Genomic DNA, 56579 nt, shown 5'->3' with positions numbered 1-56579 from the left:
ACGTCCATCACATGGAGTTACTCACTCCAGGCCGTGGACGCCGTCCTCATGATAGGCGGGGTGGAGCCGACCGGTCCGGTGGAATGGCCAGAACCGTCGGCTTCGCTACTTCAGCAGAATCCCGAGCGCCATGATGCAGGCGAACCAGAGCAGACCCACCACGACGGTGATGCGGTCCAGGTTGCGCTCCGCGACCGAGGAGCCGCCGACGGACGACTGCATGCCGCCGCCGAACATGTCGGAAAGGCCGCCGCCCTTGCCCTTGTGCATCAGCACGAGCAGCATCAGCAGGGCGCTGAAGACGATCAGGGCGATCGAGAACCCCATAATCACGGCTGATTCCTACTTTCTGGCTTTCTGGCTTTCCGGCTCTGCTTTGACGTGCGCGGGGGCCAGTGGCTGGTGGTTCAGCCTCCTGGCCCCCGCAAGGGTACGACGGATCCGTCCTACCGCATACTCACTGCGACGATCACGCAGGTCACTGGTCGCGGAAGCGGACGATCTTCACGAATTCCTCCGCGTCCAGCGCCGCGCCGCCGATCAGGGCGCCGTCGACGTCGGGCTGGGCCATGATCGCCGCGATGTTGCCGGACTTCACGGAGCCGCCGTACTGGATGCGGACCTTGTCGGCCAGCTCCTGGGAGTACAGCTCGGCGAGGCGGGTGCGGATCGCCCCGCAGACCTCCTGCGCGTCCTCGGGGGTGGCGACCTCGCCGGTCCCGATCGCCCAGACGGGCTCGTACGCGATCACGATGGACTCGACCTGCTCGGCCGGGATGTCCTTGAGGCCGCCGTCGACCTGCGCCAGCGTGTACGGGACCTGCTGGCCCGCCTTGCGGACGTCCAGGCCCTCGCCGACGCACAGGATCGGGGTGATCCCGTGCTGGTAGGCGGCCTTGACCTTGGCGTTGCAGAGCTCGTCGCCCTCGCCGTGGTACTGGCGGCGCTCGCTGTGGCCGACGGCCACGTACGTGCACTTCAGCTTCGCGAGCATCGAGCCGGAGATCTCGCCGGTGTAGGCACCGGAGTCGTGCGCCGAGATGTCCTGGGCGCCGTACTTGATCTTCAGCTTGTCGCCGTCGACCAGGGTCTGGACCGAGCGCAGGTCGACGAAGGGCGGCAGGACCGCGACCTCGACGGCGTCGTAGTCCTTGTCGGCGAGCGCGAAGGCGAGCTTCTGGACGTGGGCGATGGCCTCGAGGTGGTTGAGGTTCATCTTCCAGTTGCCCGCCATCAGCGGGGTACGCGTGGTCATACGGGTTCAGACCTCCAGTGCGGCGAGGCCGGGGAGCGTCTTGCCCTCGAGGTATTCGAGGGAGGCGCCGCCACCGGTCGAGATGTGACCGAAAGCGTTCTCGTCGAAGCCGAGCGTGCGCACGGCCGCGGCGGAGTCGCCACCGCCGACCACGGTGAACGCGCTGCTGTCGACGAGGGCCTGCGCGATGGCGCGGGTGCCTCCGGCGTAGTCGGGGTGCTCGAAGACGCCCACGGGACCGTTCCAGAAGACGGTCTCCGCGTCGGCGATCTTCGACGCGTACAGCTCACGGGTCTTGGGACCGATGTCCAGACCCTCCTTGTCGGCGGGGATCTTGTCCGCGTCGACGGTGATGAAGTCGGCCGGGGTCTTGCCCTTGAGGTCGGGGAAGTCCGCCGAGGCCAGGATGTCGACGGGGAGGACCAGCTCGACGCCCAGCTTCTCGGCGCGTGCCATGTACTCCTTGACGACGTCCACCTGGTCCTTCTGGAGCAGGGAGATGCCGACCTCGTGGCCCTTGGCGTAGAGGAAGGTGTACGCCATGCCGCCGCCGATGAGGATGCGGTCGGCCTTGCCGAGCAGCTGGTCGATGACGACCAGCTTGTCGGAGACCTTGGCGCCGCCGAGGACGACCACGTACGGGCGCTTGACCTCGGCGGTCAGCTTCTTCAGGACGCCGACCTCGGTGGCGATCAGGTAGCCGGCCGCGTGCGGGAGGCGCGCCGGCAGGTCGAAGACCGAGGCGTGCTTGCGGTGGACGGCGCCGAAGCCGTCGCCGACGTAGACGTCGGCGAGCTCGGCGAGCTGGTCCGCGAAGGCGCCGCGCTCGGCGTCGTCCTTCGAGGTCTCACCGGCGTTGAAGCGCAGGTTCTCGATGACCGCGACCTGGCCGTCGGCGAGGGCCGCGACGGTCTCCTTGGCGGAATCACCGACGGTGTCGGTGGCGAACGCGACGTCCGCACCGAGCAGTTCACCGAGTCGCTTGGCGGCCGGAGCGAGCGAGAAGGCCGGCTCCGGGGCGCCCTTGGGGCGGCCCAGGTGCGAGGCGACGATCACGCGGGCGCCGGCTTCGGCGAGCTTCGCGATGGTCGGCTGCACGGCGCGGATGCGGCCGTCGTCGGTGATCTTGTCGCCCTCGAGCGGCACGTTGAGGTCGGCGCGGACGAAGACCCGCTTGCCGGACACGCCGTCGGCGAGCAGTTCGTCGATCGTCTTCATGTGTTTCTACTCCTTATCCCCATACACGGGTTCTGCCGGTGCGGGGCCGATCGGTGGAGGCAGACGACAGGGCCCGTGCAGCGCTCCATCGCGCTGACCGGACCCTGTCCTCACATCTTGTTCCCTGGCCCTGCTACCTGAGACTTAGAGCTGACCGCCGACGAAGACGGTCAGGTCGACGAGGCGGTTGGAGTAGCCCCACTCGTTGTCGTACCAGCCGACGACCTTGACCTGCGTACCGTCCTGAACCATGGTCAGGGAGGAGTCGAAGGTGCAGGAAGCCGGCCAGTTCACGATGTCGGAGGAGACGATCGCGTCCTCGGTGTAGTCGAGGATGCCCTTGAGCTGGCCCTCGGCGGCCTTCTGGAAGGCGGCGTTGATCTCTTCCTTGGTGGTCTCGCGGGAGAGCTCCAGGACGAGGTCGGTGACCGAGCCGGTCGGGACCGGGACGCGCATGGCGATGCCGTCCAGCTTGCCCTTGAGCTGCGGGAGGACCAGAGCGGTGGCCTTGGCGGCACCCGTCGAGGTCGGGATGATGTTCTCGGCGGCGGCGCGGGCGCGGCGCAGGTCCGAGTGCGGGAAGTCCAGGATGCGCTGGTCGTTCGTGTACGCGTGGACCGTGGTCATCATGCCCTTGACGATGCCGAAGTTCTCGTCGAGAACCTTGGCCATCGGCGCCACGCAGTTGGTGGTGCAGGAGGCGTTGGAGATGACGTGGTGGTTGGCCGCGTCGTACTTGTCCTGGTTGACGCCCATCACGATGGTGATGTCCTCGTCCTTGGCCGGAGCCGAGATGAGGACCTTCTTCGCGCCCGCGGCGATGTGCTTGGCGGCATCGGCCTTCTTCGTGAAGATGCCGGTCGACTCGATGACGATGTCGGCACCGAGCTCGCCCCAGGGCAGGTTCGCGGGGTCGCGCTCGGCAAACGTCTTGAAGGTGTTGCCGCCGACGGTGATGGTGTCGTCGGTGTGGGAGACCTCGGCCTTGAGGCGGCCCAGAATGGTGTCGTACTTGAGAAGGTGCACCAGGGTCGCGTTGTCAGTCAGGTCGTTGACACCGACGATCTCGATGTCCGCTCCCTGCTCAAGGAGCGCCCGGAAGTAGTTGCGGCCAATGCGGCCAAAACCGTTGATGCCTACGCGGATCGTCACGAACCGATCTCCTCGTTGGTGCGCCGGCCTGTCCCGCCGGCGAGCTGTATGGGATGTCCCCGACCGCTTACGACCCTACCTCTCCGTGAGCTTTTGAGTGACATCGGCCGGGACCTGACACTCCCCATGCCACATGGGAGAGAGCCGCCGGGGCCCGTACCGTGCGCTCGGCACGGGACCCCGGGGACCTTGGCCCCCGTCACTCAGGGTGAGCGACGGGGGCTCGAATGATCAGCGGTGCAGCGACCTGAGCGCCTTACCGACGAGTACGGCTCGGTCCGCCGCCGCCGGCAGGTGTTCGAGACCGAAGCCGAGGAGCACCGTGTTACGCGTAGTGACCGAGGCGTACGACTTGAACAGCTCGCCGGACCGGGCCCAATCGCCCGCGACGACGGGACTTCCGGCAGGTGCGCCCTGGGCGGTCCAGGCACCCAGAGAGGTCTCGAACCCCTCCACGGCCTGGTCGGCTCCGCCGACGGAGACGCGCGCGTCGTCCGCGAAGAGGCCGCGGCCGCCGGCGCCGCCGTCCGAGACGTACGAGAGGGAGACCTCGACGGTCTTGCCCGCGTACGCGCTCAGGTCGAAGGCGACTTGCTTCCACCCGTCGGAGGATCCGGTGAAGCTGTTCCACGAGCCGCTGGTGCCGGCGGCGGTGCAGCCGGCGCTGTCCAGGGTGAGGTAGTGCTTCAGGAACGGGTGGCCGTTGACGTAGAACCCGGCCTCGCACTCCGCCGGGACGGCCGTGCCGGTCAGGCCGCCCGCCTCGGGCAGCGTGGTCCAGTCCTCGGCGCCGGTGGTGTGGGCCTCCAGGATCGCGTGGTCGTAGCCCTTCTCGGTGTTCCAGTTGAGCGCCATCTTGAGCTGCGGCTTGTCGGCGGCGGTGACCTTGGTCAGGTCGACCGTGCGGGTCAGCCGCTTCCACTCGTCGTCCTCGTGGGTGGCCGCGGCCATCCCCGCCCCGGAGTAGGGGGCGTACGGGTTCACGACCCCGGCGTACTGGCCCGCCTGCGCGCTCTTGAACTGCGGGAACTGCGCCGCGGGCAGGGAGTCGGAGGTGACCGCGTAGGAGCCGGGGGCGTTGAACGGGTTGCCCGCCGCGTCGCCCAGGCCGCCCTTGGCGCCGGAGAGGGCACCCGTACCGGTGAAGCCCTTCGCGCCGCCGGCACTCGTACGGCTGTAGGCGCCGAGGTAGTACTGGCTGAAGTCGTCCGTCACGGCGCGGCCGACCTGGGCGTTGCCGCCCGCGAGCTCGCCGGCCTCGATCAGCTTGCCGCCCTCGTTGAGGAAGTCCCGCACGGCGAGCTGGGTGTCGCCGCCGGGGGTCTTGGCGCCGGTGTAGTGGACGGCCGTACGGAAGTGGGAGAGCACGCCGAGGTGGTGCGGGGCGCCCTGCGCGGCCACGTCCCAGACCGCGGCGGACTTCCCGTTGGCGCGCAGGGCGTCGACGTACTCCTGCGCGTGCTGGGCCTTGGCCCCCTCCTCGGCGATCACCAGCACGTCGGCGCGCGGCCGCTCGGCCACCGTGTACGTGAAGTGCTCGCTGGAGACCTGCCGGCCGGAGCCGTCGCGGCCGGTGAACCAGACCTCGACCTTGTCACCCGGCTTGGCGCCGTCGACCTTGGCCCGGTACTCGTCGAACCAGTTGTTGTCGTCGCCGCCGTAGACGTCGCCGCCCTTCCAGGCCCGCAGTCCGTCGTCGTGCGTACGGCCGCCGTTGATGCGGAACTTGAGCTGCTTGTCCTTCAGCGCCTTGCGGGCGGTGACGGCGACCGTCTGGTCCTCGCCCTTGGCCACGTAGGAGGTGGTGAAGGGGTCGAGGGTGAAGTCCGCGGCGCTCAGGCCGACGGAGGACTTCGGCTGGTCCGGGTGGGCGGCGCTCTCGCCGACGGCGAGGGCGAAGGGGACGTTCTTCGCGAACTCCGCCTGGATGAGCTTCTCGTCGTCCGGGAAGTTGAAGCCGGACCGGCAGTCCTCGGGCTTCCACCGGTCGTTCGGGTCGCTCGCGGAGGCCGTCTGGCAGGTGGTCATCTCCGGCGTGAACATCATGACGCCGTTGACGTTGGCGGCGTGGCCGTCGGCCTCGCCGTTGGTGGTGTAGAGCTCGGAGGAGACCTGCGGGTAGTAGCCCGGGATCGCGGAGTTCTCCGGAGTGCCGGCGAGCGCCTTGTAGGCGACGTCGTCCGGGGTCGGGGTGGCCACCTGCCAGCCCACGCCGTAGAGCAGCAGCTCGGCGGCGGAGTGGTAGTTGATGGCGTACTTGAAGCCGATGCGCTTCTCGAACTTGTCGAGGGCGACGGTCTCCGGCTCGGAGGAGGGCTTGGTGCCGCGGTAGGTCTCGCTCGACTGGTTCGGCGAGGAACCCTCGTTGTCGTAGCCCCACTTGTAGGCGAAGTTCCGGTTGAGGTCGACGCCGTCGCCGGTGGTGATCTTGCCGTCGCCGTTGTTGTCGCGCAGGTTCTTGCGCCACAGCCGGTCGCCGTCCGGGGAGTGCGTGTAGTCGTACCCGTCCGGGTTGGCGGACAGCAGGAACCACAGCTCGGTGGAGTCCACCAGCCTGGTGATCCGCTGGTCCTTGCCGTAGTTGTCGAGGGTGTGGTGCATCAGCCGCCGGGTCATCTCGGGGGTGATCCACTCACGGGCGTGCTGGTTGGACATGTAGAGCACGGACGGCTTGCCGCCGTCCTTGGTGGTGCGGGCGTTCTTGGTGACCTTCAGGGCCAGGATGTCCTTGCCCTGGACGGTCTTTCCGATGGAGACCACCTTGGCGAGGCCGGGGTTGGCCTGGGCCGTCTTGAGGATCTCCTCCTGGAGCCCGCCCTTGCCGCCGTACGGGCGGAAGACCCCGTCGCCGACGGCCTCGGAACGGGCCGCGTTCGCCGGGACCTGGTGCTCGGCGAGCTTGATGCCGAGGCCGGCGAGCTCCTTGGCCTGGCCGCCGGTGAGGAACAGCTCGACCCTGGCGGTCCCGCTCTCCGGGGCGCGTTCGGTGAGCTCGTGGGCGTCCTGGCCCGCGGCGAGGAGCAGCGGCACCTGCTCCTTGGTGACGTCCGCGTCGTAGACCCGGACCTCGTCGGCGCCGGGTGAGGCGTCTGCCGCGGGCCGGGCGTGGGCCGCCGGAAGGGCGGCCAGTGTGGTTCCCAAGACGAGTGCGCTTGCGGCGAGGATCGATCTCGCGCGGTGCCTCATGTGCCCCCCTGGGCGTCGTCTGCCACGAAAGCGTTCGGACGACAGGCTCACGATCAAGCGATGCCCATGTCAATGGGGCGTGTCTCAAAGGGGCCCGCACGTGTGACGTGCGGGCCCCTTTGAGACGTACGGCGCGAGGCGTACGGAGTACGAGGCGACGGCCGGGCGTACCGGCAGGCGTCTCGGCGCGGCGCGGCTAGCCCGCCATGTTGTCGGCCAGGTCCTCGCTCAGGTTCGACTCGGTGCCCGGGATGCCCAGGTCCTGCGCCCGCTTGTCGGCCATCGCCAGCAGGCGGCGGATCCGGCCCGCGACCGCGTCCTTCGTCAGCGGCGGGTCGGCGAGCGCGCCCAGTTCCTCCAGGGAGGCCTGCTTGTGCTCCATGCGCAGCCGGCCGGCCGCCGCGAGGTGCTCGGGGACCTCCTCGCCGAGGATCTCCAGCGCACGCTGGACCCGGGCCCCGGCGGCCACCGCGGCCCGCGCCGAGCGGCGCAGGTTGGCGTCGTCGAAGTTGGCGAGGCGGTTGGCGGTGGCGCGCACCTCGCGCCGCATCCGCCGCTCCTCCCAGGCCAGCACCGACTCGTGCGCGCCGAGCCGGGTCAGCAGGGCGCCGATCGCGTCGCCGTCGCGGACGACGACCCGGTCGACCCCGCGCACCTCGCGCGCCTTGGCGGCGATGGAGAGCCGGCGGGCGGCGCCCACCAGGGCCAGGGCCGCCTCCGGACCGGGGCAGGTCACCTCCAGGGAGGAGGACCGGCCCGGCTCGGTGAGGGAGCCGTGGGCCAGGAAGGCACCGCGCCAGGCCGCCTCCGCGTCACAGGTGGCCCCGGAGACCACCTGCGGCGGAAGGCCCCGGATGGGGCGGCCGCGGCCGTCCACGAGACCCGTCTGGCGCGCCAGCTGGTCACCGCCGGCCACGACCCGGACGACGTACCGGCTGCCGCGGCGCAGTCCGCCGGGGGCCATCACGACCAGGTCCGAGGAATGGCCGAAGATCTCCAGGATGTCCTTGCGCAGGCGCCGGGCAGCGATCCCGGTGTCCAGCTCCGCCTCGATGACGATCCGCCCGCTCACCAGGTGCAGCCCGCCCGCGAACCGAAGAATCGCCGAGACCTCCGCCTTCCTGCAGCAGGTCCGGGTGACGGGGAGCCGGGAGATCTCATCCTTCACCGCTGGCGTCATCGCCATGGGCCGATCCTTCCATGCATCCGAAAAATACGGTCGTACGCGGCGGCGAGCAGCTCCGGGTCGTGCTTCGGAGAGCCGTCTTCCCTGGCCACCGGCGCCAGCTCGACCGCGGCACCGAACCGTTTTGCGGCATCGGCGAGGGACTCGCGGTCGGGCACGGCGGCCTCGTCGGCCAGCACCACGTCCAGGGCGAGTTTAGGGGCGTGTCGGGCCAAAACCTCCAAATGACGCTGCGGAGAGAAGCCCTCTGTTTCACCGGGCTGCGGCGCGAGGTTCAGCGAGAGGACCCTGCGGGCCTTGGTCTCGATCAGCGCGTCGAGCAGTTCCGGCACCAGCAGGTGCGGGATCACGGACGAGAACCAGGACCCCGGACCGAGCACCACCCAGTCCGCGTCCAGGACCGCCGCGACCGCCTCCGGCACGGCCGGCGGATCCCCGGGCACGACCTGTACGGAGAGCACCTCACCGGGGGTCGTGGCCACCGTGGCCTGCCCCCGGACGGTGTCGACCTCGCCCGGGCGGGCCGGATCGTGGCCGCGGACCAGCGCCTGCAGCTCCAGCGGCACCGCCGACATCGGCAGCACCCGGCCCTGTGCCCCCAGCAGCTTCCCGACCAGGTCGAGGGCCTGGACGGGGTCGCCGAGCTGTTCCCACAGGGCGACGATCAGCAGGTTGCCGACCGCGTGCTCGTGCAGGGCGCCGGCCGACTGGAAGCGGTGCTGGATGACGCGGGCCCAGGTCTGGCCCCAGTCGTCGTCGCCGCACAGCGCGGCCAGCGCCTTGCGCAGGTCCCCGGGCGGCAGCACGCCGAGCTCCTCCCGGAGCCGGCCGCTGGAACCGCCGTCGTCGGCGACGGTGACGACGGCGGTGAGTTCACCGGTGATCCGGCGCAGCGCTGCCAGGGAGGCCGACAGGCCCATGCCGCCGCCGAGGGCGACGACCTTGGGCGCGACCACCTTGGGGGCTGCGCCGCGGCGCAGCCCGGTGCGGTCCGCGCCGTCCTCGCCCCGCCCCGAGGTGAGGCGGCGCAGGCGGCGCAGCCGCAGCGTACGTCCGGTCACTCGCGCCCCATGTCCCGGTGGACTACGACGGTCTCGACTCCCTCGGAGGCGAGGCGGGCAGCGAGCTTCTCGGACATGGCCACGCTGCGGTGCTTGCCGCCGGTGCAGCCGACCGCGATGGTCACGTACCGCTTGCCCTCCCGGCGGTAGCCGGTGGCGATGAGCTGGAGCAGCTCGGTGTAGCGGTCGAGGAACTCCTTGGCGCCGGGCTGGCTGAACACGTAGCCCGACACCTCCGGGTTGAGGCCGGTGAAGGGCCGCAGCTCGGGCACCCAGTGCGGGTTCGGGATGAAGCGGCAGTCGACGACGAGGTCGGCGTCGACGGGGAGGCCGTACTTGTAGCCGAAGGACATGACGGTCGCCCGCAGCTCGGGCTCCTCGTCGCCCGCGAACTGGGCGTCCATCTTCGCGCGCAGCTCGTGCACGTTCAGGCTGGAGGTGTCGATGACCAGGTCGGCGTCGCCGCGCAGCTCGCGCAGCAGGTCGCGCTCGGCGGCGATGCCGTCGGTGATGCGGCCGTCGCCCTGGAGGGGGTGCGGGCGGCGGACCGACTCGAAGCGGCGGACCAGCGCGTCGTCGGAGGACTCCAGGAAGACGATGCGCCGGGTGACGCCCTTGCTGTCGAGGTCGGAGAGCGACTCGCGCAGGGCGTCGAAGAACTGGCGGCCGCGGACGTCGACGACGACGGCGATGCGCGCCACGTTGCCCTGCGAGCGGGCGCCGAGCTCCACCATGGTGGGGATCAGTGCGGGCGGGAGGTTGTCGACGACGAACCAGCCGAGGTCCTCCAGACACTTGGCCGCCGTACTGCGGCCGGCCCCGGACATGCCGGAGATGATCACCAGCTCGGGGATGGCCGCCTCGGCGGTATCTCCGGGCTCCACTGTCGTGCCCGTACTCACCTGTGCTCCGTCTCGGTCGTGCTCGGTCGTGTCATCGGTCATGTCGTCGGTCGTCTGGTCGGCCGTCCGGCCGTTCGTCTGGTCGGTCTCGCGCTCGGTCATTGCTCGGTCCCCCGTTCGGACGATGTCCCCCAGCTGCCGCTGGGAGGTGCCCCCACCCGCGGGGGCGGGGTCTCATCCTCAATGATCTCTCCTGTCGCCGTGTTGACGGCAGGACCGGCGGGAACCGACCGCGCGAGCGCCGCGGCCACGGTCTCGGCCGTCTTGCGTCCTATGCCCGGGACCTCGCAGATCTGGTCGATTGTCGCCTGTCTCAGCTTTTTCACCGAACCGAAGTGCTTGACCAGGGCCTGCCTGCGGCTTTCGCCGAGACCGGGCACCTCGTCGAGCGGGCCCGCCTTGAGCCGTTTCCCGCGCTTGTTCCGCTGGTACTGGATCGCGAACCGGTGGGCTTCGTCACGCACGCGCTGGAGCAGGTAGAGCCCCTCGCTGGTGCGGGGCAGCACGACCGGGTCGTCCTCGCCGGGCAGCCAGACCTCCTCCAGCCGCTTCGCCAGCCCGCAGACGGCCACGTCGTCGATGCCGAGCTCGTCCAGGGCCCGCTTGGCGGCGGCCACCTGCGGCTGCCCGCCGTCTACCACGACGAGCTGCGGCGGGTACGCGAAGCGCTTCGGGCGCCCGTCGTCCTCGGCGAGGGAGTTCTCCAGGGGGCTCTCCGGGGGGCTCTCCAGGGGGTTCTCCCCCTCCTCCCCGTCCTCCGGGGACCACTCGCCGGTCTTCAGCTTCTCCTGGAGGTAGCGGCGGAAGCGCCGCGAGACCACCTCGTGCATGGACCGGACGTCGTCCTGGCCCTCGAACGACTTGATCTGGAAGCGCCGGTACTCGCTCTTGCGCGCCAGCCCGTCCTCGAAGACGACCATCGAGGCCACCACGTCGTCGCCCTGGAGGTGCGAGATGTCGAAGCACTCGATGCGCAGCGGCGCACTGTCCAGCTCAAGGGCCTCGGCGATCTCCTCCAGGGCCCGGGATCGGGTGGTGAGGTCGCTGGCACGCTTGGTCTTGTGCAGGGCCAGGGACTGCTGCGCGTTGCGGTGGACGGTCTCCATCAGGGCCTTCTTGTCCCCGCGCTGCGGGATGCGCAGGCTGACCAGGGAGCCGCGCCGCCCGGCGAGCCACTCGGCGAGGGCGGGGGCGTCCTCGGGCAGGGCCGGAACCAGTACCTCCTTGGGGACGGCCTCGCCGCTCTCCTCCCCGTAGAGCTGCTGGAGGGCGTGCTCGACGAGTCCGGCGGTGTCCACGGCCTCGACCTTGTCGGTGACCCAGCCGCGCTGCCCGCGCACGCGCCCGCCGCGTACGTGGAAGATCTGCACGGCCGCTTCGAGCTCGTCCTCGGCCACGGCGATCAGGTCGGCGTCCGTGGCATCGGCGAGGACCACGGCGTTCTTCTCCATGGCCCGGCGCAGCGCTCCTATGTCGTCGCGCAGCCGGGCGGCCTTCTCGTACTCCATCTCCTCGGCGGCCTCGTGCATCTGCCGCTCCAGCCGGGACAGGTACGTACCGGTCCGGCCGGCCATGAAATCGCAGAAGTCCTCGGCGAGTTCGCGGTGCTCCTCGGGGGTGACCCGGCCGACGCAGGGCGCGGAGCACTTGCCGATGTAGCCGAGCAGACAGGGCCGCCCGATCTGCGCGGACCGCTTGAACACCCCGGCGGAGCAGGTCCGCACGGGGAACACCCGCAGCATGAGGTCGACGGTCTCGCGAATCGCCCAGGCGTGCCCATAGGGCCCGAAGTACCGCACGCCCTTCTTCTTGGGCCCCCGCATGACCTGGACCCGCGGATAATCCTCGTTCATCGTCACCGCGAGGGAGGGATAGCTCTTGTCGTCCCGGTACTTGACGTTGAACCGGGGGTCGTACTCCTTGATCCAGGAGTATTCGAGCTGGAGCGCCTCGACCTCGGTGGAGACGACGGTCCACTCGACGGAGGCGGCGGTGGTCACCATCGTCGCGGTACGCGGATGCAGTCCGGCGAGGTCCTGGAAGTAGCTGGCCAGCCGCTGGCGCAGGCTCTTGGCCTTCCCGACGTAGATCACCCGGCGGTGCTCGTCGCGGAATCGGTAGACCCCCGGGGAGTCGGGAATCTGCCCCGGCGCGGGACGGTAGCTGGAAGGGTCGGCCATGCCAACCACCCTACTTCCGCCCACCGACAACCCCCGTACACCGGGCCCGCCCCAGCCCCGCCGGCGCCCGGGGGCAGGGGTCCGGGCGGCGCCCGGAGAAGGCGGGAAGGGCGGAAGGGGCGGGGATCGGCATCGCGGCCCGCAGGGCCCGGCGTCCGGGGGGACGGCCGGACCCTGCGGGGGTCCCAGGGGTCAGGCCCGCGCGGCGGTGCGCCGGCGCAGCCGCAGCACGGCCACGCATCCGGCCGCGCCCAGCGCGAGCGCTCCTGCGGCCCCGGCGGCCACCGGCGTACCCGCATCGGCATCGGCGGCTCCCGCCGCGTACCCGCCGGCCTCGCCGCCCTTCGCGTACGCCGACCCCGGCAGTTTGTCCCCGTACGCCCGCGTCACCCTCGACCGGTACGCGGCGAGGCTGGTGCCTCCCGCGCCGACGGCGCGCTCGGCGTCCTCGTCCAGCGGCAGCACCCTGCCCCCCTGGGCCACGTACCACGCGTCGATCTGCGGTTCCCGGAACACCGTGCCGCCCGGCAGTTTCGCGGCGCCGAGCTGCGCGTAGCGGAACTCGTCGTCGCCGGTGGCGATGTTCACGACCTGCCATCCCGCCTCGGTCCGTGCGGTCCACAGCGTGGCCTGCTGCCCGTCCGAGGAGACCGCTCTGCTGGCGAGGAACTCCAGCCGGGCCACGCTCGCCCCGGCCTTGCCCGCGACGAAGTCCGGGGACAGGTGGCTGACGGGTATCGCCTCGCCCTCGATCCGCGGCCGGGCCGCGTCCGGCGCGACCTTGCCCTCCCGGGCGAAGAAGCGGGACAGCGTGGCCAGGGTGTCGGGGGCGGCGGCCGCCTGCGCCGCCGCGGCCTTCGTCTCCGCGGTGACGGACCGGGGCTGCGGCACGGGCGCCGCCGCGGCCTGTGGGGCCGCCACGCCGACGAGGACGACGGCGGTCGCGGCGAGGACCGCGGCGGAAACACGCTTGGACATGGCGCTCACGCCCCGATCCGGTAGAGCGAGTGGGTCCAGGAGAAGGTGCTGTTGTCCACGTACCAGGCGTGCGAGGCCCAGTTGTAGCGGTCGCTGGACGGCCACGGATCGCCCCAGTAGACCCAGCTGTTGGCGGTGTCGTAGCCGTAGATGACGTGCATGTGGCCGCCGCCGTTGGACCACTGGATCCGGGTCTCGACCGGCCGGTTGGCGTCGATCTCGCTCTGCACGGTGGTGTAGCGGAGCCAGCCGGTCACGTACGAGCCGGAGTTGATGCCGGCCCAGTTCAGGGCGGTCTGGACGTTGCCGAGGGTGGCCTGGTTGTTGGGGCAGTCGTAGCCCTGCTGGCGGTTGAAGGCGGCGTTGCAGAACTGGTTCTGCGTGTAGTTCCGGCCGAACCAGGTCGCGATGGTGTTGCCGCTCGCGGCCCAGCACCAGTTGGTCTTCTGTTGGGCCTGCATCGTGATGTCCAGGCGCTTGTACGCGAGGGCGGACTCGGTGCCGGCATCGCTCGTGGGGGCAGCGGTGGCGGCGGCGGCGGTGGGCAGGGTGAAGAGCACGGCGGTGAGGACGGCGGCCAGGGAAAGCCGCCGCCGGATTCGGTTGCGCATCGCGTTCCTCCCGTGTGGGGATCTCCCCGGTGGGGCCGGGGAGGGTGGGGGTTGGAGGAGCGCGTCCGGACGCTTCCGAGGAGCATCAGGGTGTTGTCGCGATCAGGTCAACAGGCTTCAATACGCCGTGACATTGCAGTGTGAACGGCGAGACCGCAGTGTGAACGACTGCCGTCCTTTCACCTGGACCCCGGGTGTCACCGGCGAGCTCTCCCGCCCCACCGCGCGTGAATGTTCACAGGAGGAGCCGTCATGCGGTCGACCGGGGAGAATGCTGGGACGAGCGCGGGGGTGAGCGCAGGAACGAGCGCGGGGGCGAGCGCGGGGGCGAGTGCGCAGGAGCTGGGGCACCTGCTGCGGGCCGGCCCCTTCCACCTCGCCCTGCGCGCCGCGCTCAGCGCCCGCGGCCTCCCCCTGCACCGCGTCCAGCACCGGCTCGCGGCCCGCGGCATCAAGCTCGGCGTGACCAGCCTCAGCTACTGGCAGCAGGGCGCCCGGCGGCCGCGGCGCCCCGAGTCCCTGAAGGCCGTACGGGCCCTGGAGCAGATCCTGGAACTGCCCGAGGGGACGTTGCTGCGGCTGCTGGCCGCCCCCGAGGGCGCCGGGCCCGAGGCGGTCCGCCCGCCGGCCCGCTCGTACCGGGCCCTGGTCAGCGTCGGCGCGGCCGTGGAGGGGCTGCTGGCCGGTATGGAGCTGCCCGCCGACGGCGGCCTGCACACGGTCGGCCACCACGAGCGGGTGCGGATCGGGGCGGGCGGCGAGCTGCTGGGCCGCGAGTCGCAGCACGTCGTACGGGCCCACCGCGACGGGGTCGACCGGTACCTCGCCGTCCACCACGGGGATCCCGGCTGCGATCCGGCCAGGGTCCGCGTACGGGCGGACGAGAACTGCCGGACCGGACGCGTCCGCTGGCACCCGCAGGCCGAGGTGCTGGTCGCCGAGCTGCTCTTCGACGCCCGGCTGCGCGCCGGGGACACGTACGTCTTCGGCTACGGCTTCGAGGACGGGACCGGCGGCCGCTGCACCGAGTACGTGCGCGGGTTCAGCTACAGCGGCGGGCAGTACGTGCTCCAGGTCCGCTTCGACGAGGCGGCGCTGCCGGTGCGCTGCCGGCGGTTCAGCCGCTCCGGACCGGGGGCGCCGCGCAGCGCACTGGCGGACCTGACGCCGAGCGGGCGCCACCGTGCCGTGCACCTGGTGGAGCCGGAGGTGCGGCGCGGGCTGCTGGGCATCGCCTGGGACTGGGCGTAGGCCCGGGGGGCCGGCGGATAAGCCGGCGGATCAGCCGGCGGATCAGCCCGCGATGAGCTTGCCGCCCTCGGCCTTGACCGGGACGGCGGGCAGCGGGTCGGTGGCCGGGCCGCGCAGCACCTTGCCGGTCGTCACGTCGAAGCGGCTGCCGTGGCAGGGGCAGTTGCCCTCGCCGTCGTCGATCTTGTCCAGGACGCAGCCCGCGTGCGTGCACTGGGCGCTGAACGCCTTGTACTGGCCCTCCGCCGGGCAGCTGACGACCAGCTTCTTCTCCCGGAACAGCTTCGACCCGCCGACCGGGACCTCGGACGCGGCGCCGAGTTCCACCGGGGCGGCCGGGACCGCCGGGGAGCCGGAGCCGCTGTTGCCCTCGGTGGAGCAGGCCGCGAGCGCCGCCCCGCCGCCGACGGCCCCGACGATCGCGGCGGCGCCCTTGAGGACGGTACGGCGGGCGGCGGGCTGCGACGCGGACATGCGGTTCTCCTGGCCTGGGGGGTGATGCCGGTGGTTCTGGCGGTGCTGATGGCTTCAGCTCGTTCAGCTGGTTCAGCTGGGCCCCCCGACGATACCGCCGCCCGGTTCCGCCGCCCGATGGGATACCTTCCCCCGCGTGATCGTCGTCGGTGGAGAAGCCCTGATCGACCTCGTGCCCGTGGCGCAGCCGCCGGGTGCGCTGGTGCCGCGGCCGGGCGGGGGGCCGTACAACACCGCGCTGGCGCTGGGCCGGCTCGGTGCGCAGGCCGCCTTCTGCTCCCGGGTCTCGGCGGACGGCTTCGGCGAGAGCCTGCTGGCCGGGCTGCGCGCGGCCGGGGTGGACCTCTCGCTGGTGCAGCGCGGGCCGGAGCCCACCACCCTCGCCGTGCCCTCGATCGCCCCGGACGGCTCGGCGGCGTACGGCTTCTACGTGGAAGGCACGGCCGACCGGCTGTTCACCCTGCCCCGGGCCCTCCCCGCGGGCACCCGGGCTCTGGCGCTCGGCACCTGCTCCCTCGCGCTGGAGCCGGGCGCGAGCGCGTACGAGGCCCTGCTGCGCCGGGAGTCCGGGCGCGGGCTGCTGACCCTGCTGGACCCCAACATCCGCCCGGCGCTGATCGCGGATCCGGCGGCGTACCGGGCCCGGTTCCTGGGCTGGCTGCCGTACGTCTCGGTCCTCAAGCTGTCGGAGGAGGACGCCCGGTGGCTGGGCGGGCGGATCGGCGACTGGCTGGCGGCCGGTCCTTCGGCGGTGGTGCTCACCCGGGGTGCGCAGGGGCTTGCGGTCCGGACCCGGGAGGGTGCGCAGTACGAGGTACCGGCCCGGCGGGTCGCGGTGGCGGACACGATCGGGGCGGGCGACACCGTCAACGCGGCCCTGCTGCACCGCCTGGCGGCCCTCCCGGCCGGGGACCCGGTGGACTGGCCGGGCGTCCTGTCCTACGCGGCCCACGCGGCGGCGCTGACCTGCACCCGGGCGGGCGCGGAGCCGCCGTACGCGGCGGAGCTCAGCGGATAGCGGCCCACAGGGTCCCGGCCACGGCGGGGGCGAACTCCTCGACCGGTCGCACCACTTCGGGGCCGGAGAAGTGCAGGAAGAACGCCCGCTGGAAGCAGGCCCCGAGCAGCAGCGCCGCGGCCGCCTCCGGATCGGCGTCGGGGCGCAGCCGCCCCCGCTCCAGCTCGCGGCGCAGCCGTCCGGCGAGGGCGTCGCGTACGACGTGGGGGCCGGTGCCGATCTCCTGGACGCCCTCGCGGTGCCGGGTCAGCAGGGCGGGCTCGGCGAAGAGCGAGGCGGCCATGGGCATGGCGTCGGCGTAGAAGAGCGAGGCGTGGCGGGCGATCGCGGCGAGCCCCTCCTCGACGGAGCGCTCGGCGTGGTCGCGGTCGAGCTCGGCCATGAGCGGCCCGGCGTTGGGGGTGCGCTCCATGAGGACGCGCACGAAGAGCTCTTCCTTGTTCGCGTAGTGCTTGTAGAGCGCCGCCTCGGAGCAGCCGGCCTCGCGGGCGATGGCCTTGGTGGTGGTGTTGGCGAGGCCGATCGTGCGCATGAGCTTCTCGGCGGCGTCGAGGAGCCGCTCGGGAGTGGGCCGGCTTGACTTCGGGGTGAGCATTCACTCACCCTAGCGGAAGAAGGGGTGAGTAAATGCTCACCCACCCTTGGACGCCCTGAACGGGAGCCGGCGATGAAACTGACGGTGTTCGGAGCCACGGGCGGCGTCGGCCGCGAGGTCGTACGGCAGGCCCTCGACGCGGGCCACGAGGTCACGGCGGTGGTCCGCGACCCCGCCCGGCTGGACGTTCCGGCCCACGAGCGCCTGGAGGTGGCCGTGGTGCGCGATCTGACGGACGAGGACGCCCTGGTCCCGGTCCTCACGGGCCGGTCGGCGGTGATCTCCGCACTGGGCGCGGCGAGCAACAAGCAGGCCCGGCTCACGCCGGTCACCGGGCCGGCGCTGCGGGCCATCGTCTCGGCGATGGACCGGGCGGGCGTGAGCCGCCTGGCGGCGGTGAGCGCGGCCCCGGTCGGCCCGGACGTCGCCACCGACGGGTTCGTGGCCCGGAGGATCTTCCTTCCCCTGCTGCGCCGGGCCCTGCGCGATCTGTACGCGGACCTGGCGGTCATGGAGGCGACGATCCGCGCGAGCGGCACCGAGTGGACGGTGATCCGCCCGCCCCGCCTCCTGAACAAGCCGCACACCGGCAGCTACCGCCGGGTCATCGGCGCCAACGTCCCGGACGCGCGCACGATCTCCCGCGCGGACGTGGCGGACGCCCTGCTGGTGTCGCTGACGGACCCGTCGACCGCGGGCCGCGCGGTGGGCGTGGCGGCCTGACCGACCCACCCCGCCGAGTCCTTGCCCGGGCGGCCCCCACGGGGGTGGAGCCGCCCGGGCATCGGCGGAAGGGCGGGTGGGGAGGAGCCCCGCAGGAACGCGGAGGGGACCCGGCCGGCGGCCGGGTCCCCTCCGTCGACGCACCGCGCAGCGGTCAGGCCTTGCGGGCCCGGGTCGTCGCCTTCTTGGCCGGGGCCGCGGCCTTCTTCGCCGGAGCCGCCGCCTTCTTGGCCGCGGTCCGCTTCGCGGCGGCCTTCTTCGGCGGGGCCACGAGCGACGCCGCATCGGAGACCCGCTCCGCCCCCAGGATGTCCCGCAGGAACTTGCCGGTGTGGCTCGCGCCCACCGAGGCGATCTGCTCCGGCGTGCCCTCGGCCACCACCAGGCCGCCCCCGTAGCCGCCCTCCGGGCCCATGTCGATGACCCAGTCCGCGGTCTTGACGACGTCCAGGTTGTGCTCGATGACGATCACCGAGTTCCCCTTGTCCACCAGCCCCGACAGCACCTTGATCAGCTTCGAGATGTCCTCGAAGTGCAGACCCGTCGTCGGCTCGTCCAGCACGTACACCGTCCGGCCCGTCGACCGCTTCTGCAGCTCCGAGGCCAGCTTCACGCGCTGCGCCTCACCACCCGAGAGCGTCGGCGCCGACTGGCCGAGGCGGACGTACCCCAGCCCCACCTCGTTGAGCGTCTTCAGGTGCCGCGCGATCGTCGGCACCGCCTCGAAGAAGTCCAGCGCCTCCTCGATCGGCATGTTCAGGACTTCGGCGATCGACTTGCCCTTGTAGTGGACCTCCAGCGTCTCCCGGTTGTACCGGTCGCCGTGGCAGACCTCGCACGGGACGTACACGTCCGGCAGGAAGTTCATCTCGATCTTGATCGTGCCGTCGCCGGAGCAGTTCTCGCACCGGCCGCCCTTCACGTTGAAGGAGAAGCGGCCCGGCAGGTAGCCGCGCACCTTCGCCTCCATCGTCTCCGCGAAGAGCTTGCGCACGTGGTCGAAGACGCCCGTGTACGTCGCCGGGTTGGACCGCGGGGTCCGGCCGATCGGCGACTGGTCGACATGCACGACCTTGTCGACGAGGTCGTCCCCGTCCACCCGCGTGTGCCGTCCCGGCACCGACCGGGCGCCGTTCAGCTCGCGCGCCAGGTGCGTGTACAGGATGTCGTTGACCAGCGTCGACTTGCCCGATCCCGACACGCCCGTGACCGCCGTGAGCACGCCCAGCGGGAAGGACACGTCGATGTCCCGCAGGTTGTTCTCCTTGGCGCCGTGGACGGTCAGCTTCCGGTCCCCGTTCACGGGCCGGCGGACGTCCGGGATCGCGATCGAGCGCTTGCCGGACAGGTACTGGCCCGTCATCGACTCGGGGTTCTTCAGCAGCTCCTTCAGCGAGCCGCTGTGCACGACCTTGCCGCCGTGCTCACCGGCGCCCGGGCCGATGTCCACGACCCAGTCGGCCACCTTGATGGTGTCCTCGTCGTGCTCGACGACGATGAGCGTGTTGCCCATGTCCCGCAGCCGCACCAGCGTCTCGATCAGCCGGTGGTTGTCCCGCTGGTGCAGGCCGATGGAGGGCTCGTCCAGTACGTACAGCACGCCCACGAGACCGGAGCCGATCTGCGTGGCCAGCCGGATGCGCTGGGCCTCGCCGCCCGACAGGGTGCCGGCGGCGCGGTTCAGCGAGAGGTAGTCCAGGCCGACGTCGACGAGGAAGCGCAGCCGCTCGTTGACCTCCTTCAGGACCCGCTCGGCGATCTTCTTGTCGCGGGCGTCGAGCCGCATCCGCCCCAGGAAGTCCGCGCACTCGCTGATCGACATCGCGGCGACCTCGGCGATGGACTTCTCCATCACCGTCACCGCGAGCACGATCGGCTTGAGCCGCGTGCCCTCACAGGTCGGACAGGGCACCTCGCGCATGTAGCCCTCGAAGCGCTCGCGGCTGGCGTCGCTCTCGGACTCGGCGTGCCGGCGCTTGACGAACGGCACGGCGCCCTCGAAGGCCGTCGTGTACGCCCGCTCGCGCCCGTACCGGTTGCGGTAGCGGACCTCGATCTGCGTCTTGTGCCCGTACAGCAGGGCCTTCTTCGCCCGCTGCGGCAGCCCGGCCCACGGGATGTCCGTACGGAAGCCCAGCTCCCCGGCGAGCGCGCCGATCAGCCGCTGGAAGTAGTCCTTGGTGTGGCCCAGGGACCACGGCGAGACCGCGCCCTCGTCGAGGGACTTGTCCTCGTCGGGGACGATCAGCTCGGGGTCCACCTCCATGCGCGTACCGATGCCGGTGCACTCGGGGCAGGCGCCGAAGGGAGAGTTGAAGGAGAAGGAGCGCGGCTCCAGCTCCTCGAAGGACAGGTCGTCGTACGGGCAGTAGAGGTGCTCGGAGTACATCCGCTCACGCTCGGGGTCGTCCTCGGCGAGGTCGACGAAGTCCAGGATCACCATGCCGCCGGAGAGGCCGAGGGCGGTCTCCACGGAGTCGGTGAGCCGGCGCTTGGCGCTCTCCTTGACGGTGAGGCGGTCGATGACCACCTCGATGGTGTGCTTCTCCTGCTTCTTCAGCGTGGGCGGCTCGGAGAGCTGGATGGTCTCCCCGTCCACCCGCGCCCGGCTGTAGCCCTTGGTCTGGAGGTCGGAGAAGAGGTCGACGAACTCGCCCTTGCGCTCGCGCACCAGCGGCGAGAGCACCTGGAAGCGGCTGCCCTCGGGGAGGGCGAGCACCTTGTCGACGATCGCCTGCGGCGACTGGCGAGAGATGGGGCGGCGGCACTCGGGGCAGTGGGGCTTGCCGATGCGCGCGAAGAGCAGGCGGAGGTAGTCGTAGACCTCGGTGATGGTGCCGACCGTCGAACGCGGGTTGCGCGAGGTCGACTTCTGGTCGATCGAGACGGCCGGCGAGAGCCCCTCGATGAAGTCCACGTCGGGCTTGTCCATCTGCCCCAGGAACTGGCGGGCGTACGACGAGAGCGACTCGACGTAGCGGCGCTGACCCTCGGCGAAGATCGTGTCGAAGGCCAGGGAGGACTTGCCCGAACCGGAGAGTCCGGTGAAGACGATGAGTGAGTCGCGGGGCAGGTCGAGCGAGACGTTCTTGAGGTTGTGCTCGCGAGCGCCACGAACGATGAGACGGTCGGTCACGCCGGTCCGCACCTTTCTTGAGAGAGCGGGGGCACGGGGCCCCCGACTGTCCAGCGTACGGGTGGCTGGGCGGGCGCCTCTGCGATGGAAAAGAGCTTGGACTTCGAGCGTATAGCACGCGCATTCGATTTACGGCACTCGGCAGACGGGTTCACCCGTTCGTGTGGCCGGGGGTCCGCGGCACTAGGCTCGGATCCATGACTGATCATGTGCACGACCTGCAATCTGTACGTGAAGCCACGGACCGAATGCTGACCGCTCTCGCGAAACTGGACAACGCGGCCCTGGCCGAAGAGTCACATCTGCCGGGCTGGACCCGAGGCCACGTGCTGGCCCACCTGGCGCGCAACGCGGACGCCCTCGTCAACGTCTTCGCCGGCCGCCCGATGTACGAGAGCGCCGAGGCCCGCGACTCCGACATCGAGCGCGACGCCCCGCGCCCGCTGGAGGTCCAGCTCGCCGACGTGCGCGCGACCCACGCCGGCTTCCTGGCGCAGACCGAGCGGGACCAGGACTGGTCGCGCACCGTCGAGCTGCGCAACGGGGTCACCGACCTGGCTTCGAACGTGCCGTTCCGCCGCCTCGTCGAGGTGGAGCTGCACCACGTCGACCTGAACATCGGCTACGAGCTCTCCGACCTCCCGCAGGAGTTCACCGCCCGCGAGATCGCCTTCCTCGCCGACCGCTGGTCCGGACGCCCGGAGGTGCCCCCGGTGACGCTCCGGCTCGAAGGCGACGGCGACGGCGACGCCCACGCCCATGCCGACTCCACCTGGCACACCGGCGGCACCGAGGGCGGCCCGGTCACCGTGCTCGGCACCGGAGCCGAGCTCCTCGGCTGGCTCGCCGGCCGCGGGGACCGGGGCGCACACCTCACTGTCGTCGGCGGCCCCCTCCCGGCCCTCCCCCCGCTCTAGGATCAGGACATGACGTACAGCGGAGCAGTCAAGGTCGGCGGTCCGGCCGACGTGCACGAACTTCCGGACCTGATGATTTCCAAGGTCGCGGTGGGCCCCATGAACAACAACGCGTACCTGCTGCGCTGCCGGGCCACCGACGAGCAGCTGCTGATCGACGCGGCCGCCGAGCCGGAGACCCTGCTGAACCTGATCGGTGACGACGGCATCGCCTCCGTCGTCACCACCCACCGGCACGGCGACCACTGGGGCGCGCTCGCGGAGGTCGTCGAGGCGACCGGCGCCCGTACGTACGCGGGCGTCCACGACGCCGAGGGCATCCCGGTGCCGACCGACGTACCGGTGGCGGACGGGGACACGGTCACGGTCGGTCGGGTCACGCTGACCGCCCGCCACCTGGTCGGCCACACCCCCGGCTCGATCGCCCTGATCTACGACGACCCGCACGGGCACGCGCACGTGTTCACCGGCGACTGCCTCTTCCCCGGCGGCGTCGGCAACACGTGGGGCGACCCGAAGGCCTTCGTCCAGCTGATCGACGACGTCCAGCACAAGCTCTTCGAGCAGCTGTCGGACGAGACCTGGGTCTACCCGGGACACGGCAACGACACCACGCTCGGCGCCGAGCGGCCGCACCTGGCCGAATGGCGCGAGCGCGGCTGGTAGCAGACGTACGGTCCGCCGCCGGTCAGAGCGGTCCCGGTCAACACCGCGACAGGAAGCACTCCTTCCGGTCGAAGATGACCGAACGCACGTCCTGGGGGTGTGGGGCGGGGTAGTTGCTGCACCATGCAACAAGACCCCTCCCCCGCCCTCCCCCGCCGCGCGGTCCACCGCCCGCCCTCGATGCTGCGGCTGGCGACGGCCTCGCTCGCCGGCACCGCCATCGAGTTCTACGACTTCTTCGTCTACGGCACGGCCGCCGCCCTCGTGCTCGGCCCGCTGTTCTTCCCGTCCTTCTCCCCGCTCGCCGGGACCCTCGCCGCCTTCGGCACCTTCGGCATCGGCTTCCTCGCCCGCCCCCTGGGCTCGGTGCTCTTCGGCCACATCGGCGACCGGTACGGCCGGCGCCCGGTCCTGCTGGGCTCCCTGCTCCTCACCGGCCTCGCCACGGTCGCCGTCGGCTGCGTGCCCACGTACGCGACGATCGGCATGGCGGCGCCCCTGCTCCTGCTCGTGCTGCGCTTCCTCCAGGGCCTCGGGCTCGGCGGCGAATGGGGCGGCGCGGTCCTGCTGACCGCCGAGCACGCCCCCGAGCAGCGGCGCGGGCTGTGGGCGAGCTTCCCGCAGGTCGGCCCGCCGGTGGGCTTCCTGCTGGCCAACGGCATGATCCTCACCCTGTCCGCGACGCTGACCGACGCGCAGTTCACGTCCTGGGGCTGGCGCGTGCCGTTCTGGGCGGCGGGCGTACTGGCCCTCGCCGGGCTGTGGCTGCGCCGCTCCGTGGAGGAGACCCCGCAGTTCCGCGCCCTGGCGGAGACCGGCCGGCGCTCCGACGCCCCGCTGTCCGAGGTCGTACGCGGGCACTGGCGGCTGGTCCTGCTGACCGGCGGGGCCCTGTCCGTCGGGTACGCGGTCTTCTACGCGGTCACCACCTGGTCCCTCGCGTACGCCACCGAGCACCTCAGGGTCGACCGCACGGTGATGCTGGCCTGCATCATGGCGGCCGTCGCGCTGAAGGCCCTGCTGACCCCGCTGGTGGCGGTGCTCGGCGACCGGTACGGCCGGCGTCCGCTCTGCCTGATCGGCAGCGCGATGTGCCTGGTGTGGATGTTCCCGTTCGTCGCGCTGCTGCGGACGGCGGACCCGCTGCTGATGACGCTGGGCTGCCTCGGCGGGCTGCTGGGCATGGTGACGATGTTCGCCGTGGTGGGCGCGTACGTGCCGGAGCTGTACGCCCCGCGGATCCGCTGCACGGGCGCGGCCGTGGGCTACAACCTGGGCGGGGTGCTGGGCGGGGCGCTGACCCCGATCGTGGCGACGGCGCTGGCGGGCGGCTCCGGTCCGCCCTGGGGCGTGGCCGTGTACCTGAGCGGGATCGCCCTGCTCAGCCTGGTCTGCTTCGCGCTGCTGCCGGAGACGAACCCGGCGGTCGTACGGGCGCGGGCGGGCGCGGACAAGGGAACGGGGGCGGCCGAAGCGGCCGCCCCCGCGTAGCCCCCGGGGGCCGCCGGTCACGCTGGTCCCTACGCGTCGATGCTCTCCGGGCGGGCGGCGGCCTCGGCGGCCGCCTGCTTCTTCGAGGCGATCAGGCTGGTGATCGTGGTGATCACGAGGACACCGCAGATGACGCCCAGGGAGACGGGGATCGAGACGACGGGGACGTCCAGCCCGGACTCGTGCAGGGCGTGCAGCACCAGCTTGACGCCGATGAAGCCGAGGATGATCGACAGGCCGTAGCTGAGGTGGACCAGCTTCTTGAGCAGGCCGCCGATGAGGAAGTACAGCTGGCGCAGGCCCATGAGGGCGAAGGCGTTGGCCGTGAACACGATGTACGGGTCCTGGGTGAGGCCGAAGATCGCGGGGATCGAGTCCAGGGCGAACAGCACGTCGGTGGTGCCGATGGCGAGCATGACGACCATCAACGGGGTCAGGACGCGCTTGCCGTTGTTCTCGATGAACAGCTTGGTGCCGTGGTACTTGTCGGCGACGCCGAACTTCTTCTCGACGGACTTGAGGAGGCGGTTCTCCTCGAACTCCTCCTCGTCCTCGTCCTTGCGCGCCTCCTGGATCAGCTTCCAGGCGGTGTAGATCAGGAAGGCGCCGAAGATGTAGAAGACCCACGAGAAGCTGGCGATGATCGCCGCGCCGGCGGCGATGAAGATCGCGCGCAGCACCAGGGCGATCAGCACGCCGACCAGCAGGACGCGCTGCTGGAGGTGGGAGGGCACCGCGAACTTCGCCATGATCAGGACGAAGACGAAGAGGTTGTCCACGCTCAGGGACTTCTCGGTGATGAAGCCCGCGAAGAACTCCTGCGAGGCCTGGCCGTTGCCGAAGAACCACAGGCCGAGGCCGAAGAGCGCGGCGAGCACGATCCAGACGACCGTCCAGATGCCCGCTTCCTTGATCGATACGTCGTGCGGTTTACGGCCGATGAAGAAATCGGCGCCGATCAGGATGCACAGACCGAGAATGGTCAGCACCCAGAGGGTCCACGAAACATCCACTGCTTATTCGCCTCCGGCAGATGGCTCAGCACACATGTCAGCGTCATCGCTGCCGGAGGTCTCTTCCACCCGGGCGGCCTGGAGGCCGTGGGCCGGCGCCCCGGGACCGACTGGTCCGTATTGACGGGTACGCCGTAGCAGGAAAGCAGGAATACTCCCCTCCGCGTGCCCAGGGTACCCGTCAGACCGGGGAAAGGTAAAGAGAAGACCAAGGGACGGTCATGGGCGGGCATCGCGCCGGGTGGCGGCGATCCGTTCCAGGGTCCGGTCCAGGACCCGGCTGCCCGCCGGCGGCAGGTCCGGCTCGAAGGTCCAGGCGTGGCCGACCCACGGATCGGCGAGGTGGTTGTCCGGCACCGGCGAGAGCCGCATCAGCGAGCGCCACAGCGGATCCAGCAGCGGCCCGTACGCCGAGGCCTCGTCCCGGTCCGCCACCATCAGCAGGTGCACGCCGACCGCCGGACCCTCGTCGGCCAGGTAGCGCAGGCGGGTGACGGCCCGGTCGTCGAACCCGTGCGGGAAGTCGTGCACGATCAGCAGCTGGTCGGCGAGGTCCACATCGGGCGGCAGGTCCTCGGGGGCTCCGGCCCGCACGGCCATCTGTACGAGGTCCACCCGGCGGGTCAGCGCCTCCAGGGTCCGGGTGACCCCGGAGGCCCCGGCGGCGGGCGGCCCGGCCAGCACCCCGGCCGCGACGAGCGGCGCCAGGGAGGCGGCCCCCGCCCCGGCCGCGTCGATGACGTGCACGGAGAACCGGTCGCCGGGGTGGACCGCGAGCAGCCGGACCGCGTGGGCGACGGCCATGTCCATGGCGGCCCGGCGCAGCCGGTCGGTGTCCATGGTCATCGCGGCCTCGGAGCCGGTGCGGCCGTTGTCGATCCACAGCCCGCGCTCCAGCGGGGCCCGCACCAGCATGGGGATGCGCAGGTCGGGCCGCTCGGGCAGGTGCAGGTCGCCGAGGCGCAGGGCCATCGGGGGCTCCTCGGGAACCCCGTGCCCGTGCCAGACGGGGTTGGCCCAGCGGGCGTACGGGGCCGGCAGCGCGGGCTCGACCACCTCGGACTCGGCGATCAGCTGGGCGAGGTCCCGGTCGAGCACGGCCTTGGCCTGGGCGACGAGCTCGTCGTGGCGGGCGCGGGCCGCGTCGCGGGCGGCGTTGCCGGAGCCCGCGAGGCGGTGGCGGGGGTCGGACAGCGCCTCGTCGAGCTCGCGGTCCATCCGGGACTCGGCGAAGTCGCAGGCGCTGCGGTAGGCGGCCACCGACCGGGCCAGGTCCTCGAACATGCCCCAGACCTGGTTGTAGAGCCGTTCCTCCAGGGACCAGCCGCTCGCGTCGCCCGCGACCGGGGCGGGGGGCCGGCCGGGCTGCGCGGGCTCGGCGGGCCGCGGCGCCGGTTCGGGCGGCTCGGTGGTGCTGCGCCGCCGCCGCGGGTGCACGTAGTTGAGTGTCGGTGCGTCGAGTGTCGGTGCGTCGAGTGTCGGTGCGTTGAGTGTCGGTGCGTCGAGTGCGGGTTCGTTCAGGGTCGGCGGGCCGTCGCCGGCGTCCCCGGACGCGGGGCCCGGCGTACCGGCGTACGGGGCTCCGGAGACCGGGACCGGCTCCGGCTGCCCGGGAGCCGCCGGGGCGGGCCCGTCCTGCGGCTGCGGAAGGCCGAGCGGGACCCCGGGGACGGCGCCGGTGGGCACGGGCGCGGTCGCGCGCGTGGCCTCGTCCCGCGCGGCCGCTCCCACGACGGCGACGGCCAGGGCGACGGCGGCCGGTGCGCCCAGCCCGGCGTCGGCCAGCAGCGCGCCGAGCCCGTCGGCATACCCCTGGCCCACCGCGCGGACCTTCCAGGCGCCCTGGCGCCGGTAGAGCTCCAGGGCCAGGACGGCGGTCTCGGCGTCCAGCCCGGTCAGCGTGTACCCGGCGAGTTCGGCGCCCTCCGGGTCGGCCACGGCCACGTACGACGCGGGGGCCGCGCCGAACCGCGCCGGGCCGCCGGGCGGCAGGACGAGGACCACCCCGAGCCGGTGCACGGCGGGCGCGACGGCGTCGAGGTCGACGGCGAAGCGGTGCTCGCCCGCCACAGCCCCCGGCACCTCCAGTCCGGGCAGGCTCCGGGCGCCGGGGTGGGCCACCGACTCGGGGCCGGCCAGCCGGCCGGCGTCATCGCAGGCCGAGGCCAGGGCCAGCACGGGCGTGCCCGCCGAGACCCTGATCTCCACCCGCGTCCGGGACAGGGGGTGGTTCTGCCCCCGGACCAGTTCGGCCGTCATCGTGCAGCCCTCCCCCGTGTTCTGTTCCGGCGCCGCTTACAGGTGCGGCAGGATCGACGGCATCAGGTCCTGGAAGGTCCGGCCGTTGGCCGGGTTGCCGAGGGCCGTCATCTGCCAGCCGCTGCCGACGCGCGACACCTTCGCCATGATCTGCGCGGTGTACTGACCGCCGCCGTCCAGCGTGTAGCGCGCCAGCTCCTGGCCGTTGGTCTCGTCGACGATGCGGCAGAACGCGTTCTGCACCTCCTGGAACGTCTGGCCGGTGAACGAGTTCACCGTGAAGACGATCTGGTCGATGTGCACCGGCACGCGCTGGAGGTCGACGAGGATCGACTCGTCGTCCCCGCCCTGGCCGGCGCCGCCGACGAGGTTGTCACCGGTGTGCCGGACCGAGCCGTCGTCGCTCTGCAGGTGGCGGAAGAACACCACGTCCACCGGCTGCTTGTCGGCGAAGAGCACCGCCGACGCGTCCAGGTCGATCTCCCGGGTCCGCGAGCCGAACAGTCCGCGGCGCTTGGCGGCCTGCCAGCCGAGGCCCATCCGGACCGCGGTCAGCGTGCCCCCGTCCTGCTTCTGCAGACTGATGGCCTGACCCTTGGTCATGTTGACCGTCACGCGCTGTCCCCTCTCCCTAGCCCGCCCCCGATGTGGGTGCGCATGTGTACCTGCGGCTGCCGCCAACCCTACTGACCGGCTCCGGGTCAGGCGAGGCCCGCTTCCCTCATCTGTCGCAGCTCCTTCTTCAGCTCGCCCACCTCGTCGCGGATCCGGGCCGCGACCTCGAACTGGAGCTCGGCGGCCGCTCCGCGCATCCGCTCGGTCATCTGCTCGATGAGCGCCGCCAGTTCCTCGGCCGGACGGTCCGTCAGCACGGCGGCGTCCTTAGCGGCCTTGGCCGCCTTGGCGCCCTTGACCGCCTTGCCGCCCACGGTGACCTGGCCCGCCTTGACCACGCCGAGCGCGGGCACGGGAGCCTTGGCGCCCTTGCCGTCCTTCCCCTGGCGGTACCCGGTGCCGAGCAGCTGTTCGGTGTCCAGCTCCTCGCGGGCGATGGTGGCGACGATGTCGTTGATCTTCTTGCGCAGCGGCTGCGGGTCGATCCCGTTCGCCGTGTTGTACGCGACCTGCTTCTCCCGGCGCCGGTTGGTCTCGTCGATCGCCTGGGCCATGGCCGGGGTGATGCTGTCCGCGTACATGTGGACCTGGCCCGAGACGTTGCGCGCCGCGCGGCCGATGGTCTGGATCAGGGAGGTCCCGGAGCGCAGGAAGCCCTGCTTGTCGGCGTCGAGGATCGCCACCAGCGAGACCTCGGGCAGGTCGAGGCCCTCGCGCAGCAGGTTGATGCCGACCAGGACGTCGTACTCGCCGGCGCGCAGCTCGCGCAGCAGCTCGATGCGGCGCAGCGTGTCGACGTCGCTGTGCAGGTAGCGCACCTGGATGCCGAGCTCCAGGAAGTAGTCCGTGAGGTCCTCGGCCATCTTCTTGGTGAGGGTGGTGACCAGGACGCGCTCGTCCTTCTCCACCCGCTGCCGGATCTCGTGGACCAGGTCGTCGATCTGCCCCTCGGTGGGCTTGACCACGACCTCGGGGTCGATGAGGCCGGTGGGGCGGATGATCTGCTCGACGAATCCGTCGCCGCGGGAGAGCTCGTACTTGCCGGGGGTCGCCGACAGGTAGACCGTCTGGCCGATCCGCTCCTGGAACTCCTCCCACTTCAGCGGCCGGTTGTCGAGCGCGGAGGGCAGCCGGAAGCCGTGGTCGACCAGGGTCCGCTTGCGCGAGGCGTCGCCCTCGTACATCGCGCCGATCTGCGGCACGGTGACGTGCGACTCGTCGATGACGAGGAGGAAGTCCTCGGGGAAGTAGTCGATGAGGGTGTTGGGCGCGGAGCCGCGCTCGCGGTCGTCCATGTGCAGCGAGTAGTTCTCGATGCCGGAGCAGGACCCGATCTGGCGCATCATCTCCAGGTCGTACGTGGTGCGCATGCGCAGCCGCTGGGCCTCCAGCATCTTGCCCTGCTTCTCCAGCTCGGCGAGGCGCTCGGCCAGCTCCGCCTCGATCCCGCGGACCGCCTTCTCCATGCGCTCGGGGCCGGCGACGTAGTGGCTGGCGGGGAAGACGTACAGCTCGCGGTCCTCGCTGATGACCTCGCCGGTCAGCGGGTGCAGCGTGGAGAGGGCCTCGATCTCGTCGCCGAACATCTCGATGCGGACGGCCAGTTCCTCGTAGACCGGGAAGATCTCGATGGTGTCGCCGCGCACGCGGAAGGTGCCGCGGGTGAAGGCCACGTCGTTGCGCGTGTACTGGATGTCGACGAAGCGGCGCAGCAGCTGGTCCCGGTCCATCTCCTCGCCGACCTTGAGGGGGACCATCCGGTCGACGTACTCCTGCGGGGTGCCGAGGCCGTAGATGCAGGACACGGAGGCGACGACGATCACATCGCGCCGGGTGAGGAGCGAGTTGGTCGCGGAGTGGCGCAGCCGCTCCACCTCCTCGTTGATCGAGGAGTCCTTCTCGATGTAGGTGTCCGACTGCGGTACGTACGCCTCGGGCTGGTAGTAGTCGTAGTACGAGACGAAGTACTCGACGGCGTTGTTCGGCAGGAGCTCGCGGAACTCGTTCGCCAGCTGGGCGGCGAGCGTCTTGTTCGGCGCCATCACCAGGGTCGGGCGCTGGAGCTTCTCGATCATCCAGGCGGTGGTCGCCGACTTGCCGGTGCCGGTCGCACCCAGCAGGACGACATCCTTCTCACCTGCACGGATGCGCTTTTCCAGCTCGGCGATGGCCGCCGGCTGGTCGCCGCTGGGCTGGTAGGGGCTGACGACCTCGAAAGGCGCCACCGTGCGTTCGATCTTCGATACGGGCCGCATGAGTCCACCGTACGACCCCCCACTGACACTCACGCAGCCGCGCGGGTCCGCGGCGGTCCGCGGTGGTCCGGCAGCTCCGGCCCGGCGTGTCCGGCGGACGGGGCGGAAGTCCTCCTTTCTGGTCCGTTTGTCGTAGTTCGGTGGCGGCCCGGTGATCTTCAACCGCATGATCGCCGTAGAGGTCCCCCGTGTAGTGCATCACCGCAACGTCTGCCAGTCCGCACGCGTCTGACGCAGGAACAGGGCTCCCGAAACGAGGAGAACGCACATGTACGTCCGACCCGCCGCCGCGGCCGCCGCCGCATTCCTGGGCTTCACCCTGACCCTGCTGGGCGGAACGGCCTCGTCCGCCGCCACCGGCCCCTCCGCCCCCTCCCCCTCCTCCCCCTTCGGCTCCGCGGGCCCCGCCGGCGCCCCGGGGCTGCTGGGCCCGGTCGTGTACGCCCACCGGGGGGCTTCGGCGTACGCCCCCGAGAACACGCTCGCGGCGATCGACCTCGCGATGCGGCTGGGCTTCGACTGGGTCGAGAACGACGTCCAGCGCACCAAGGACGGCGAGCTGGTCGTGGTCCACGACGACACCCTGGCCCGGACCACCGACGTCGAGCAGGCGTTCCCGGACCGGGGGCCCTGGAAGGTCAAGGACTTCACGGCGGCGGAGATCGCCACGCTCGACGCGGGCAGCTGGTTCGGCGAGGAGTTCGCGGGCGAGCGCGTGCCGACCCTGCGCGAGTACCTCGACCGGGTACAGCGCAACCGGCAGCGGCTGCTGCTGGAGGTCAAGAAGCCCGAGCTCTACCCCGGCATCGAGAAGCAGACCCTCCAGGTGCTGGACGAGACCGGCTGGCTCGACACGGACCACGTGCAGCGCCGCTTGGTCGTACAGAGCTTCAGTGCCGACTCCGTACGCCTCGTGCACGACATGCGCCCGGACCTCGTGACGGCCTTCCTGGGCACCCCGACCGTCGCCGACCTGCCGAAGTACGCCCAGTTCACGGACCGGATCAACCCGTGGCACACCACGATCTCGGCCGACTGGGTGGCGGCGGTGCACGGCCTGCTGGGAGCCCACGGCAAGGCGATGGAGGTGGACACCTGGATCGTCGACGACGCGGCGACGGCCCGGAAGGTGCAGGGGATGGGCGTGGACGGGATCATCACCAACGCCCCGGACGTCGTGTACCAGGCGGTGCTCGGATCCTTCGCGTACTAGGGGTGTCCGACCCTGCCCGTACCGTGGAGGGGTGGACAGCACCGAGCGGCCCCGCGGGCCGCACCTCGAATGGACCGTCGTCCCCAGCGACATCGGCCCCCTGCTCCTGGCCGCGACCCCGGAGGGTCTGGTCCGGGTCGAGTTCCATGCCGGGCCGGACCGGGTCGACCAGATGATCGGCTCCCTCGTCTCCCGGCTCGGCGCCGACGCCTGGCACCCGGCACCGGGCCGGGAAGTGCTGCTGGCCGAGCCGATACGCCAGCTGAAGGCGTACTTCGGGGGCACGCTCAAACGCTTCGAGCTGCCGCTGGACTGGCGGCTCAGCTCCGGCTTCAACCGGCAGGTGCTCCAGGAGCTGGACCGCTCGGTGCCGTACGGGGCGGTCGTCGGGTACGGGGAGCTCGCGGCCCGGGCCGGCCAGCCGGGCGCGGCCCAGGCCGTGGGCAACGCCATGGGGTCGAACCCGCTGCCGCTGGTGGTGGCCTGCCACCGGGTCGTGGAGAACGACGGCGGAATCGGGGGCTTCGGCGGCGGGGTGGAGACCAAGCGCACCCTGCTGGCCCTGGAGGGCGTCCTGCCCCAGCCCCTGTTCTGAGGGGTGCGTCCCCCGTTCCGTCCGGCCGTAAGGGGTGGGAAACTGCCGCGGTGACTACTGCCGCTGCCAATGCCTCCGGCCGCCCTGCGCCCGTACACCGCCCTGCGCCGCCGCGACGGGGGTGTACGGCATGACCGCGATACCCGGCACCGACCTCCCCACCACCCCGCCCGTGACCCCGGCCGACCTGCCCCGGCTCCAGCGCCGCGTCTCCGGCGTGCTGATCGCGAGCCAGATGCTGGGCGGCGTCGGCGTGCCGATCAGCATCGCCCTGGCCCCGGTCCTCGCGACGCAGGTCAGCGGCACCGAATCGCTGTCCGGCTTCGCCTCCACCGCCGCCGTGATCGGCACCGCGGCGGTCTCGCTCCCGCTCGCCGCCCTGATGACCGCGCGCGGCCGGCGACCGGGGCTGGTCCTCGGGTACGGGATCGGCGCCGTCGGCGCGGGCCTGGTGGTCCTCGCCGCGGCGATCAAGAACTTCCCGCTGCTGATGCTCGGCATGGCCGCCTTCGGAGCCGCCTCCTCCGCCAACCTCCAGGCCCGCTTCGCGGCTGCCGACCTCGCCGCCCCGGACCGCCGGGCCCGGGCCGTCGCCGTCGTCGTCTGGGCGTCGACCCTCGGCGCGGTGCTCGGCCCCAACCTCTCCGCCCCGGCCGGCCGCAGCTTCGCCGGTACCTCCATACCCGAGACGGCGGGCCCCTTCGTCTGGGCCGGCGCCGTCTTCGTCCTCACCGGCGCGATGATCGCCCTGTTCCTGCGGCCGGACCCGCTGCTGGCCGCCCGGGCGCTGGCCTCGCCCGCGGAGCAGGCCCGGGGCGGCCGCTCGCTGCGCGCCGGGTTCGCGGCCGTCAAGGCCTCCCCGCGGGCGCGGCTGGCCCTGGTCACCGTCGCGGTGTCACACACCGCCATGGTCTCGATCATGGTGATGACCCCGGTCGACCTGGGCCACCACGGCGCCACGCTGGAGCTCGTCGGCCTGGTGATCAGCGGTCACATCGCCGGCATGTTCGCCTTCTCCCCGGTCATGGGCTGGCTCGCGGACCGGGTCGGGCGGCTGGCCGTGATCGGCCTGGCGGCCGGTCTGCTGTCGGTGGCCGCCGTGCTCGCCGGCACCGCCGGGCCGAGCCACGCGCAGAGCGCGATCGGCCTGTTCCTGCTGGGTCTCGGCTGGTCCGCCGGCATGGTCTCCGGCTCGGCCCTGCTCACCGACTCGGTCCCGCAGGCCGCGCGGGCCGCCGTACAGGGCCTGAGCGACCTCACGATGAACACCTGCGCGGGCGTGGGCGGCGCGGCCGCCGGGCTGGTCATGTCCCACGCGGGCTACGGCTGGCTGAACGCGATCGGCGCGGCCCTGCTGCTGCCGATGGCGGCGCTGGCCCTGTTCACCGCGCGCCGGCACCCCGCCGCCCCTCCCGCCGCACCGGCCGCTAGTAACTGATGTGGTACGCCTTGCGCAGCGTCTCGTGCACGGTCCAGGTGGTCTTGTCGCCCTCCCTGAGCACGCAGGCGGAGCCGGGGCCCACCTCCAGGGTCTCGCCGCCCTCGACCTCGATGGTGGCGCGGCCGCTGACCACGACGAACAGCTCGTCGGCCTCGGTGTCGGTGACCACGCCGGGGGTGATCTGCCAGATGCCGCGGACCTGCGTGCCGTCGGAGGACTCCCACAGCACCTTGCCCGTCACGACGGGCTCGCCGGAGAGGATCTGACCGGGATCGAGGTCCTCGACCTCCAGTTCCGCGTCCGGTACGGATACGGCGAACGAGGCGGGACCGTGCTCACTGGTGCTCATGCCGAGTCACCCTAATCCGCCCGTCCGGCGCGTCGCGCTGACCACAACGTCCATGCTCCGCCCGCCGGACAGGTCAACCTGTCCAGCCGGTCCGCGCCCTCACGGCCGCCGGGCGCTGAGCACCGGCTGGTGGAATCCGGTGGCCTGGGCCGGGTGCCACACCGTGTCGGCGAACCCGGCCCGGCGCGCGTGGAACGCCGTCTCCTCCTCGGGCAGCGCCCAGTAGGTGGCCTTGGACGTCCGGGTGGCCCACGTCTCCCGGCCGGGCGCGCCGGACGGCAGCAGCTGGAACAGCTCCAGGTCGTACCGCTCCCCGTCCTCGTGCCACTCCCACAGCTGGAAGCTGATGGTCCGCCCGTCCGGGCCGGTCCGCACGTGCGGGGCGTCGCTCTGCGGCCGGGTCCGCCGCAGTTCGCCGTACGGGCGGGTCGAGAGCAGCAGCAGGCCGCCCGGGCGCAGCACCCGCAGGGTTTCGGCCAGGGCGGCGCCCACGTCGTCGGCCGTCAGGAGGTGCGGCAGGGCGTTGTCCGCGCACACGACCGCGTCGAACGAGCCGTCCCGGAAGGGCAGGGCCCGCATGTCCGCGGCGGCGGTGGACAGGGCGAGCCCGCGCGCTGCCGCCTCGCGGCCCGCCCGGGCGGCCGAGGGCGGGCTCAGGTCGGTCCCGGTGACCCGGTGGCCCGAAGCGGCCAGTCCGAGCGACTGCGTGCCGATCCCGCAGGCGTTGTCGAGCACACGGTGTGGGCCGGGGCCCAGGAAGGTGGTGAGCAGGGCGTTCAGTGCCCGGCCCTGGCGGGTGATGCCCGCGTCCCAGTCCGCGTACAGGAGGTCGTACCGGTCGGCGAGTTCGTCGTAGAAGGCGCGCGTGTCCCCGGAGTTCATGCGGGAACGCTACTCGGACACGTTCGGCAGCGGTGGGCGGGCGGGCGTTTGGGGGCGGGGATCGCGTGCCATGGATGGGACATGCACACATCACCCGAGGTCCCCGTCCTGTCCGAAGAGGTCCGCGAGGCGCTCGACCGGCGCCGTCCCGTCGTGGCCCTGGAGTCGACGATCATCGCGCACGGCCTGCCCCGCCCCCGCAATCTCGCCGTGGGCGCGGAACTTGAGGCGCTGGTGCGCGCCGAGGGTGCGGTTCCGGCCACGATCGCCGTCGTCGACGGCGTGGCGTACGCCGGTCTCGACAAGGCGCAGCTGGAGCGGATCGCCGGCGGCGAGGGGGTGCGCAAGCTCGGCCACCGGGATCTGGCGCCCGCGCTCGCCACGGGCGCGACCGGTGCGACGACCGTGTCCGCGACGGCGTTCCTGGCCGCGCGGGCCGGGCTGCGGGTGTTCGCCACGGGCGGGCTGGGCGGCGTACACCGCGAGTACGCGCAGACGCAGGACGAGTCGGCGGACCTGGCACTGCTGGCGCGGACCCGGATCACGGTGGTGTGTGCGGGGGTGAAGTCGATCCTGGACGTGCCGGCCACGCTCCAGCGGCTGGAGACGCTCGGGGTGGGGGTGGTGGGGTACGGGACGGAACGTTTCCCCGGGTTCTACCTGGCCAGTTCCGGCGAGCCGGTCGACTGGACCGTCCACCGCCCGGAGGAGGTGGCGGCGGTGATGGCTGCTCAGGATGCGCTCGGCGGCCCGGAATCGGCGCTGTTGGTGGCCAATCCGGTGGCGGAGGCGGAGCAGTTGGATCCGGCGCTGCACGACCGGGTCCTGGCCGAGGCCCTGGAGGAGTGCCACGCGCGCGGGATCATGGGGCAGGCGGTGACCCCGTTCCTGCTGGGGTTCCTGGTACGGGCGACGGGCGGGGCCTCGCTGGAGGCCAACCTGGCGGCGGTACGGGGCAACGTGGCGCTCGGGGCCAGGATCGCGGGGGCCTGGGCGGCGCGTCCGTGACGGGGCCCGCATCCGCCGCATCCGCCGCCAGCAGCGCGGCGGAGTCCGCCACGGACGCGCCGCCCGGGGCGCTGCTGGTCGTCGGGGACGTGGTGACGGACATCGTGGCGGTGCATCCGGAGCCGCTGACTCCGGCCACGGACACGGCCGCGCGGATCCGGACCCTGCCGGGCGGCGCCGGGGCCAACGCGGCCTGCTGGGCCGCCCACTCGGGGGTGTCGGAGGTACGCCTCCTGGCGCGGGTAGGCACCGAATCGGCCCGGTGGCACGAGCAGTGCCTGCGGGACTCGGGGGTGCGGCCGCGGCTGGTGATCGATCCGGCCGAGCCCACCGGGACGGTCGTGGCGCTGGTCGGCGAGGACGCCGAGCGCACCTTCCTCACCGACAGCGGCGCCGCGCTGCGGCTCACCCCGGAGGACTGGGCTCCGGCCCTGCTGGACGGGGCCGCCCATCTGCACCTGTCCGGCTACCTCTTCTTCGCCGACAGCAGCCGCGAGCTGGCCCTGGTCGCGCTGCGGGCGGCCCGGGCCCGGGGGGTGCCGGTGAGCGTGGACCCGGCCTCGGCGGGGTTCCTGGCCGGGCTGGGTCCGGAGCGCTTCCTCGATGCCGTGGCGGGGATCGGCGTACTGCTGCCCAACGAGGACGAGGCGCGGCTGCTGGCCGGGCTGCCGGAGCCGGCCGGGGCGGCCCGGGCGGCGGCGGAACTGAGCCGGCGGGTGCCGCTGGTGGTGGTCACCCGGGGTGCGGGCGGGGCGCTGGTGGCGGAGGGGGGCCGGGTGACCGCCGAGGTGTCCGCGGAGTCGGCCGAGGCGGTGGACTCGACGGGCGCAGGGGACGCGTTCACCGGCGGGTTCCTGGCGGCGCGGCTCGCGGGCGCGGCCCCGGCGGACGCGGCCCGCGCCGGGTGCCGCGCGGCCGCCCGGGCGGTGACCCGGCTGGGCGGGCGCCCGTAGGGGGTGCCCGCCGGTCGCCGGCGCCGCGTACGGGGAGCTACGAGATGTACTCCTCCTGGCCGAGGGTGTCGATCACGCCCGCCTTGTTCACGTTGTAGTGGAACACCAGGCCCTTGTTCGGGTGGGTTTCCAGCCACGAGGTGAGCTCGTGCGTGCTGATCGGCTTGTTCGTGGAGCCGGAGAGGATCGGGGCGTGGGCGCCGATCTTGGCGTCCTCGGCAATCGGAATGTAGGTCTCCTCGCCGACGGTCACGAAGGGGGTGGCACCGCCCGCGACGGGGCAGCCCCAGTGGCCGTGCTTGACGATCAGGCTGTATTGGCCGCCCTCGGGGGTGTAGCGGTAAACGGCGATCTCGTCCGGCGAGACCGCGTCCTTGGAGGCGCAGGCGGGTCCGGGTGCGGGCGGCTTCGGCTTGGCCGGAGGGGTCGCGGTGGGGGCCGGCTTCTTCGAGGGCGCCGCGGAGGTGGACGGTGCCGCTCCGCCGGGCGCGGCGGAGGAGGAGGCCGTGGCCGCCGGGCTCGCCTGGCTCGCGCCGGGGCCGGTACCGGCGGCGCCCGCGTCACCACCGTCGCCGTCGCCATTGCAGGCCGTCAGGGTCAGGGCTCCGCAGAGCACCAGCGCGGCGGCCGCGTGCCGCCGCAGCCGTCTCGGACCCCGAACCGCCGTACCACGTCCGCCCATTGCCGTCTCCCTCTGCCAAGGCGCCACCGGGGTGGCCGCCGTCGAAGCGTGCCGTCAACGTAGTGCGCGGCTGCGGCCGGGGGCGATGGCCGGATCTCGTTCGTCACCGGCCCGCGATGGCGTTGTTGCGGATCCCGTACGTCCGTGACGGGACGGGGGCGCGGAGGTCAGCCGGTGGGGCCGGTGAGACCGGTCCAGGCGGGGTGGCGGGGATCGTCGGCCCGGACCACCGCGTCGGCCCGGGCCGCGGGGTCGGTCTCCGCCTCGTACCGGGCGAAGGCGGGCAGGGTCCAGCGGGCGGACTCCTCGGTGCGGCGGGCCAGCGCCCCCGGGGAGAGCCGGATGTGCACGCTGAGGTCGAAGGGGAACCAGTGGCCCAGCAGCAGCGGGCCGTGCACGATCACGACGCCGCCCGGCGGGAGTTCGGTGTACGGGCTGCGGGTCGCCCGGTCGGTCGCCGGGTCCCAGAGGTCGGGCAGCACGCGGCCGGTGCCTCCGGGGTCGGTCGGGCCGAACACCTCGCGCCACAGGGCGGCGGTGTCGTACCAGCCGCCGAGGTAGGAGTCCACGTCCTCGCGGCCGAACTCGAAGCGGAGGGAGGCCGGGCGCAGGAACCCCCCGGCCGGGACGACCAGGACCGGGCGGCCGCGCAGGCGCAGCGCGTCGGCAAGGTGGCCGGCGAGTACGCCGGTGCCGGCGGCGGGCGCGCCGTCGACGCCCACCCGCTGCCACGTTCCCCGCTCTGCCGGCGACTTGTGTTCGTCGAGGTGGCCGGCGAGCCGCTCGGCCATCCGCTGCCATGTGATCGCTTCCAGCTGCACGGGCCCATTGTCAGTGGTGGGCCGTAGCGTTTTTCACGAGGGATCACCGGCGGGAAAGAGCCGTTGGCCCGGCCTTGGGGAGGGGTCTGTCATGGCTCGCGAGACGACGTATCTGGAGCTGTCGCAAGAGGGCGGCGGGGCGCACAAGTTCTACGAGGTGACCGTGGACGGCACGGCCGTCTCGGTGCGGTACGGGCGCATCGGCGCGGACGGCCAGCTGCAGAGCTCCTCGTTCCCGACCGTCGAGAAGGCCCGGGCGGCGGCCGCCAAGAAGATCGGCGAGAAGGTCCGCAAGGGGTACGCGCCGGCGGTGGCGGGAGCGCGCGCGGCCCGGGCGGTGTCGCGCCGGCAGGTCACGTCGGCGCCGTCGACGGCGCGTGCGGTGGCCCCGGTGCTGTGGCGGTTCCGTACGGGCTCCTCGGCGTTCGGGATCCATGTGGACGAGGACCGCTGCTGGGTGGGGAACCAGGCGGGGGACGTCTACACGCTGAGCCACGGGGGCGAGGTGCTGGCCCGGTACTCGCTGCCGGACGGTGTGAAATGCCTGGTGGCGGACGAGTTCTGGATATACGCGGGCTGTGACGACGGCACGGTGTACGACCTGTCGTCGAAGGTGCCCTTCGGCGCCTACGACATCGCGGCGGACGTGGACATCTTCTGGCTCGACATCCACGAGGGCGTGCTGAGCGTGTCCGACCGCAGCGGCGGGCTGACGGTCATCGACCACGAGGACGAATTCCAGTGGTCGCGGCGCTCGCCGGGGTCGAACGCGTGGATGGTCCGGGCGGATGAGCGCTCGGTCTACCACGGGCACAGCACGGGTGTGACGGCGTACGCGGCCGACGGCGGGGCGCAGTTGTGGCACACGCCGACCAAGGGCTCGGTGCTGTTCGGCTGGCAGGAGGACCGCACGGTCTATGCCGCCACCGGGCGCCACACCGTGCAGCGGCTGGCGAAGGCGACGGGCGCCGTGGAGGCCTCGTACCAGTGCGATGCCGCCGTGTACGCGTGCGCGACCTCGCCGGACGGCCGGCATGTGTTCGCCGCCGACTATGCCTCCTCGGTGTACTGCTTCGACGCCGACGGGCAGCGGCTGTGGAAGCTGGGCACCGGCGCTGGTTCGGCCCTGTCCATGCAGTATCTGGACGAGCGGCTGTACCTGGTCACCACGGACGGGTCCCTGATCTGCATGGACGCCAGCGAGGCGGCGATCCTCGCGGCCCAGCGGGGCTCGGTCCCGACGGCCGTGGACGTGAAGTCGGCTGCCGCGCTGCCGGTGTTCACCCCGGCGGCCTCCGCTTCGGCGGTCGCGACCGTCTCGGTGGCGGCGGCCCCGGCGGGCGGTGTGGTGGTGGAGTGCGTGCAGCAGGGCGGCCGGATGCGGGTGCAGGTGGTGTCGGGCGGATTCGAGCCCTCGTGGAACGTGCAGTTCCCGCGCGGGATCCGGGAGCCGGGTGCCCGGTACGTGGTCGACGGGCTGCACGCGGCCTCGGGCGGGTTCTACCGGGTGCGTGGGGAGATACGCCGCCTGGTCTGAGCGAGAGGGTCCGCTGCGGGCCGGGTCACGGAAGGCGGCCCGGGCAGGCGCACGGTTCGGCGCCGGGCGGGGCGTCCGCGGGTATGGAGAAGGCCTCGTCCTCGGCGAGCGTGCAGGTCACGTACAGCACGACCGGTACGGTGCCCAGGTTGCGGCCCAGGTGGAGGTGTTCGGCGCCGGGCGGTTCGACGAAGCTGGTGCCGGGGCGGTGCACGACGACCGAGTTGTCGTGCAGGATCCGGGTCAGCGTCCCGGACTTGACGAGCGCGATCAGCGGAACGCGGTGGAAGTGCCAGCCGGTGCACCCGCCGGGCTCTATGACGACCTCCCGGCCCGCGAGGCCCTCCGCGCCGCCCTCCACGGATCGTATGAGCCGCGCCGTCGGCTGCCATCCACCCATGTATGCACTCCTCCCCCATGGGCATCACGGCCATACCGCAGCCCCAACGCCCCACGGTAGAGGGACATCCGGACAACAGCGAAAGTTGGCGAAACCTCAACCGCCATTTCCAGCAAGGTGATAAGCGGACCGGACAGCGGTATCACATCGTCATGAGCCTCGTGGTGTTCGAGTCGCTGAAGCAGATCCACTGCGCGGAGTGCCGCCAGGGGCCGCTCCGGCATCTCGTCCGCGAGGCCGGCGTGCCCCGCTGCCTGGACTGCGCCGACCTCGGGCACCTGGTCTACCTGCCGCGCGGGGACGCCGCCCTCACCCGGCGGGCCCGTGAGGCGAGTTCGCTCTCGGCCGTCGTAGTCCGCTTCAACAAGCGCCGTCGCCGCTACGAGCGCCAGGGGCTCCTGGTCGAGGACCCCGCCCTGGCCCGCGCCGAGCGCGCCTGCCTCGCGGACGCCGAGGCGCGGGCCCGCCGCCGGGAGCGCGACCGGCTGCGCCGCGCCGTCCAGGACACCCGGTTCACGGCGGCCTTCGCCGCCGAGATCGTGCGGCTGTTCCCGGGGTGCCCGGCCGATCGGGCGGTGGCGATAGCCACCCATGCCTCGCTGCGCGGCAGCGGACGGGTGGGCCGTACGGCGGCCGGCCGGGCCCTCGACGAGCAGGCGGTGTCGGTGGCGGTCCGGGCGGCGGTGCGGCACACCGACACCGAGTACGACGCCCTGCTGATGGCGGGCGTCCCGCGGTTCGCGGCCCGGGCCCGGCTGGCACCGCGGATCGACGCGATCCTGGACGCCTGGCGCACGCCCCCGCCGCCGTCACCATCGCCCCCGCCGGCCTCGGCCTCGGCCCGAGAGGCGTAGCCCGCGGCCGGGACATCCCCTAGCCGAGGCGGAAGCGGCGGTAGAGCAGCACCCCGCCCAGCAGCAGCGCCCCGCCGCCGGGGAGCAGGTAGCCGACTCCGTCGGCCCCGGTGTGGGCGAGCGCCGGGCCGTGCTGCGGCGGCGCGGGCGGGGTGACGGGCGGGGTCACGGGCTGCTCGACGACGGGCGGCTGCGGCGGCTTGCCGCCGCTGGGCTGGTCGCCGTTGACGGAGGTGTTGCCGGTGGAGCCGTTGCCGAGCCCGACGACGTTCACCGAGTTGCCGCTGATGTTGACCGGGACGTCGACCGGAAGCTGGATCCCGTTGCCCGACAGCAGCCCCGGCGAATCCTTTCCTCGCCCGTCGGCATGCGCTCCCCCGCCCGTGTGGGACCCCGCACCGGCCACGACCCCCGGTTTCGAAGGATGCGAGGACGCCGACCCTGGATTCCCGTTGCCGCCCCCCGCGTTGGCACAGCGGTTGCCCGCGGCCGAGTTGAGCAGGCCGACCACGCTCACGGTGTTCCCGCAGACGTTCACCGGGGTGTGCACCGGCAGTTGCACCAGATTCCCGGACAGCAGCCCCGGCGAACGCTCGGCCGTCCCTCCCGCGTCCGCATCGGCGTAGGCGAATCCGCCGACACCCGCGACCGCCAGTCCGCCTCCCGCAACCACCGCCGCGATCAAGCCATTCCGACGACTGTGCCGCATCAGTTTCCCTGCCTTCCGGAGGAGTTCACGGGCACTGCACCCGCACCGGAAACAACGCGGTAAACCCGTTCGGGTTATAGAGCCGGTACGCATTTCACTCCATCGTGTACTGGGTAATGCCTACTTCATGACCGAACGCCCGCTCCTGCTCCTCGACGTGGACGGCCCCCTCAACCCGTTCCGGTCCCGCCTCGCCGGGCTCCGCGGATACACGAGTCACCGGATGCGTCCGGCGGACTGGATGTCCCACCGGGACCCCGAATCCCGCAGCGCCCGGCGCGGGCTGCGGGTCCGCCTGCACCCGGCGCACGGGCCCCGCCTGCTGGCCCTGCCGTTCGAACTCACGTGGGCCACCGCCTGGATGCACCAGGCCAACACGATGATCGCCCCGCACATCGGACTACCGGGAGATCTTCCCGTCATCGAATGGCCGGAACTCTTCGCCTCCGACCCCGACGGTCTCTTCTGGAAGACCCGCCCGCTCCTCGACTGGGCAGCGGGCCGCCCCTTCGCCTGGGTCGACGACATGATCACCCCGCAGGACCGCGCCTGGATCGCGGCCCACCACCCCGCCCCGGCCCTCCTCCTCACCATCCAGGCCCGCCACGGCCTGCGCGACCGCGACTTCACCACGTTGACGCGCTGGGCGGCGGAGGTCAGTGGCGCAGGGCGGTGAGGGGGTCCGGGGAGGGGGTGCCCGTGGGCCACCAGTCCTCGGTGTCCGGGCGGGACTCGTAGGCGTACCAGAGGCCGTCGCGGCCCAGGCGGAGCTGGCGGGTGTGCGCGGTGAGGCGGTTGCGCTCGGGGCGGAAGGCACCCCGGGAGGCGGCGAGGAGGGCCGGGCGGGCCCGGTCGAAGGGGCCGGCCGGGGGGTCCCAGGGCTCTTCGAGGGCGGCGAGCGCGGGCCGGCCGCCCTGGCGCCAGGCCGCGGCGGCGCGGGCCAGGTCGGTGGTGGTGCGGCCGGTGGCGCGGGCCAGGTCCCGGTAGAGGGTGCGGGCCGCGCCGGTGAGGCCGGCCGTGTGGTGCGCGGAGGCCAGGCGGACGGCGTCCTGCCAGAGCGTGAGCCCGGCGATCGGGTCCTCGGCGGTGGTGAGCAGGGCGAAGGCGCGGGCGGCGGCGTCCGTGGCGAGCTGGTCCAGGGCCAGCGGGTCCGGGGCCGCCGGGTCCGCCGGGTACGCGGGCGGGAGCCCCACCGCCGCGGGGGCGGGAAGCGGGGCCGGCAGCGGAGGCAGGCTGGTGCGGGCCAGCGCGGCGCGGGCCGGGACCCCGGGGAAGTCCGGCGCGGTGTCGGGCTGTTCGCGGGCGGCGTGGGCCGCGTTGCGGCGGGTCAGCTCGTCGAGGAGCTCCCGCTCGCCCCGGCCGCGCAGGAGCAGCAGGACGAACGGGTCCTCGTCGAGGAGGCGGGCCGCCCGGTAGCAGAGGGCCGCGGCGTGCTTGCAGGGCGGACGAGCGGTGTCCGGGCAGGAGCAGCGCGGAGCGAGCTCACCCGCGCCGGGCAGGACCGTCCCCGCCAGAGACTGCGGAACCTCCCGCTCCAGCAGGCCGGCGAGGGCCGTGGGGTCCGCGGCCACCGTCTCCAGGAGTTCGCTCCACTCGGCGTCCGGGAAGGGGCTCAGGGCCAGTTCGGTGCGGTACGGGCGGGCCCGGCTGCCCCGTACGTAGGCCACGATCCGGCCCGGGGTGACCGTGACCGCGTCGACATGGCCCTCGGCCGCGTACGCCCGGCCCCGGGCCAGGCGGGCCGGGTCGCCGGACGCCGCTTCGAGCGCCGCCACCCAGGCCCGGCCCCACCAGCTGACGGCTTCCGCCCCGGCGGGCACGGTCTCGAAGGTGCGCCGCCGGTCGTCCCGTGCGGTGATCATGCCGGTCTCCTCACCGTGATCATGCCGGCCTCCTCACCGTGGTCATGCGGGCCTCCGCAGGGAGACGAGGTCGGCCAGCTCGCGGTCGGTCAGCTCCGTGAGCGCCGACTCACCCGAGCCGAGCACGGCATCGGCCAGGGCCCGCTTGGCCTCCAGCATCTCGGCGATCCGGTCCTCCACGGTGCCCTCGGCGATGATCCGGTGGACCTGGACGGGCTGCGTCTGGCCGATCCGGTACGCGCGGTCGGTGGCCTGCTCCTCCACCGCCGGGTTCCACCAGCGGTCGAAGTGGATCACATGGCCGGCCCGCGTGAGGTTCAGCCCGGTGCCCGCCGCCTTCAACGAGAGCAGGAAGACCGGGACTTCGCCGGACTGGAAGCGGTCCACGAGCTCCTCGCGGCGCGCCACCGGCGTCCCGCCGTGCAGGAGCTGGTGGGAGATCCCCCGGGCCGCCAGGTGCCGCTCGATGATCCGGGCCATCGTCACGTACTGGGTGAAGACCAGCACCGAGCCGTCCTCCGCGAGGATCGTGTCCAGCAGCTCGTCCAGCAGGGCCAGCTTGCCCGAACGGTGCGGGATCCGGGGCTGCTCCTCCTTCAGGTACTGCGCGGGGTGGTTGCAGATCTGCTTGAGCGAGGCCAGCAGTTTCATGATCATGCCGCGCCGCTCGATGCCCTCGCTCGCCTCGATCACGGCCATCGCCTCGTCCACCGCGGCCTGGTAGAGCGAGGCCTGCTCGCGCGTGAGGGAGACCGGATGATCGGTCTCCGTCTTCGGCGGCAGCTCGGGGGCGATCCCCGGGTCGGACTTCTTGCGCCGCAGCAGGAACGGCCGTACGAGCGCGGCCAGCCGGGCCACCGCCGCCTCGTTGCCCCCGTCCTCCTCCTGCTGGTGCTCCACCGGGCGGGCGTGCCGGGCCCGGAACGCCGTCAGCGGGCCCAGCAGCCCGGGCGTGGTCCAGTCGAGCAGCGCCCACAGCTCGGAGAGGTTGTTCTCGACCGGGGTGCCGGTCAGCGCCACCCGGGCCGGCGCCGGGATCGTGCGCAGCGCCTTCGCGGTCGCCGAATGCGGGTTCTTCACGTGCTGCGCCTCGTCGGCGACGACCATGCCCCAGCGCTGCTCGGCCAGCCGGGGCGCACTCGCGCGCATCGTCCCGTACGTGGTGAGCACGAATCCGCCCGCCAGCCCGTCGAGGCTGCGGCTGCCGCCGTGGAAGCGGCGCACGGCGACCCCGGGCGCGAACTTCTCGATCTCCCGCTGCCAGTTGCCCAGCAGCGACGCGGGGCAGACGACGAGCGTCGGCTCGGGGCGGTCCCGGTGCAGGTGCAGCGCGATCAGCGTGACCGTCTTGCCCAGGCCCATGTCGTCGGCGAGGCAGCCGCCGAGGCCGAGCGAGGTCATGAGGTCCAGCCAGGCCAGGCCGCGGGCCTGGTAGTCGCGCAGGGTGGCCTTCAGCCCGACGGGCTGCGGCAGCGGGGCCAGCTCGCCGGTCAGCCGCTGCCGCAGGGCGGCCAGCGCGCCCACCGGAACCGCCGCCACCGGCTCCCCGTCCACCTCGGCCGTCCCCGTCAGTACGGCGGCCAGCGCATCCACCGGGTCCAGCAGGCCCAGCTCCCGCTTGCGCGCCTTGCGCACCAGCTCGGGATCGACCCGCACCCACTGGTCCCGCAGCCGCACCACGGGCCGGTGCGCCTGCGCCAGCGCGTCCATCTCCCCCGGGGTGAGCCGGTCGCCGCCCAGCGCGAGCTCCCAGGAGAAGGCGAAGAGGTGGTTCGCGTCGAAGAAGGCGGTGCCGTCGGTGGCGGAGCCGGGCGCGGTGGACCGTACGACCGCGGTCGCGGACAGCGTACGGGCCAGCTCGCGCGGCCAGTGGACCAGGACCCCGGCGGCCGCCAGCCGGATCGCGGCCCTGCCGAGGAGGTCTTCGAGCTCCGGGTCGGACAGGGCGAGGACATCGGGGACCGGCTGGTCCAGCAGCCGCAGCAGCGGCGGCCAGACCCGGGCGGCCCGGCGCAGCGCCAGTACGGCGTCGATCCGGGCGCGCGGCCCGAACCCGGCGGCGGCCGCACCGGCCCACAGCAGCCCGGCGTCGGTGACGAGGGTGGGGTCGGCGAGGCTGTGCACCTGGACGACGGCGGCTCCGGCGCGACGGGTGTCCGCGTCCTCCGTGCCCGTCGTGCCCCCAGTGCCCGCCGCGCCCGCCGTGTCCTCCGTGTCCTGCGACGGGTCGAAGAGGCGGAACGAGGACAGGTCGAGCCGCAGCGAGATCCCCACGCCGGCATCGGCGCCGGCCGCGACCTGCGCGGCCCAGTCCTGTATCCCCGGGACCCGCTGGGGCTCCTGTGCGGCGAAGGGCCGCCCGGCGGCCAGCGGCGCGGCCGGGGTACGGGGCAGGCTGTCGGCGACGGCATCGAGGAACGCCCGGACCAGCGCCTCCGGTTCGGCCAGCTGGAGGGGGCGGCGGCCGGTCAGGGGGGTGGCGTGCCCCTCGTACGGGAGGGCAGCGGCCACCGCGCGCAGGTGGCCCACGTCCTCGGCGTCGAGCGGGCCGGCCCGCCAGGCGTCGACCCCGTCGGGGGTGACGCCGGGGAGGAGGCGGCCGCGGGCGACGAGCGCGAGGGCGTGGAGGGCGGCGGTGCCCCAGGCGCGGGTGGCGGGGTGCGCGGCGGGGCTGCGGGGGGCGCGGGCGAGGAGCGGGAGGGCGTCGGTGACGGAGAGGGTGAGGGAGGGGACGGTACGGGTGCGGATCCCCTGGCCGTGGGGGCGCACGACGGCGAGCGGGGCCGGGGTCCCGCCCGGGAGCTCGGGGAGGGCGTCCCCGTCGGGGGCCCAGAAGGCGATGCGGGCCTCGCGGGGGACGGCAGCGGGGAGGAAGACGGCGGCGTGGCGCAGGAGCCCGGCGGCCTGCGCGGGCTGGTGCGGCTGCGGTGTCACGGTGTCGCCCCCTCTCCCCTCACTGCGGTCACGTCAGACGGATCCCGCCTGCCGTCGAGTCTAGGTGCGGCCACTGACAATGCCGCTGAGCTGGGCAGACGCCGACTCCCGACCCACTGGGCGGGGCCGGCCGGCGCGGGGCGGGCCGTACGGCCGGAAAAGGCGTTTTGGGGTGGCATGGGGTGGGGACGGCTCACAGCACCGCACTACCCGCCACATGGGGAGAAACCGCCATGCTTCAGGGCCTCGCCGCCGTCATCGCGCTCGCGCTCACCGCCCCGGGATTCCTCGGCGCCGCCGATCTGCCGCCGCATCCCACCTCGCCCTGGCATGCCGGGAAGGTCACCGGGGGGCTGCCCGAAACGGCGCCGTTCTGCCTGGACGGGGCGCTTCCGGCGGCCGGGAGCTGGCACCGGCACTTCGGGACCGACCTCGACACCGGCGCCGTGCAGGTCTCCGTACGGGCCTCCTCCGACTCGGCGGCCGCCCGGCTGGCCCGGAACCTGGAGCGGCAGGTCGCCGCCTGCGCCGCCGACTGGCTGCGGGAGCACCCGGACGGGACGGCCGGCTCGAAGGACTACGGGGCCCTCCCCGTCGAGGAGGGCGCCCACGTCTACGGCGTGCACACCTCGGTCCCGGACTCCGAACCCGGCGTGCACCTCTTCGGCATCGGACGCGACGGTTCCACCGTGACCGTCGTCCAGTGGGGCCAGATGGGCAACCTGAGCGACGCCCCCGTCCCCGCCTTCAAGCGGACGACCACGACCGCCGTGAACCGGCTCAATCCATGACTTGCGATGACATTCAATTACATTCAATTACATGACCTGACCTGACCTACCATGGTGCTGAGGCGATGGCCATGCGTTCCGGAAACGAGCCGGTGACCGCCCGCAGTCCGCTGCGGCTGCGGTTCTGGCTGAGTCTGTGGGGGTTCGTCTGGGCCGCCGCCGGGACCGCCGCCTTCTCGCTGGTCGACCGTCCCGGGTGGGCGGCCGCCTGCGGGGTCGTCGCCGTACTCGCGCTCGTCGACCTGGCCGTGGTGCTCCACCACATCCACCAGGGCCCGCACTACCAGCCGGGCCCGGACGTCCCCCCGTACGAGCCCCCGCACCAGCGGTGACGCGGCCGGCCCGCTCCTCCTCACTCCTCGAAGCGGGCCGCCGCCAGGTAGTCGGGCCGGGGGTCCAGGGCGGCCGCCAGGCGGAAGTGCTTGCGCGCCTGTTCGGGGCGGCCGGAGCGCTCGTGGGTACGGGCCAGGGCGAAGTGCGCGAAGGCGTTGTCCGGCTCCCGCTCCAGCACCAGCTCGAACTCCAGCGCCGCCGGACGCAATTGGGCGGCGGCGAAGAACGCACGGGCCCGCAGCAGCCGGGCCGCCGTGTTCTCCGGGTGCGCGGCGATGACCGAGTCGAGCAGCTTCACGGCGCCCCGCGGATCACGCGCGGCCAGCAGCTGCTCGGCGGCCCGGTAGTCGATGACGTGCGTCTCGGGCGATGAGCCGGACGGCGAAGGCGGCTGCGCCGGTATGGACGGCGGCGTGGTATCGGACACGGTCTGTTCCTTCCCTCTGCGGCCGCGTTCAACGCCCCGCGCCCCGCCCGCTATTCCATGCGCACGTCAGGCACCGGCAGCGCCCGCCGCCGCCTCCCGCTCTCTGAGCTCGGCCCACACCTTGCGCACCTGCGGCTCCAGCGCCTCCAGCGGCCCGTCGTTGTCGATCACGAGCGTGGCCACCGCCAGCCGCTGCTCCCGCGTGGCCTGCGCGGCCATCCGGGCCCGCGCCTCCGCCTCGGCCATCCCGCGCAGCGCGGTCAGCCGGGCCAGCTGTGTCTCGGGGGCCGCGTCCACCACGACCACCAGGTCGTACAGCGGCGCCAGGCCGTTCTCCGCGAGCAGCGGTACGTCGTGCACCACGATCGCGTCGGGCCCGGCAGCGGCCTCCAGTTCGGCCGACCGGGCCCCGACCAGCGGGTGCACGATCGCATTGAGGGTCTGCAGCTTCGCCGGGTCGGCGAACACGATCGAGCCCAGCTTCGGCCGGTCCAGCGTCCCCTCGCCGGTCAGCACGGACTCCCCGAAAGCCGCCACGACGGCCGCGAGCCCCGGCGTACCCGGCTCCACGACCTCCCGCGCGATGCGGTCGGCGTCCACGACGACCGCCCCGTACCCCGCCAGCAGCCGCGAGACCTCGCTCTTGCCGGCACCGATTCCGCCTGTCAGGCCAACCTTCAACATGCCCAGCAGACTAGACCCCGCGCCCCGGCCCCCGTACGGCCCCCCATACGGCCCCCGCCCCGGCCGACCGGGACGAGGCCTCAGCCCTCGCCCTCGCGCTCCGCCAGGAACCGCTCGAACTCGCGGCCGATCTCGTCCGCCGACGGGATCTCCTGCGGCTCCGCGATCATGTTGCCCCGCGTCTCGGCGCCGGCCGCCGCGTCGTACTGGTGCTCCAGCCCCTGCACCAGGGAGACCAGCTCCTCGTCGCCCTCGCGGATCTGCCGGTCGATCTCGGTCTGCGTCCGGTGCGCCTCGGTGCGCAGCGCGTGCGCCACCGCCGGCAGGACCAGCCCGGTCGCCGCCGTGATCGCTTCCAGCGCCGTCAGCGCGGCGTCCGGGTACGCGGAGCGCGCCACGTAGTGCGGTACGTGCGCGGCGACGCCCAGCACGTCGTGCCCGGCCTGGCCGAGGCGGAACTCCACCAGGGACTCCGCGCTGCCCGGCACCTGCGCCTCGTCGAACGGGCTGCGGTGGCCCGGCATGAGGTCGGTCCGGTTGCCGTGCGGGGTGATCCCGACGGGCCGGGTGTGCGGGACGCCCATGGGGATGCCGTGGAAGTTGACCGAGAGCCGCACGCCGAGGCGCTCGATGATCTGCCGGACGGCGACGGCGAAGCGCTCCCACTCCACGTCCGGCTCGGGGCCGGAGAGCAGCAGGAACGGGGCGCCCGTGGCGTCCTGGACGAGGCGCACCTCGAGGCGCGGCTCCTCGAACTCGGTCCAGTGGTCGCGCTGGAACGTCAGCAGCGGGCGCCGGGCGCGGTAGTCGACCAGGCGGTCGGCGTCGAACCGGGCCACGACCTGGTGGGGCAGCGTGTCGAGCAGCCGCTCGACGATCTGCTCCCCGGCCTCACCTGCGTCGATGTACCCCTCGAAGTGGTAGAGCATGACCAGCCCGGCCGAGTCCTGGGCCAGCGCCAGATCCGCCACCGCCAGGCCCTTGGCATCCCATTCGTACAAACCCTGTGGATCAAGCACCGTCACCACTCCTCCTCGCCGCCTACGTTGCGCACAACGTCCAAGGCGGCTGCTCCATTCCCCAGTTGGCCCCTTTCACAGGAATGCAACAAGGCCCGCCCCCCTGAGGGGACGGGCCTTGTCGTTCAGCTCGGCTACAGCTCAGCTCGGCTCAGCTCCAGCTCACACCGAGGTGCGATGCGCTGCGATCAGCTCTGGCCGCCGGCCAGCTTCTCGCGGAGCGCGGCCAGGGCCTCGTCGGAGGCCAGGGCGCCCGAGGTCTCGTCCGACTCCGAGGAGTAGGAACCACCCGAGATGCCCGCACCGGCGTTGCCACTGGCGGCCGGGGCGGCAGCGCCCTCGGCAGCAGCGGCCTCGTCGGCCTCGCGGCTCTTGATGACCTGGGCCTGGTGCTGCTCGAAGCGGACCTGCGCCTCGGCGTACTGGCGCTCCCACGTCTCGCGCTGGGTGTCGAAGCCCTCGAGCCAGTCGTTGGTCTCGGGGTCGAAGCCCTCGGGGTAGATGTAGTTGCCCTGGTCGTCGTAGGACGCGGCCATGCCGTACAGGGTCGGGTCGAACTCGACCGACGCCGGGTCGGCACCGAAGGACTCGTTGGCCTGCTTCAGGGACAGCGAGATCCGGCGACGCTCGAGGTCGATGTCGATGACCTTGACGAAGATCTCGTCGTTGACCTGGACGACCTGCTCCGGGATCTCCACGTGGCGCTCGGCCAGCTCGGAGATGTGGACCAGACCCTCGATGCCCTCGTCCACGCGGACGAACGCACCGAACGGAACCAGCTTGGTGACCTTACCCGGGACGACCTGACCGATCTGGTGCGTACGGGCGAACTGCTGCCACGGGTCCTCCTGCGTCGCCTTCAGCGACAGGGAGACACGCTCGCGGTCCATGTCGACGTCGAGGACCTCGACGGTGACTTCCTGGCCGACCTCGACAACCTCGGACGGGTGGTCGATGTGCTTCCAGGACAGCTCGGAGACGTGGACGAGACCGTCGACGCCACCCAGGTCCACGAAGGCACCGAAGTTGACGATCGAGGAAACGACGCCGGAGCGGACCTGACCCTTCTGCAGGGTGGTGAGGAACGTCTGGCGAACCTCGGACTGGGTCTGCTCCAGCCAGGCGCGGCGGGACAGGACCACGTTGTTGCGGTTCTTGTCCAGCTCGATGATCTTCGCCTCGAGCTCCTTGCCCACGTAGGGCTGGAGGTCGCGGACGCGGCGCATCTCGACGAGGGAGGCCGGCAGGAAGCCGCGGAGGCCGATGTCGAGGATGAGACCACCCTTGACGACCTCGATGACGGTACCGGTGACGATGCCGTCTTCTTCCTTGATCTTCTCGATCGTGCCCCAGGCGCGCTCGTACTGGGCGCGCTTCTTGGACAGGATCAGGCGGCCTTCCTTGTCCTCCTTCTGGAGAACCAGGGCCTCGATCTCGTCGCCGACCTTGACGACCTCGTTCGGGTCGACGTCGTGCTTGATCGAGAGCTCACGGCTCGGGATCACGCCTTCGGTCTTGTAACCGATGTCGAGCAGGACCTCGTCCCGGTCGACCTTCACGATGACGCCGTCGACGATGTCGCCGTCGTTGAAGTACTTGATCGTCTCGTCGATCGCGGCGAGGAAGGCTTCCTCGTTACCGATGTCGTTGACCGCTACCTGCGGGGTGGTAGAGGTGGTCTCGGTGCTGCTCGTCATGTGGGAAAGGGCTCCGGTTACGGACAGAAAGTCGTAGGTACTGCTACGCCGGGAGCCCTTATCGGCATCTGCCGAAGAAGCCGGACAGCCAAGGAAGCCCATGCTCCGCCGTGAAGCGGACCGGGCCTCGAGAACCGAGGGGTCATCAACAGATGCAAGCGCAGCCTGCTAGGTCTGAGGAGCACAGGCTCGCAGCGCAACTTGTAGCATACGGGGGCAGCCGGACAGGGTCAATGCGCGAAGGCGCACACCCCGGGCGGATCACCGCATAACCGGCACAATTCGTGGGCGGGCGGGCGCCGATGGCCCTTCCCTGCCTTGTTACGACTCTTTCCGACTCTTTCCGCAGACTACGACGACGGGCCCCATGAACCAAGAGGACTACGCCCCCGAAGAAGCGTACGAAGCCGACGGCCCCGGCCACGGCGGCGGCGAGGACGCCGGCGACGACGCGGAGGCCACCCGGCGTGAGGCCGACGACACGGAGAGCAGCCGGGCCAGCCGGGGCTGGTGGGACCGCAACGCCGACGAGTACCAGAACGAGCACGGGGCCTTCCTCGGCGACGACCGCTTCGTCTGGGGGCCGGAGGGCCTCGACGAGGCGGATGCCGCGCTGCTCGGCCCCGCGGACTCCCTGAAGGACAAGGACGTCCTGGAGATCGGCGCCGGCGCCGCCCAGTGCTCGCGCTGGCTGGCCGCCCAGGGCGCCCGCCCCGTCGCCCTCGACCTCTCCCACCGCCAGCTCCAGCACGCCCTGCGCATCGGCGACGACGTCCCCCTGGTGGAGGCGGACGCCGGCCGGCTGCCCTTCCGCGACGGCTCCTTCGACCTGGCCTGTTCCGCGTACGGGGCCGTCCCCTTCGTCGCCGACCCCGTCAACGTCATGCGCGAGGTGCACCGCGTGCTGCGCCCCGGCGGCCGCTGGGTCTTCTCCGTCACCCACCCCATCCGCTGGGCCTTCCCCGACGAGCCCGGCCCGGAGGGGCTCTCGATCGCCGCCTCCTACTTCGACCGGACCCCGTACGTCGAGCAGGACGAGCGGGGCCGCGCCGTCTACGTGGAGCACCACCGCACCATCGGCGACCGGGTCCGGGACGTGGTGGCGGGCGGGTTCCGCCTGGTCGACCTCGTGGAGCCGGAGTGGCCCGCCTGGAACACCCAGGAGTGGGGCGGCTGGTCCCCGCTGCGCGGCAACCTGATCCCCGGCACCGCGATCTTCGTCTGCGAGAGGGACTGACCTCTTGATCCGTCAGGCCGACCTCGACGCCCTTCCCGTACGGGAGGCCCTGCCCGCCCTGGTCTCCGCGCTGGACGCCCACGGCACGGCGGTGCTCTGCGCGCCGCCCGGCACCGGCAAGACCACGCTGGTGCCACTGGTGCTGGCGGGACTGGTGGGGCCGGGGGGAGGCGGACCGCGCCGCAAGGTGATCGTCGCCGAGCCCCGGCGGATCGCCGCCCGGGCGGCGGCGCGGCGGATGGCCTGGCTGCTGGGCGAGCCGGTCGGCGGCTCGGTGGGCTTCACGGTGCGCGGCGAGCGGGTGGTGGGACCGGGCACGGTGGTCGAGGTCGTGACCACCGGCGTCCTGCTCCAGCGGCTCCAGCGGGACCAGGAGCTCGGCGGGACGGACGTGGTGGTCTTGGACGAGTGCCACGAGCGGCACCTCGACGCCGACACGGTCGCCGCCTTCCTGCTGGACGTACGGGAGACCCTGCGCCCGGAGCTGCGCCTGGTCGCGGCCTCCGCGACGACCGACGCGGCCGGCTGGGCCCGGCTGCTGGGGCACGCGCCGGTGGTGGAGGCCGCGGGCGTGTCGTACCCGGTGGAGACGGTGTGGGCCCCGTCGGCCCGGCCGGTGCGGCCCCCGCACGGCATGCGGGTGGACCCGGCGCAGCTGGCGCACGTGGCCTCGGTGGTGCGGCGGGCGCTGGCGGAACGCTCCGGCGACGTGCTGTGCTTCCTGCCCGGCGTCGGGGAGATCGCCCGGGTCGCGGGGCAGCTGGGCGCGGTGGAGGCGGAGGTGCTCCAGCTCCACGGGCGCGCCCCGGCGGCGGTGCAGGAGGCGGCGTTGTCCGTGGTGCCGCACCGCCGGGTGATCCTGTCCACCGCGGTGGCGGAGTCCAGCCTGACCGTGCCGGGCGTACGGGTGGTCGTGGACTCCGGACTGGCCCGCGAACCCCGGGTGGACCACGCGCGGGGGCTGGGCGCGCTGGCGACCGTACGGGCGTCGCGCGCGGCCGGGCGCCAGCGGGCGGGCCGGGCGGGGCGCGAGGCACCCGGGGCGGTGTACCGCTGCTGGTCGCAGGCGGAGGACGGCCGCCTGTCGGCGTTCCCCTCCCCCGAGATCCGGATCGCGGACCTGGCGCAGTTCGCACTCCAGGCGGCGTGCTGGGGCGATCCGGACGCGTCCGGGCTGGCGCTGCTGGACCCGCCGCCGGCCGGGGCGATGGCCGCGGCGCGGGAGGTGCTGGTCGCGGTGGGCGCGGTGGACCCGGCGGGCCCGGTCACCGCGCGCGGGCAGCGGATGGCCCGGCTCGGGCTGCACCCGCGCATGGCCCGCGCCCTGCTGGACGGCTCCGCCGCGCTGGGGCCCCGCCGGGCGGCGGAGATCGTCGCCCTGCTGAGCGAGGAGCCGCCGCGGGAGTACGGGGACGACCTCGCCGCCGCCTGGCGCCGGGCCCGCGCGGGCGGCGACGCGTACGCCGCGCGCTGGCGGTCGGAGGCCAAGCGGCTGGAGCGGGCCGCGGGTGCCGCCGGAACCGGGGCTTCGCCCCGGACCCCTTCGGGGGCTGCGCCCGCGGTGCAGCCCGCCCGGCGTTCGAGGGCCGGGTCCGGGCAGAGCCCGGTTTCGGGAAGGGGCGGGGTGGGGGAGGAAGCGCTCTCCGACGACGCCGCCGCCGGGCTCGTCGCGGCCCTCGCGTTCCCCGAGCGCGTCGCCAAGGCCAAGGGCCAGGGGGCCTTCCTCATGGCCAACGGCACGGGAGCCGAGCTCGCCGACGGGTCCGCGCTGCGCAGCGCGCCCTGGCTGGCGGTGGCCGTCGCCGACCGGGGGCCGCATTCCGCCTCCGCCCGGGTCCGGCTGGCCGCCGTCGTCGACGAGGACACCGCCCGTGCCGCGGCCCGGCACCTGCTCACCTCCGGCGAGGAGGTCCGCTGGGAGGACGGCGACCTCGTCGCCCGCGCCGCCGAGCGGCTCGGGGCGATCGGGCTGACCGTGCGCCCGCTGAAGAACCCCGACCCGGACCTCGTCCGGGCCGCCCTCCTCGACGGCCTGCGCAGCGAGGGCCTCGGCCTGCTGCGCTGGTCCGCGGACGCGCAGGCGCTCCGGGCCCGGCTCGGCTTCCTGCACCGCACGCTCGGGGGCGGCTGGCCCGACGTAGAGGACGACGACGCCCTGCTGGAGCGCGCCGACGACTGGCTGGAGCCCGAGCTGTCCCGGGCCCGCCGCCGCGCCGATCTCGGGCGGATCGACGCCGGGCAGGCGCTGAACCGGCTGCTGCCCTGGGCCACCGGCGAGGCCGCCCGCCTCGACGAGCTGGCCCCGGAGCGGATCGAGGTGCCCAGCGGCTCCCGGATCCGGGTGGACTACTCCGCCGAGCAGGGGCACGGGCAGCCGGTCCTCGCCGTGAAGCTCCAGGAGCTGTTCGGGCTGGCCGAGACCCCGAAGGTGGCCGGGGTGCCCGTACTCGTGCACCTGCTGTCCCCGGCCGGACGGCCCGCCGCCGTCACCGCCGACCTGGCCTCCTTCTGGCAGGGCGGCTACCGCGCCGTGCGCGCCGAGCTCCGCGGCCGCTACCCCAAGCACCCCTGGCCGGAGGATCCGGCGACCGCCGAGCCCACCCGGCACACCAGCGCCCGGCTCAGGCGACAGCAGTGAGCCTCGTGGTGAGCCCCTCCCCGTCCTCCGCCTCGCCGCGGCGGCCGCGGGCCTCCAGCCACAGCGCCAGCCCGAGCAGGACGAGGGCGCCGGCCGCCAGGCCGACGGGGGCGTACGTGTGCAGGGCGAGGACCTTCGTACGGTTCGACTTGACCAGGTCGACGGTGTACGCGGCGTAGTCCTCGCGCATCTTCACGTGCCCGGCGAAGACGGTGAGCCTGCCGTCGGGCGCGCCGGCCGCGATGCCGCCGCGCATCTCCTGCTCGATGACCTGCTCGGCGTTGACGGGCGCCCCGGTCACGGGGTCGACCCAGAACATCGCCTTGGCCTGGTACCAGAGGCTGGTGCCGGTGCTCTGCTCGAAGGTCTTCGGGTCGATGCCCTCGATCGGCATCTTCTTCGGCAGGGCGACCTTGGTCCACGGCAGGGTCTGCTCGTAGTAGTAGACGTCCATCCCGCGGTACGTGCGCGGACCGACGTAGTGGATGGGCGAGGCGGTGCGGGTCTGCGCGTCGAAGTAGAGGTAGTCGCGCGGCTCGGTGAAGAACGGCCACTTGAACTCGATGCCCTGGCGTTTGACCGGGTCGCCGTCGACCATCTCGCCGGTGGCGTGCACCGGGTCCTGACTGTGGGCGTCGAAGACGTAGCGCTCGGGGATCTGGGAGACCATCTTCCCGTCCGGGCCCATGATGTACGTGAGGGTGTCCCAGACGACGACGTCCTTGCCGGCGCTCGCCTCGATCTCCTTCGACGCCTCGACGTTGCCCTTCAGGGTCTGGACGATGGTGACCTTGTCGACCTTCTTGGGCTGCATGCCGGCGGTGTAGTCGAGGAGGGTCGCGTCCTTCGCCTCCAGCACCATCTCCTGGTACTGGCTCGGCGGGATCTTGGCGAGCCTGGGGTACGCGTACCAGCGCAGCAGCGGTGCGAGGGCGGCGAGGAACACGGCGAAGGCGAGCAGGACGAGGCTGGCGGTACGTCTCAAGGCCGGGCCTCCTCTACTGTCCGGGCGCGCTGGGCGCGGTGGTGAGCAGGGGCTTGGGCGAGGTCTTGCCTTCGGGCGCCCCGAACGCCGTGATGGCGAACACGAGGGCCAGCGCGGCGGCAAGCCCGATGGCGGCGGCGACGAATGCACGCATGCCGGGGCCTCCGGAATCTGATGGAACGTCAGGTCGGAGCCCGCACCGTAGCAACGCGCGGCGCAGATGAGAACCGTCTGCTACGGAGCCTTGGTCCCGGTGGGGGACGGGGAGGCGGACGGGGACGCCTTGCGCGTGACCGTGGGGCTCGGGGTGGGCGTCGGGGCCGGCCGCGCGCCGGCCGTCGGCGTGGGAGTCGGACTCGGCGTCGGCGTGGGGGTCGGCGTGGGGG

General features: G+C 72.6%; 50 protein-coding genes. 18 read left to right on the top strand and 32 right to left on the bottom strand.

Annotated features, from left to right (window positions below; translation table 11 throughout):
- Positions 1–105: 105 nt before the first annotated feature.
- The 11 genes from secG to IF02_RS0124360 all read right to left on the bottom strand — a co-directional run bounded on the left by secG (position 106) and on the right by IF02_RS0124360 (position 13729).
- Positions 106–333, bottom strand: a complete 228-nt coding sequence (gene secG, locus IF02_RS0124410) for a preprotein translocase subunit SecG (RefSeq protein WP_078622294.1) — start codon at positions 331–333, stop codon at positions 106–108.
- Between the two features lie 145 nt (positions 334–478).
- On the bottom strand, positions 479–1255 hold the full coding sequence (gene tpiA / locus IF02_RS0124405; protein WP_030160347.1) for a triose-phosphate isomerase: 777 nt from the start codon (positions 1253–1255) through the stop codon (positions 479–481).
- A gap of 6 nt (positions 1256–1261) precedes the next feature.
- The gene (locus tag IF02_RS0124400) at positions 1262–2473 is read right to left on the bottom strand and encodes a phosphoglycerate kinase (protein ID WP_030160345.1); all 1212 of its coding nucleotides are present in this window, start codon (positions 2471–2473) and stop codon (positions 1262–1264) included.
- Between the two features lie 144 nt (positions 2474–2617).
- The gene (gap, locus tag IF02_RS0124395; protein WP_030160344.1) at positions 2618–3625 is read right to left on the bottom strand and encodes a type I glyceraldehyde-3-phosphate dehydrogenase; all 1008 of its coding nucleotides are present in this window, start codon (positions 3623–3625) and stop codon (positions 2618–2620) included.
- Positions 3626–3856: 231 nt separating this feature from the next.
- The gene (locus IF02_RS0124390; protein ID WP_030160343.1) at positions 3857–6811 is read right to left on the bottom strand and encodes a M14 family metallopeptidase; all 2955 of its coding nucleotides are present in this window, start codon (positions 6809–6811) and stop codon (positions 3857–3859) included.
- A 196-nt stretch (positions 6812–7007) separates the two neighbouring features.
- A complete protein-coding gene (gene whiA / locus IF02_RS0124385; protein WP_030160342.1) occupies positions 7008–7997 on the bottom strand; it encodes a DNA-binding protein WhiA in 990 nt (329 codons plus the stop codon).
- On the bottom strand, positions 7988–9058 hold the full coding sequence (locus IF02_RS0124380; RefSeq protein ID WP_030160341.1) for a gluconeogenesis factor YvcK family protein: 1071 nt from the start codon (positions 9056–9058) through the stop codon (positions 7988–7990). Before IF02_RS0124380 ends, whiA begins: the two co-directional genes overlap by 10 nt.
- Positions 9055–10002, bottom strand: coding sequence for an RNase adapter RapZ (gene rapZ, locus IF02_RS0124375; RefSeq protein WP_030160340.1), 948 nt, complete (start codon positions 10000–10002; stop codon positions 9055–9057). Before rapZ ends, IF02_RS0124380 begins: the two co-directional genes overlap by 4 nt.
- A gap of 56 nt (positions 10003–10058) precedes the next feature.
- Positions 10059–12140, bottom strand: coding sequence for an excinuclease ABC subunit UvrC (uvrC, locus tag IF02_RS0124370; RefSeq protein ID WP_030160338.1), 2082 nt, complete (start codon positions 12138–12140; stop codon positions 10059–10061).
- A gap of 192 nt (positions 12141–12332) precedes the next feature.
- A complete protein-coding gene (locus IF02_RS34500; RefSeq protein WP_420708202.1) occupies positions 12333–13118 on the bottom strand; it encodes a hypothetical protein in 786 nt (261 codons plus the stop codon).
- A gap of 5 nt (positions 13119–13123) precedes the next feature.
- The gene (locus tag IF02_RS0124360; RefSeq protein ID WP_030160334.1) at positions 13124–13729 is read right to left on the bottom strand and encodes a papain-like cysteine protease family protein; all 606 of its coding nucleotides are present in this window, start codon (positions 13727–13729) and stop codon (positions 13124–13126) included.
- A gap of 291 nt (positions 13730–14020) precedes the next feature.
- Between IF02_RS0124360 and IF02_RS0124355 the strand changes: the two genes are divergently transcribed.
- Positions 14021–14980, top strand: a complete 960-nt coding sequence (locus IF02_RS0124355; protein WP_051696503.1) for a hypothetical protein — start codon at positions 14021–14023, stop codon at positions 14978–14980.
- A 42-nt stretch (positions 14981–15022) separates the two neighbouring features.
- Here IF02_RS0124355 and IF02_RS0124350 read toward each other — a convergent pair whose 3' ends face one another.
- The gene (locus tag IF02_RS0124350) at positions 15023–15454 is read right to left on the bottom strand and encodes a Rieske (2Fe-2S) protein (protein WP_030160330.1); all 432 of its coding nucleotides are present in this window, start codon (positions 15452–15454) and stop codon (positions 15023–15025) included.
- A 136-nt stretch (positions 15455–15590) separates the two neighbouring features.
- On the opposite strand from IF02_RS0124350, the gene IF02_RS0124345 reads away from it, so the two are divergent.
- Positions 15591–16472 carry a carbohydrate kinase family protein gene (locus IF02_RS0124345; RefSeq protein WP_030160328.1) on the top strand — a complete coding sequence of 294 codons (882 nt, stop codon included), beginning with the start codon at positions 15591–15593 and terminating at the stop codon, positions 16470–16472.
- Here the strand turns inward: IF02_RS0124345 and IF02_RS0124340 are convergent.
- The gene (locus IF02_RS0124340; protein WP_030160326.1) at positions 16462–17067 is read right to left on the bottom strand and encodes a TetR/AcrR family transcriptional regulator; all 606 of its coding nucleotides are present in this window, start codon (positions 17065–17067) and stop codon (positions 16462–16464) included. The two genes, IF02_RS0124345 and IF02_RS0124340, sit on opposite strands and share 11 nt — an antisense overlap.
- Before the next feature lie 72 nt (positions 17068–17139).
- On the opposite strand from IF02_RS0124340, the gene IF02_RS0124335 reads away from it, so the two are divergent.
- Positions 17140–17790: an NAD(P)-dependent oxidoreductase gene (locus IF02_RS0124335; RefSeq protein ID WP_030160324.1), complete on the top strand. Its 651-nt coding sequence runs from the start codon at positions 17140–17142 to the stop codon at positions 17788–17790.
- A 154-nt stretch (positions 17791–17944) separates the two neighbouring features.
- Here the strand turns inward: IF02_RS0124335 and uvrA are convergent, their stop codons facing one another.
- Complete coding sequence (gene uvrA / locus IF02_RS0124330) at positions 17945–20926, bottom strand: excinuclease ABC subunit UvrA (protein WP_030160322.1); 2982 nt, start codon at positions 20924–20926, stop codon at positions 17945–17947.
- Between the two features lie 197 nt (positions 20927–21123).
- Here uvrA and IF02_RS0124325 point away from each other — a divergent pair, with 197 nt between their 5' ends.
- The 3 genes from IF02_RS0124325 (at position 21124) to IF02_RS0124315 (ending at position 24000) form a co-directional block, all read left to right on the top strand.
- On the top strand, positions 21124–21843 hold the full coding sequence (locus tag IF02_RS0124325; protein WP_030160320.1) for a maleylpyruvate isomerase family mycothiol-dependent enzyme: 720 nt from the start codon (positions 21124–21126) through the stop codon (positions 21841–21843).
- Between the two features lie 9 nt (positions 21844–21852).
- Positions 21853–22509, top strand: coding sequence for an MBL fold metallo-hydrolase (locus IF02_RS0124320; protein WP_030160318.1), 657 nt, complete (start codon positions 21853–21855; stop codon positions 22507–22509).
- Between the two features lie 123 nt (positions 22510–22632).
- Positions 22633–24000: an MFS transporter gene (locus tag IF02_RS0124315; RefSeq protein WP_420708201.1), complete on the top strand. Its 1368-nt coding sequence runs from the start codon at positions 22633–22635 to the stop codon at positions 23998–24000.
- A gap of 29 nt (positions 24001–24029) precedes the next feature.
- On the opposite strand, the gene IF02_RS0124310 is transcribed toward IF02_RS0124315, so the two are convergent.
- From IF02_RS0124310 to uvrB, 4 genes are all read right to left on the bottom strand, one after another.
- Entirely contained in the window at positions 24030–25013 is a 984-nt protein-coding gene (locus IF02_RS0124310; protein ID WP_030160314.1) for a TerC family protein, read from the bottom strand.
- Positions 25014–25232: 219 nt separating this feature from the next.
- Positions 25233–27272 carry a TerD family protein gene (locus tag IF02_RS0124305; protein ID WP_030160312.1) on the bottom strand — a complete coding sequence of 680 codons (2040 nt, stop codon included), beginning with the start codon at positions 27270–27272 and terminating at the stop codon, positions 25233–25235.
- A gap of 36 nt (positions 27273–27308) precedes the next feature.
- A complete protein-coding gene (locus IF02_RS0124300) occupies positions 27309–27887 on the bottom strand; it encodes a TerD family protein (protein ID WP_030160310.1) in 579 nt (192 codons plus the stop codon).
- 86 nt (positions 27888–27973) lie between these two features.
- A complete protein-coding gene (uvrB, locus tag IF02_RS0124295; RefSeq protein WP_030160308.1) occupies positions 27974–30142 on the bottom strand; it encodes an excinuclease ABC subunit UvrB in 2169 nt (722 codons plus the stop codon).
- Between the two features lie 268 nt (positions 30143–30410).
- On the opposite strand from uvrB, the gene IF02_RS0124290 reads away from it, so the two are divergent.
- The 3 genes from IF02_RS0124290 to IF02_RS0124280 all read left to right on the top strand — a co-directional run bounded on the left by IF02_RS0124290 (position 30411) and on the right by IF02_RS0124280 (position 33388).
- The gene (locus tag IF02_RS0124290) at positions 30411–31355 is read left to right on the top strand and encodes a glycerophosphodiester phosphodiesterase (RefSeq protein ID WP_030160306.1); all 945 of its coding nucleotides are present in this window, start codon (positions 30411–30413) and stop codon (positions 31353–31355) included.
- Positions 31356–31386: 31 nt separating this feature from the next.
- Positions 31387–31950 carry a methylated-DNA--[protein]-cysteine S-methyltransferase gene (locus tag IF02_RS0124285; protein ID WP_030160304.1) on the top strand — a complete coding sequence of 188 codons (564 nt, stop codon included), beginning with the start codon at positions 31387–31389 and terminating at the stop codon, positions 31948–31950.
- Positions 31951–32080: 130 nt separating this feature from the next.
- Positions 32081–33388, top strand: a complete 1308-nt coding sequence (locus tag IF02_RS0124280; RefSeq protein WP_030160302.1) for an MFS transporter — start codon at positions 32081–32083, stop codon at positions 33386–33388.
- On the opposite strand, the gene IF02_RS0124275 is transcribed toward IF02_RS0124280, so the two are convergent.
- Both IF02_RS0124275 and IF02_RS0124270 read right to left on the bottom strand, forming a co-directional pair.
- Positions 33378–33740: a cupin domain-containing protein gene (locus IF02_RS0124275; RefSeq protein WP_030160299.1), complete on the bottom strand. Its 363-nt coding sequence runs from the start codon at positions 33738–33740 to the stop codon at positions 33378–33380. The genes IF02_RS0124280 and IF02_RS0124275 overlap by 11 nt on opposite strands.
- Positions 33741–33839: 99 nt before the next feature.
- Positions 33840–34622 carry a class I SAM-dependent methyltransferase gene (locus IF02_RS0124270; RefSeq protein WP_030160298.1) on the bottom strand — a complete coding sequence of 261 codons (783 nt, stop codon included), beginning with the start codon at positions 34620–34622 and terminating at the stop codon, positions 33840–33842.
- Positions 34623–34703: 81 nt separating this feature from the next.
- On the opposite strand from IF02_RS0124270, the gene IF02_RS0124265 reads away from it, so the two are divergent.
- Positions 34704–35630, top strand: coding sequence for a pseudouridine-5'-phosphate glycosidase (locus tag IF02_RS0124265; protein WP_030160297.1), 927 nt, complete (start codon positions 34704–34706; stop codon positions 35628–35630).
- On the top strand, positions 35627–36583 hold the full coding sequence (locus tag IF02_RS0124260) for a PfkB family carbohydrate kinase (RefSeq protein ID WP_078622292.1): 957 nt from the start codon (positions 35627–35629) through the stop codon (positions 36581–36583). The genes IF02_RS0124265 and IF02_RS0124260 overlap by 4 nt, the downstream gene beginning before the upstream one ends.
- Positions 36584–36620: 37 nt before the next feature.
- Here IF02_RS0124260 and IF02_RS0124255 read toward each other — a convergent pair whose 3' ends face one another.
- Together IF02_RS0124255 and IF02_RS0124250 are read right to left on the bottom strand one after the other, a co-directional pair.
- Positions 36621–37265, bottom strand: coding sequence for a hypothetical protein (locus tag IF02_RS0124255; RefSeq protein WP_030160295.1), 645 nt, complete (start codon positions 37263–37265; stop codon positions 36621–36623).
- A 167-nt stretch (positions 37266–37432) separates the two neighbouring features.
- On the bottom strand, positions 37433–38086 hold the full coding sequence (locus IF02_RS0124250; RefSeq protein ID WP_030160294.1) for a uridine kinase: 654 nt from the start codon (positions 38084–38086) through the stop codon (positions 37433–37435).
- A gap of 91 nt (positions 38087–38177) precedes the next feature.
- Between IF02_RS0124250 and IF02_RS0124245 the strand changes: the two genes are divergently transcribed.
- Positions 38178–39623, top strand: coding sequence for a WGR domain-containing protein (locus IF02_RS0124245; protein WP_030160293.1), 1446 nt, complete (start codon positions 38178–38180; stop codon positions 39621–39623).
- A gap of 25 nt (positions 39624–39648) precedes the next feature.
- Here IF02_RS0124245 and IF02_RS0124240 read toward each other — a convergent pair whose 3' ends face one another.
- Complete coding sequence (locus IF02_RS0124240; RefSeq protein ID WP_051696502.1) at positions 39649–40023, bottom strand: cupin domain-containing protein; 375 nt, start codon at positions 40021–40023, stop codon at positions 39649–39651.
- Positions 40024–40175: 152 nt separating this feature from the next.
- On the opposite strand from IF02_RS0124240, the gene IF02_RS0124235 reads away from it, so the two are divergent.
- Complete coding sequence (locus IF02_RS0124235) at positions 40176–40877, top strand: DUF2293 domain-containing protein (RefSeq protein ID WP_051696501.1); 702 nt, start codon at positions 40176–40178, stop codon at positions 40875–40877.
- A gap of 19 nt (positions 40878–40896) precedes the next feature.
- On the opposite strand, the gene IF02_RS36130 is transcribed toward IF02_RS0124235, so the two are convergent.
- A complete protein-coding gene (locus IF02_RS36130; RefSeq protein WP_324603783.1) occupies positions 40897–41550 on the bottom strand; it encodes a chaplin in 654 nt (217 codons plus the stop codon).
- 163 nt (positions 41551–41713) lie between these two features.
- Here IF02_RS36130 and IF02_RS0124225 point away from each other — a divergent pair, with 163 nt between their 5' ends.
- Positions 41714–42262 (top strand): hypothetical protein, encoded by a 549-nt coding sequence (locus IF02_RS0124225; RefSeq protein WP_030160288.1) that lies wholly within the window; start codon positions 41714–41716, stop codon positions 42260–42262.
- Here the strand turns inward: IF02_RS0124225 and IF02_RS0124220 are convergent.
- Positions 42243–43448 carry an SWIM zinc finger family protein gene (locus IF02_RS0124220; RefSeq protein ID WP_030160287.1) on the bottom strand — a complete coding sequence of 402 codons (1206 nt, stop codon included), beginning with the start codon at positions 43446–43448 and terminating at the stop codon, positions 42243–42245. The two genes, IF02_RS0124225 and IF02_RS0124220, sit on opposite strands and share 20 nt — an antisense overlap.
- Positions 43449–43490: 42 nt before the next feature.
- A complete protein-coding gene (locus tag IF02_RS0124215) occupies positions 43491–46382 on the bottom strand; it encodes a DEAD/DEAH box helicase (protein ID WP_030160286.1) in 2892 nt (963 codons plus the stop codon).
- Between the two features lie 233 nt (positions 46383–46615).
- Between IF02_RS0124215 and IF02_RS0124210 the strand changes: the two genes are divergently transcribed.
- Positions 46616–47173: a hypothetical protein gene (locus IF02_RS0124210; protein ID WP_037837012.1), complete on the top strand. Its 558-nt coding sequence runs from the start codon at positions 46616–46618 to the stop codon at positions 47171–47173.
- Between the two features lie 71 nt (positions 47174–47244).
- Positions 47245–47505: a DUF6343 family protein gene (locus tag IF02_RS0124205; RefSeq protein ID WP_030160284.1), complete on the top strand. Its 261-nt coding sequence runs from the start codon at positions 47245–47247 to the stop codon at positions 47503–47505.
- Between the two features lie 20 nt (positions 47506–47525).
- Here the strand turns inward: IF02_RS0124205 and IF02_RS0124200 are convergent, their stop codons facing one another.
- From IF02_RS0124200 to rpsA, 4 genes are all read right to left on the bottom strand, one after another.
- Positions 47526–47933, bottom strand: coding sequence for a tetratricopeptide repeat protein (locus tag IF02_RS0124200; RefSeq protein WP_234318316.1), 408 nt, complete (start codon positions 47931–47933; stop codon positions 47526–47528).
- Between the two features lie 66 nt (positions 47934–47999).
- Entirely contained in the window at positions 48000–48617 is a 618-nt protein-coding gene (coaE, locus tag IF02_RS0124195) for a dephospho-CoA kinase (protein WP_030160282.1), read from the bottom strand.
- A gap of 80 nt (positions 48618–48697) precedes the next feature.
- A complete protein-coding gene (locus IF02_RS0124190; RefSeq protein ID WP_030160281.1) occupies positions 48698–49636 on the bottom strand; it encodes a PAC2 family protein in 939 nt (312 codons plus the stop codon).
- Positions 49637–49824: 188 nt separating this feature from the next.
- Positions 49825–51333: a 30S ribosomal protein S1 gene (gene rpsA, locus IF02_RS0124185; protein WP_030160280.1), complete on the bottom strand. Its 1509-nt coding sequence runs from the start codon at positions 51331–51333 to the stop codon at positions 49825–49827.
- Positions 51334–51700: 367 nt separating this feature from the next.
- Between rpsA and IF02_RS0124180 the strand changes: the two genes are divergently transcribed.
- The gene (locus IF02_RS0124180) at positions 51701–52570 is read left to right on the top strand and encodes a class I SAM-dependent methyltransferase (protein WP_030160279.1); all 870 of its coding nucleotides are present in this window, start codon (positions 51701–51703) and stop codon (positions 52568–52570) included.
- 4 nt (positions 52571–52574) lie between these two features.
- Positions 52575–55208, top strand: coding sequence for an ATP-dependent helicase HrpB (gene hrpB, locus IF02_RS0124175; RefSeq protein WP_030160278.1), 2634 nt, complete (start codon positions 52575–52577; stop codon positions 55206–55208).
- On the opposite strand, the gene IF02_RS0124170 is transcribed toward hrpB, so the two are convergent.
- Both IF02_RS0124170 and IF02_RS34495 read right to left on the bottom strand, forming a co-directional pair.
- Positions 55192–56193: a DUF3068 domain-containing protein gene (locus tag IF02_RS0124170; RefSeq protein ID WP_030160277.1), complete on the bottom strand. Its 1002-nt coding sequence runs from the start codon at positions 56191–56193 to the stop codon at positions 55192–55194. The two genes, hrpB and IF02_RS0124170, sit on opposite strands and share 17 nt — an antisense overlap.
- Before the next feature lie 13 nt (positions 56194–56206).
- Complete coding sequence (locus tag IF02_RS34495) at positions 56207–56347, bottom strand: SPW_0924 family protein (protein WP_106977353.1); 141 nt, start codon at positions 56345–56347, stop codon at positions 56207–56209.
- Positions 56348–56579: the final 232 nt, after the last annotated feature.

It is taken from the genome of Streptomyces sp. NRRL S-244, assembly GCF_000717915.1.
Classification (GTDB): domain Bacteria; phylum Actinomycetota; class Actinomycetes; order Streptomycetales; family Streptomycetaceae; genus Streptomyces.
Note: the sequence above shows the minus strand (reverse complement) of the source record. Positions and strands in the feature narration are given on the sequence as shown.

Coding starts and splice junctions, on each gene's coding strand:
- IF02_RS0124325 (WP_030160320.1), top strand. CDS start 21,124: ATGACTGATCATGTGCACGACCTGCAATCTGTACGTGAAGCCACGGAC.
- IF02_RS0124225 (WP_030160288.1), top strand. CDS start 41,714: ATGACCGAACGCCCGCTCCTGCTCCTCGACGTGGACGGCCCCCTCAAC.
- coaE (WP_030160282.1), bottom strand. CDS start 48,617: ATGTTGAAGGTTGGCCTGACAGGCGGAATCGGTGCCGGCAAGAGCGAG.
- rpsA (WP_030160280.1), bottom strand. CDS start 51,333: ATGACGAGCAGCACCGAGACCACCTCTACCACCCCGCAGGTAGCGGTC.
- uvrB (WP_030160308.1), bottom strand. CDS start 30,142: ATGCGGCCCGTATCGAAGATCGAACGCACGGTGGCGCCTTTCGAGGTC.
- rapZ (WP_030160340.1), bottom strand. CDS start 10,002: ATGACCGATGACACGACCGAGCACGACCGAGACGGAGCACAGGTGAGT.
- IF02_RS0124270 (WP_030160298.1), bottom strand. CDS start 34,622: ATGAACTCCGGGGACACGCGCGCCTTCTACGACGAACTCGCCGACCGG.
- IF02_RS0124265 (WP_030160297.1), top strand. CDS start 34,704: ATGCACACATCACCCGAGGTCCCCGTCCTGTCCGAAGAGGTCCGCGAG.
- IF02_RS0124390 (WP_030160343.1), bottom strand. CDS start 6,811: ATGAGGCACCGCGCGAGATCGATCCTCGCCGCAAGCGCACTCGTCTTG.
- IF02_RS0124400 (WP_030160345.1), bottom strand. CDS start 2,473: ATGAAGACGATCGACGAACTGCTCGCCGACGGCGTGTCCGGCAAGCGG.
- IF02_RS0124255 (WP_030160295.1), bottom strand. CDS start 37,265: ATGGGCGGACGTGGTACGGCGGTTCGGGGTCCGAGACGGCTGCGGCGG.
- IF02_RS0124240 (WP_051696502.1), bottom strand. CDS start 40,023: ATGGGTGGATGGCAGCCGACGGCGCGGCTCATACGATCCGTGGAGGGC.
- IF02_RS0124235 (WP_051696501.1), top strand. CDS start 40,176: ATGAGCCTCGTGGTGTTCGAGTCGCTGAAGCAGATCCACTGCGCGGAG.
- IF02_RS0124290 (WP_030160306.1), top strand. CDS start 30,411: ATGTACGTCCGACCCGCCGCCGCGGCCGCCGCCGCATTCCTGGGCTTC.
- IF02_RS0124220 (WP_030160287.1), bottom strand. CDS start 43,448: ATGATCACCGCACGGGACGACCGGCGGCGCACCTTCGAGACCGTGCCC.
- IF02_RS0124320 (WP_030160318.1), top strand. CDS start 21,853: ATGACGTACAGCGGAGCAGTCAAGGTCGGCGGTCCGGCCGACGTGCAC.
- IF02_RS0124335 (WP_030160324.1), top strand. CDS start 17,140: ATGAAACTGACGGTGTTCGGAGCCACGGGCGGCGTCGGCCGCGAGGTC.
- IF02_RS0124360 (WP_030160334.1), bottom strand. CDS start 13,729: ATGCGCAACCGAATCCGGCGGCGGCTTTCCCTGGCCGCCGTCCTCACC.
- IF02_RS0124275 (WP_030160299.1), bottom strand. CDS start 33,740: ATGAGCACCAGTGAGCACGGTCCCGCCTCGTTCGCCGTATCCGTACCG.
- whiA (WP_030160342.1), bottom strand. CDS start 7,997: ATGGCGATGACGCCAGCGGTGAAGGATGAGATCTCCCGGCTCCCCGTC.
- IF02_RS0124315 (WP_420708201.1), top strand. CDS start 22,633: ATGCAACAAGACCCCTCCCCCGCCCTCCCCCGCCGCGCGGTCCACCGC.
- IF02_RS0124205 (WP_030160284.1), top strand. CDS start 47,245: ATGCGTTCCGGAAACGAGCCGGTGACCGCCCGCAGTCCGCTGCGGCTG.
- IF02_RS0124280 (WP_030160302.1), top strand. CDS start 32,081: ATGACCGCGATACCCGGCACCGACCTCCCCACCACCCCGCCCGTGACC.
- IF02_RS0124350 (WP_030160330.1), bottom strand. CDS start 15,454: ATGTCCGCGTCGCAGCCCGCCGCCCGCCGTACCGTCCTCAAGGGCGCC.
- IF02_RS0124340 (WP_030160326.1), bottom strand. CDS start 17,067: ATGCTCACCCCGAAGTCAAGCCGGCCCACTCCCGAGCGGCTCCTCGAC.
- IF02_RS0124180 (WP_030160279.1), top strand. CDS start 51,701: ATGAACCAAGAGGACTACGCCCCCGAAGAAGCGTACGAAGCCGACGGC.
- IF02_RS34495 (WP_106977353.1), bottom strand. CDS start 56,347: ATGCGTGCATTCGTCGCCGCCGCCATCGGGCTTGCCGCCGCGCTGGCC.
- IF02_RS0124210 (WP_037837012.1), top strand. CDS start 46,616: ATGCTTCAGGGCCTCGCCGCCGTCATCGCGCTCGCGCTCACCGCCCCG.
- IF02_RS34500 (WP_420708202.1), bottom strand. CDS start 13,118: ATGTCCAAGCGTGTTTCCGCCGCGGTCCTCGCCGCGACCGCCGTCGTC.
- uvrC (WP_030160338.1), bottom strand. CDS start 12,140: ATGGCCGACCCTTCCAGCTACCGTCCCGCGCCGGGGCAGATTCCCGAC.
- tpiA (WP_030160347.1), bottom strand. CDS start 1,255: ATGACCACGCGTACCCCGCTGATGGCGGGCAACTGGAAGATGAACCTC.
- IF02_RS0124245 (WP_030160293.1), top strand. CDS start 38,178: ATGGCTCGCGAGACGACGTATCTGGAGCTGTCGCAAGAGGGCGGCGGG.
- IF02_RS0124305 (WP_030160312.1), bottom strand. CDS start 27,272: ATGACGGCCGAACTGGTCCGGGGGCAGAACCACCCCCTGTCCCGGACG.